56 protein-coding genes (2 of these 56 only partly in view) are annotated in these 55665 nt (G+C 65.1%); 38 read left to right on the forward strand and 18 right to left on the reverse strand.

Translation table 11 applies throughout. The features are described from left to right. The 14 genes from urtB to ACQR1H_RS10130 form a co-directional block, all read left to right on the forward strand. On the forward strand, nucleotides 1-1100 hold the 3' portion of the coding sequence (gene urtB / locus ACQR1H_RS10065; RefSeq protein ID WP_409997975.1) for an urea ABC transporter permease subunit UrtB. Its footprint begins 514 nt before the window's first position; 1100 of the gene's 1614 nt are visible here — the last part of the coding sequence; its start codon lies beyond the left edge, outside the window; its stop codon occupies nucleotides 1098-1100. Further along, nucleotides 1097-2260, forward strand: a complete 1164-nt coding sequence (urtC, locus tag ACQR1H_RS10070) for an urea ABC transporter permease subunit UrtC (protein WP_434892683.1) — start codon at nucleotides 1097-1099, stop codon at nucleotides 2258-2260. The genes urtB and urtC overlap by 4 nt, the downstream gene beginning before the upstream one ends. A gap of 4 nt (nucleotides 2261-2264) precedes the next feature. Further along, nucleotides 2265-3026 carry an urea ABC transporter ATP-binding protein UrtD gene (urtD, locus tag ACQR1H_RS10075; RefSeq protein ID WP_434892682.1) on the forward strand — a complete coding sequence of 254 codons (762 nt, stop codon included), beginning with the start codon at nucleotides 2265-2267 and terminating at the stop codon, nucleotides 3024-3026. A 3-nt stretch (nucleotides 3027-3029) separates the two neighbouring features. Continuing rightward, on the forward strand, nucleotides 3030-3725 hold the full coding sequence (gene urtE / locus ACQR1H_RS10080) for an urea ABC transporter ATP-binding subunit UrtE (protein WP_315804705.1): 696 nt from the start codon (nucleotides 3030-3032) through the stop codon (nucleotides 3723-3725). 58 nt (nucleotides 3726-3783) lie between these two features. Further along, the gene (locus tag ACQR1H_RS10085) at nucleotides 3784-4620 is read left to right on the forward strand and encodes an urease accessory protein UreD (protein WP_434886773.1); all 837 of its coding nucleotides are present in this window, start codon (nucleotides 3784-3786) and stop codon (nucleotides 4618-4620) included. Nucleotides 4621-4668: 48 nt separating this feature from the next. Beyond that, on the forward strand, nucleotides 4669-4971 hold the full coding sequence (locus ACQR1H_RS10090; RefSeq protein ID WP_015669637.1) for an urease subunit gamma: 303 nt from the start codon (nucleotides 4669-4671) through the stop codon (nucleotides 4969-4971). Between the two features lie 124 nt (nucleotides 4972-5095). After that, entirely contained in the window at nucleotides 5096-5401 is a 306-nt protein-coding gene (locus ACQR1H_RS10095; protein WP_315804707.1) for an urease subunit beta, read from the forward strand. A gap of 3 nt (nucleotides 5402-5404) precedes the next feature. Beyond that, entirely contained in the window at nucleotides 5405-5944 is a 540-nt protein-coding gene (locus tag ACQR1H_RS10100; RefSeq protein WP_315804708.1) for an HD domain-containing protein, read from the forward strand. 54 nt (nucleotides 5945-5998) lie between these two features. After that, nucleotides 5999-7714 (forward strand): urease subunit alpha, encoded by a 1716-nt coding sequence (ureC, locus tag ACQR1H_RS10105; protein WP_316216463.1) that lies wholly within the window; start codon nucleotides 5999-6001, stop codon nucleotides 7712-7714. Nucleotides 7715-7761: 47 nt separating this feature from the next. Continuing rightward, entirely contained in the window at nucleotides 7762-8061 is a 300-nt protein-coding gene (locus ACQR1H_RS10110; protein ID WP_172243535.1) for a putative quinol monooxygenase, read from the forward strand. 42 nt (nucleotides 8062-8103) lie between these two features. After that, entirely contained in the window at nucleotides 8104-8715 is a 612-nt protein-coding gene (locus ACQR1H_RS10115) for an urease accessory protein UreE (protein WP_316216465.1), read from the forward strand. Then, on the forward strand, nucleotides 8702-9424 hold the full coding sequence (locus ACQR1H_RS10120) for an urease accessory protein UreF (protein WP_434907551.1): 723 nt from the start codon (nucleotides 8702-8704) through the stop codon (nucleotides 9422-9424). Before ACQR1H_RS10115 ends, ACQR1H_RS10120 begins: the two co-directional genes overlap by 14 nt. A gap of 69 nt (nucleotides 9425-9493) precedes the next feature. Further along, complete coding sequence (ureG, locus tag ACQR1H_RS10125; protein WP_315804711.1) at nucleotides 9494-10117, forward strand: urease accessory protein UreG; 624 nt, start codon at nucleotides 9494-9496, stop codon at nucleotides 10115-10117. Between the two features lie 293 nt (nucleotides 10118-10410). Continuing rightward, nucleotides 10411-12066: a CHASE domain-containing protein gene (locus ACQR1H_RS10130; protein WP_434907497.1), complete on the forward strand. Its 1656-nt coding sequence runs from the start codon at nucleotides 10411-10413 to the stop codon at nucleotides 12064-12066. A 126-nt stretch (nucleotides 12067-12192) separates the two neighbouring features. Here ACQR1H_RS10130 and ACQR1H_RS10135 read toward each other — a convergent pair whose 3' ends face one another. Further along, a complete protein-coding gene (locus ACQR1H_RS10135) occupies nucleotides 12193-12741 on the reverse strand; it encodes a sigma-70 family RNA polymerase sigma factor (protein WP_006612137.1) in 549 nt (182 codons plus the stop codon). After that, complete coding sequence (locus ACQR1H_RS10140) at nucleotides 12742-12978, reverse strand: NepR family anti-sigma factor (RefSeq protein ID WP_315713837.1); 237 nt, start codon at nucleotides 12976-12978, stop codon at nucleotides 12742-12744. Between the two features lie 195 nt (nucleotides 12979-13173). Between ACQR1H_RS10140 and ACQR1H_RS10145 the strand changes: the two genes are divergently transcribed. Further along, the gene (locus ACQR1H_RS10145) at nucleotides 13174-13977 is read left to right on the forward strand and encodes a response regulator (RefSeq protein WP_315713838.1); all 804 of its coding nucleotides are present in this window, start codon (nucleotides 13174-13176) and stop codon (nucleotides 13975-13977) included. A gap of 81 nt (nucleotides 13978-14058) precedes the next feature. Here ACQR1H_RS10145 and ACQR1H_RS10150 read toward each other — a convergent pair whose 3' ends face one another. Then, the gene (locus ACQR1H_RS10150) at nucleotides 14059-14514 is read right to left on the reverse strand and encodes an energy transducer TonB family protein (protein WP_434907498.1); all 456 of its coding nucleotides are present in this window, start codon (nucleotides 14512-14514) and stop codon (nucleotides 14059-14061) included. 375 nt (nucleotides 14515-14889) lie between these two features. Here ACQR1H_RS10150 and ACQR1H_RS10155 point away from each other — a divergent pair, with 375 nt between their 5' ends. Then, on the forward strand, nucleotides 14890-15330 hold the full coding sequence (locus ACQR1H_RS10155) for a hypothetical protein (protein WP_316238172.1): 441 nt from the start codon (nucleotides 14890-14892) through the stop codon (nucleotides 15328-15330). 57 nt (nucleotides 15331-15387) lie between these two features. Here ACQR1H_RS10155 and ACQR1H_RS10160 read toward each other — a convergent pair whose 3' ends face one another. The 3 genes from ACQR1H_RS10160 to ACQR1H_RS10170 all read right to left on the reverse strand — a co-directional run bounded on the left by ACQR1H_RS10160 (nucleotide 15388) and on the right by ACQR1H_RS10170 (nucleotide 17505). Beyond that, on the reverse strand, nucleotides 15388-15831 hold the full coding sequence (locus ACQR1H_RS10160) for a hypothetical protein (RefSeq protein ID WP_315804715.1): 444 nt from the start codon (nucleotides 15829-15831) through the stop codon (nucleotides 15388-15390). Nucleotides 15832-15934: 103 nt separating this feature from the next. Beyond that, nucleotides 15935-16306 (reverse strand): DUF883 family protein, encoded by a 372-nt coding sequence (locus ACQR1H_RS10165; protein WP_316177254.1) that lies wholly within the window; start codon nucleotides 16304-16306, stop codon nucleotides 15935-15937. 80 nt (nucleotides 16307-16386) lie between these two features. Next, nucleotides 16387-17505 (reverse strand): AI-2E family transporter, encoded by a 1119-nt coding sequence (locus tag ACQR1H_RS10170; protein WP_315804717.1) that lies wholly within the window; start codon nucleotides 17503-17505, stop codon nucleotides 16387-16389. A 223-nt stretch (nucleotides 17506-17728) separates the two neighbouring features. Here ACQR1H_RS10170 and ACQR1H_RS10175 point away from each other — a divergent pair, with 223 nt between their 5' ends. Both ACQR1H_RS10175 and ACQR1H_RS10180 read left to right on the forward strand, forming a co-directional pair. Beyond that, nucleotides 17729-18481 (forward strand): L,D-transpeptidase, encoded by a 753-nt coding sequence (locus ACQR1H_RS10175; RefSeq protein ID WP_316216469.1) that lies wholly within the window; start codon nucleotides 17729-17731, stop codon nucleotides 18479-18481. Between the two features lie 15 nt (nucleotides 18482-18496). Beyond that, on the forward strand, nucleotides 18497-19156 hold the full coding sequence (locus ACQR1H_RS10180; protein ID WP_315804719.1) for a DUF2865 domain-containing protein: 660 nt from the start codon (nucleotides 18497-18499) through the stop codon (nucleotides 19154-19156). Between the two features lie 13 nt (nucleotides 19157-19169). On the opposite strand, the gene ACQR1H_RS10185 is transcribed toward ACQR1H_RS10180, so the two are convergent. Next, nucleotides 19170-21263, reverse strand: coding sequence for a methyl-accepting chemotaxis protein (locus ACQR1H_RS10185; RefSeq protein ID WP_434907499.1), 2094 nt, complete (start codon nucleotides 21261-21263; stop codon nucleotides 19170-19172). Between the two features lie 175 nt (nucleotides 21264-21438). Between ACQR1H_RS10185 and ACQR1H_RS10190 the strand changes: the two genes are divergently transcribed. Continuing rightward, the gene (locus ACQR1H_RS10190) at nucleotides 21439-21594 is read left to right on the forward strand and encodes a Thivi_2564 family membrane protein (RefSeq protein ID WP_315804721.1); all 156 of its coding nucleotides are present in this window, start codon (nucleotides 21439-21441) and stop codon (nucleotides 21592-21594) included. A gap of 64 nt (nucleotides 21595-21658) precedes the next feature. Here ACQR1H_RS10190 and ACQR1H_RS10195 read toward each other — a convergent pair whose 3' ends face one another. After that, entirely contained in the window at nucleotides 21659-23821 is a 2163-nt protein-coding gene (locus tag ACQR1H_RS10195; protein ID WP_434907500.1) for a malate synthase G, read from the reverse strand. Nucleotides 23822-24964: 1143 nt separating this feature from the next. Here ACQR1H_RS10195 and ACQR1H_RS10200 point away from each other — a divergent pair. Then, nucleotides 24965-26788, forward strand: a complete 1824-nt coding sequence (locus ACQR1H_RS10200) for an AIPR family protein (RefSeq protein ID WP_316238165.1) — start codon at nucleotides 24965-24967, stop codon at nucleotides 26786-26788. Between the two features lie 233 nt (nucleotides 26789-27021). Here the strand turns inward: ACQR1H_RS10200 and ACQR1H_RS10205 are convergent, their stop codons facing one another. Beyond that, nucleotides 27022-27750, reverse strand: coding sequence for an MgtC/SapB family protein (locus ACQR1H_RS10205; protein ID WP_315804727.1), 729 nt, complete (start codon nucleotides 27748-27750; stop codon nucleotides 27022-27024). Between the two features lie 371 nt (nucleotides 27751-28121). Here ACQR1H_RS10205 and ACQR1H_RS10210 point away from each other — a divergent pair, with 371 nt between their 5' ends. Beyond that, nucleotides 28122-29105, forward strand: coding sequence for a cytochrome-c peroxidase (locus ACQR1H_RS10210; RefSeq protein ID WP_316177269.1), 984 nt, complete (start codon nucleotides 28122-28124; stop codon nucleotides 29103-29105). A gap of 449 nt (nucleotides 29106-29554) precedes the next feature. Here ACQR1H_RS10210 and cysC read toward each other — a convergent pair whose 3' ends face one another. Together cysC and cysD are read right to left on the reverse strand one after the other, a co-directional pair. Next, nucleotides 29555-31471 carry an adenylyl-sulfate kinase gene (cysC, locus tag ACQR1H_RS10215; RefSeq protein WP_316238163.1) on the reverse strand — a complete coding sequence of 639 codons (1917 nt, stop codon included), beginning with the start codon at nucleotides 31469-31471 and terminating at the stop codon, nucleotides 29555-29557. 15 nt (nucleotides 31472-31486) lie between these two features. Continuing rightward, a complete protein-coding gene (cysD, locus tag ACQR1H_RS10220; protein ID WP_316216480.1) occupies nucleotides 31487-32311 on the reverse strand; it encodes a sulfate adenylyltransferase subunit CysD in 825 nt (274 codons plus the stop codon). A gap of 204 nt (nucleotides 32312-32515) precedes the next feature. Between cysD and cysG the strand changes: the two genes are divergently transcribed. The 5 genes from cysG to ACQR1H_RS10245 are packed head-to-tail and all read left to right on the forward strand — an operon-like array spanning nucleotide 32516 to nucleotide 37154. Next, nucleotides 32516-33946 (forward strand): siroheme synthase CysG, encoded by a 1431-nt coding sequence (gene cysG / locus ACQR1H_RS10225; RefSeq protein WP_434873361.1) that lies wholly within the window; start codon nucleotides 32516-32518, stop codon nucleotides 33944-33946. Continuing rightward, nucleotides 33947-34261, forward strand: coding sequence for a DUF2849 domain-containing protein (locus tag ACQR1H_RS10230; protein WP_316177273.1), 315 nt, complete (start codon nucleotides 33947-33949; stop codon nucleotides 34259-34261). A gap of 10 nt (nucleotides 34262-34271) precedes the next feature. Then, entirely contained in the window at nucleotides 34272-35927 is a 1656-nt protein-coding gene (locus ACQR1H_RS10235) for a nitrite/sulfite reductase (protein ID WP_434907501.1), read from the forward strand. Beyond that, nucleotides 35914-36432, forward strand: coding sequence for a DUF934 domain-containing protein (locus ACQR1H_RS10240; RefSeq protein ID WP_315804733.1), 519 nt, complete (start codon nucleotides 35914-35916; stop codon nucleotides 36430-36432). The genes ACQR1H_RS10235 and ACQR1H_RS10240 overlap by 14 nt, the downstream gene beginning before the upstream one ends. Continuing rightward, the gene (locus tag ACQR1H_RS10245; protein WP_434907502.1) at nucleotides 36429-37154 is read left to right on the forward strand and encodes a phosphoadenylyl-sulfate reductase; all 726 of its coding nucleotides are present in this window, start codon (nucleotides 36429-36431) and stop codon (nucleotides 37152-37154) included. The genes ACQR1H_RS10240 and ACQR1H_RS10245 overlap by 4 nt, the downstream gene beginning before the upstream one ends. Here the strand turns inward: ACQR1H_RS10245 and ACQR1H_RS10250 are convergent. Continuing rightward, a complete protein-coding gene (locus ACQR1H_RS10250) occupies nucleotides 37151-37732 on the reverse strand; it encodes a hypothetical protein (protein WP_434848575.1) in 582 nt (193 codons plus the stop codon). The two genes, ACQR1H_RS10245 and ACQR1H_RS10250, sit on opposite strands and share 4 nt — an antisense overlap. Before the next feature lie 308 nt (nucleotides 37733-38040). Between ACQR1H_RS10250 and ACQR1H_RS10255 the strand changes: the two genes are divergently transcribed. The 8 genes from ACQR1H_RS10255 to ACQR1H_RS10290 all read left to right on the forward strand — a co-directional run bounded on the left by ACQR1H_RS10255 (nucleotide 38041) and on the right by ACQR1H_RS10290 (nucleotide 45471). Then, nucleotides 38041-39030 (forward strand): sulfate ABC transporter substrate-binding protein, encoded by a 990-nt coding sequence (locus ACQR1H_RS10255; RefSeq protein ID WP_434907503.1) that lies wholly within the window; start codon nucleotides 38041-38043, stop codon nucleotides 39028-39030. 219 nt (nucleotides 39031-39249) lie between these two features. Then, nucleotides 39250-40086, forward strand: a complete 837-nt coding sequence (cysT, locus tag ACQR1H_RS10260; RefSeq protein WP_315804737.1) for a sulfate ABC transporter permease subunit CysT — start codon at nucleotides 39250-39252, stop codon at nucleotides 40084-40086. An 8-nt stretch (nucleotides 40087-40094) separates the two neighbouring features. After that, entirely contained in the window at nucleotides 40095-41003 is a 909-nt protein-coding gene (gene cysW / locus ACQR1H_RS10265; protein ID WP_315804738.1) for a sulfate ABC transporter permease subunit CysW, read from the forward strand. Beyond that, nucleotides 40993-42030, forward strand: a complete 1038-nt coding sequence (locus ACQR1H_RS10270) for a sulfate/molybdate ABC transporter ATP-binding protein (RefSeq protein ID WP_434907504.1) — start codon at nucleotides 40993-40995, stop codon at nucleotides 42028-42030. Before cysW ends, ACQR1H_RS10270 begins: the two co-directional genes overlap by 11 nt. A gap of 444 nt (nucleotides 42031-42474) precedes the next feature. Then, complete coding sequence (locus tag ACQR1H_RS10275; protein ID WP_315804740.1) at nucleotides 42475-42990, forward strand: CAP domain-containing protein; 516 nt, start codon at nucleotides 42475-42477, stop codon at nucleotides 42988-42990. A 145-nt stretch (nucleotides 42991-43135) separates the two neighbouring features. Further along, nucleotides 43136-44311 (forward strand): patatin-like phospholipase family protein, encoded by a 1176-nt coding sequence (locus tag ACQR1H_RS10280; protein ID WP_315804741.1) that lies wholly within the window; start codon nucleotides 43136-43138, stop codon nucleotides 44309-44311. A gap of 4 nt (nucleotides 44312-44315) precedes the next feature. Further along, nucleotides 44316-45107: a 3-hydroxybutyrate dehydrogenase gene (locus ACQR1H_RS10285; protein ID WP_315772584.1), complete on the forward strand. Its 792-nt coding sequence runs from the start codon at nucleotides 44316-44318 to the stop codon at nucleotides 45105-45107. A gap of 112 nt (nucleotides 45108-45219) precedes the next feature. Continuing rightward, nucleotides 45220-45471 (forward strand): SemiSWEET transporter, encoded by a 252-nt coding sequence (locus ACQR1H_RS10290; protein WP_006614646.1) that lies wholly within the window; start codon nucleotides 45220-45222, stop codon nucleotides 45469-45471. 15 nt (nucleotides 45472-45486) lie between these two features. Here ACQR1H_RS10290 and ACQR1H_RS10295 read toward each other — a convergent pair whose 3' ends face one another. From ACQR1H_RS10295 to ACQR1H_RS10305, 3 genes are all read right to left on the reverse strand, one after another. Next, complete coding sequence (locus ACQR1H_RS10295) at nucleotides 45487-46146, reverse strand: L,D-transpeptidase (protein WP_315804743.1); 660 nt, start codon at nucleotides 46144-46146, stop codon at nucleotides 45487-45489. 164 nt (nucleotides 46147-46310) lie between these two features. Continuing rightward, complete coding sequence (locus ACQR1H_RS10300; RefSeq protein ID WP_434907505.1) at nucleotides 46311-47687, reverse strand: lipopolysaccharide biosynthesis protein; 1377 nt, start codon at nucleotides 47685-47687, stop codon at nucleotides 46311-46313. A gap of 112 nt (nucleotides 47688-47799) precedes the next feature. After that, the gene (locus ACQR1H_RS10305) at nucleotides 47800-48639 is read right to left on the reverse strand and encodes a protein-disulfide reductase DsbD domain-containing protein (protein WP_434892671.1); all 840 of its coding nucleotides are present in this window, start codon (nucleotides 48637-48639) and stop codon (nucleotides 47800-47802) included. A 136-nt stretch (nucleotides 48640-48775) separates the two neighbouring features. On the opposite strand from ACQR1H_RS10305, the gene ACQR1H_RS10310 reads away from it, so the two are divergent. Continuing rightward, the gene (locus ACQR1H_RS10310) at nucleotides 48776-49426 is read left to right on the forward strand and encodes a YqgE/AlgH family protein (protein WP_315713870.1); all 651 of its coding nucleotides are present in this window, start codon (nucleotides 48776-48778) and stop codon (nucleotides 49424-49426) included. Between the two features lie 191 nt (nucleotides 49427-49617). On the opposite strand, the gene ACQR1H_RS10315 is transcribed toward ACQR1H_RS10310, so the two are convergent. After that, nucleotides 49618-50505 carry a TauD/TfdA dioxygenase family protein gene (locus ACQR1H_RS10315; protein WP_434907506.1) on the reverse strand — a complete coding sequence of 296 codons (888 nt, stop codon included), beginning with the start codon at nucleotides 50503-50505 and terminating at the stop codon, nucleotides 49618-49620. Nucleotides 50506-50638: 133 nt separating this feature from the next. Next, entirely contained in the window at nucleotides 50639-51418 is a 780-nt protein-coding gene (locus ACQR1H_RS10320; protein ID WP_434907507.1) for an SDR family NAD(P)-dependent oxidoreductase, read from the reverse strand. A gap of 136 nt (nucleotides 51419-51554) precedes the next feature. Between ACQR1H_RS10320 and ACQR1H_RS10325 the strand changes: the two genes are divergently transcribed. From ACQR1H_RS10325 to ACQR1H_RS10335, 3 genes are all read left to right on the forward strand, one after another. Beyond that, nucleotides 51555-52697, forward strand: a complete 1143-nt coding sequence (locus ACQR1H_RS10325) for a PQQ-dependent sugar dehydrogenase (protein ID WP_316238152.1) — start codon at nucleotides 51555-51557, stop codon at nucleotides 52695-52697. Between the two features lie 121 nt (nucleotides 52698-52818). Next, nucleotides 52819-53553 carry an SDR family NAD(P)-dependent oxidoreductase gene (locus ACQR1H_RS10330; protein WP_315713874.1) on the forward strand — a complete coding sequence of 245 codons (735 nt, stop codon included), beginning with the start codon at nucleotides 52819-52821 and terminating at the stop codon, nucleotides 53551-53553. Nucleotides 53554-53627: 74 nt separating this feature from the next. Then, nucleotides 53628-53999 carry a CsbD family protein gene (locus ACQR1H_RS10335; protein WP_315804750.1) on the forward strand — a complete coding sequence of 124 codons (372 nt, stop codon included), beginning with the start codon at nucleotides 53628-53630 and terminating at the stop codon, nucleotides 53997-53999. A 130-nt stretch (nucleotides 54000-54129) separates the two neighbouring features. On the opposite strand, the gene ACQR1H_RS10340 is transcribed toward ACQR1H_RS10335, so the two are convergent. After that, nucleotides 54130-55665, reverse strand: partial view of a DUF459 domain-containing protein gene (locus ACQR1H_RS10340; protein WP_316177302.1) — the 3' portion only. Its footprint extends 207 nt past the window's final position; 1536 of the gene's 1743 nt are visible here — the last part of the coding sequence; its start codon lies off the right edge, out of view — the gene reads right to left on this strand; the stop codon is at nucleotides 54130-54132.

Here is a 55665-nt window from a genome sequence, read left to right on the forward strand (position 1 = left end):
CCGAGGCGCGGGCTGCCATCCTCCTGTTCAAGTCCGACGCGAGCGAGGTGGACAAGCTTGAAGCGGTCGCCACCATCAGGTCGCGCGGCGACCAGGAGGCGCTTGCGCTGCTGACCGAGATCAGCGGCGGCGACCAGCCGGCCACCGTCACCAAGGCTGCTGCCAGCGCGATCTCATCGATCCAGAGCTCGCTCGCAATCTGGTCCGGCGTGCAGAACGCCTGGTACGGCCTGTCGCTCGGCTCGGTGCTGCTGCTCGCCGCCATCGGCCTCGCCATCACCTTCGGGGTGATGGGCGTCATCAACATGGCCCATGGCGAGATGGTGATGCTCGGCGCCTACACCACCTTTGTCGTGCAGGAGGTCATCCGCACGCGGTACCCGGCGCTGTTCGACTATTCGCTGCTGATTGCCGTCCCGCTCGCCTTCCTGGTCGCCGGCGCGATCGGCGTGCTGATCGAGCGCACCATCATTCGCTTCCTCTACGGGCGTCCGTTGGAAACCTTGCTCGCGACTTGGGGCCTGTCGCTGATCCTGCAGCAGGCGGTGCGCACGGCGTTCGGTCCGACCAACCGCGAGGTCGGCAATCCCTCCTGGATGAGCGGTGCGTTCGAGCTCGGCCAGATCACCATCACCTACAACCGGCTCTGGATCCTCTGCTTCACGATGGCCGTGTTCGCCATCCTGCTGGCGATGCTGCGCTACACTGCGCTTGGTCTGGAGATGCGCGCGGTGACACAGAACCGGCGCATGGCGGCCTCGATGGGCATCGCGACCTCGCGGGTCGATGCGCTCACCTTCGGGCTCGGCTCAGGCATTGCCGGCATCGCCGGCGTGGCGCTGTCGCAGATCGACAACGTCAGCCCGAACCTCGGCCAGAGCTACATCATCGATTCCTTCATGGTCGTGGTGTTCGGCGGCGTCGGCAATCTCTGGGGCACGCTGGTCGGCGCCTTCACGCTGGGCATCGCCAACAAGTTCCTGGAGCCGGTCGCCGGCGCCGTGCTCGGCAAGATCGCGATCCTGGTGCTGATCATCCTGTTCATTCAGAAGCGCCCGCGCGGCTTGTTCGCGCTCAAGGGCCGGGCGGTGGAAGCATGATGCCGCACGTCCTCACCCGGTCGCTCGATCGCGCCGCAACCATCTTCGTGCTCGTGGTCGCCGCCTGCGGCGTGCTGATCCCGCTGTCCAACCTGCTGCTGCCGGCCGGCTCGGCCTTGCAGGTGCCGACCTATCTGGTCGCGCTGTGGGGCAAATATGTCTGCTACGCGATCCTGGCGCTCTCGATCGACCTGATCTGGGGCTATTGCGGCATTCTCTCGCTTGGCCATGGCGCGTTCTTCGCGCTCGGCGGCTACGCGATGGGCATGTATCTGATGCGCCAGATCGGCACCCGGGGCGTCTATGGCAACCCGATCCTGCCGGACTTCATGGTGTTCCTGAACTATTCCAAGCTGCCCTGGTACTGGCACGGCTTCGACATGTTCTGGTTTGCAGCTTTGATGGTGCTCGTGGTGCCCGGCCTGCTCGCCTTCTGCTTCGGCTGGCTCGCCTTCCGCTCGCGCGTCACCGGCGTGTATCTGTCGATCATCACCCAGGCGATGACCTACGCGCTGCTGCTCGCCTTCTTCCGCAATGATTTCGGCTTCGGCGGCAACAACGGCCTGACCGACTTCAAGGACATTCTCGGCTTCAACGTCCAGGCGGAAGGCACCCGCGCCGCGCTGTTCGCGCTGAGCTGCCTTGCGCTCATTCTGGCGTTCCTGATCTGCCGGGCGGTCGTGTCATCGAAGCTCGGCAAGGTGCTGATAGCGATCCGCGACGCCGAGTCGCGGACGCGCTTCCTCGGCTACCGCGTCGAGTCCTACAAGCTGTTCGTGTTCACGCTGTCGGCCTGCATGGCCGGCGTCGCCGGCGCGCTCTACGTCCCGCAGGTCGGCATCATCAACCCCTCCGAGTTCGCGCCCGGCAATTCGATCGAGGCCGTGATCTGGGTCGCGGTCGGCGGCCGCGGCACGCTGGTCGGGGCTGCGCTTGGCGCCGTCGTCGTGAACTACGCCAAGACCTTCTTCACTTCGGGCGTGCTGGCGCCCTACTGGCTGTTCATGCTCGGCGCATTGTTCGTGCTCGTCACTCTGCTGTTGCCCAAAGGCATTATCGGCACCTTCAATTCCTGGTGGGATCAGCTCGGCAGCAGGAGGCTGAACGCCAAGAGCGCCGCCCGCGAGGACGGCGTCACCGAACCCAAGATGGCGGAGTGAGCGCATGAACGTGATGGACACCCGCGCGACGTCGTCGCTGCTCTATCTCGACGGCGTGCACGTCTCGTTCGACGGCTTCCACGCCATCAACAATCTTTCGCTGACGCTCGAGTCCGGCGAGATGCGCGCCATCATCGGCCCGAACGGTGCCGGCAAGACCACGATGATGGACATCATCACCGGAAAGACCAAGCCCGACGAGGGCACGGTGCTGTTCGACGGCAAGACCGACCTGACCCGTCTCGACGAAACGCGGATCGCCGAGCTCGGCATCGGCCGCAAGTTCCAGAAGCCGACGGTGTTCGAGAGCCAGTCGGTCGAGGACAATCTGCTGCTTGCGCTCAATGTCGACCACAGCGTCAAGGGCACGCTGTTCTGGCGCGGCTCGAGGGGCGAGGCCGAGCAGATCGACCGGGTGCTCGAGACGGTGCGGCTCAAGGATGCCCGACGCAAGCTCGCCGGCAGCCTCTCGCACGGCCAGAAGCAGTGGCTGGAGATCGGCATGCTCCTGGCACAGGACCCGAAGCTGCTGCTGGTCGACGAGCCGGTCGCCGGCATGACCGACGTCGAGACGCATCAGACGGCTGAGCTGCTCAAAGAGATCAACAAGGATCATACCGTCATGGTCGTCGAGCATGACATGACTTTCGTTCGCGAGCTCGGCGTCAAGGTCACTTGCCTGCACGAAGGCACGGTGCTGGCCGAGGGCACCATCGATCAGGTGTCGTCGAACGATCGGGTGATCGAAGTGTATCTGGGACGCTAGGCGATGTTGGACGTCAAGGACATCAACCTCTATTACGGCGCCGCCCAGGCGCTGCGCGGCGTCTCGATCGCGGCGGAGCCGGGCAAGGTCACCTGCGTGCTCGGCCGCAACGGCGTGGGCAAGACCTCGCTGCTGAGGGCGCTGGTCGGGCAATATCCGCTGGCGTCGGGCAGCATCACCTTCGATGGCGCCGACATCACCCGCCTGAAGCCGTATGAGCGGGCGCGCAAGGGCATCGGCTTCGTGCCGCAGGGCCGCGAGATCTTCCCGCTGCTCACGGTCGAGGAGAATCTCAAGACCGGCTTCGGGCCGCTGAAGCGGGCCGATCGCAGCATCCCGGACGACGTATTCTCGCTGTTTCCGGTGCTGGAATCGATGCTCGGCCGCCGCGGCGGCGATCTTTCCGGCGGCCAGCAGCAGCAGCTTGCGATCGGCCGCGCCATGGTGATGCGGCCGAAGCTCTTGCTGCTGGACGAGCCGACCGAGGGCATCCAGCCGTCGATCATCAAGGACATCGGCCGGGCGATTTCGTACCTCCGCAATCTCGGCAACATCGCCATCGTCCTGGTCGAGCAATATCTCGACTTTGCCTGCGAACTCGGCGACAACTTCGCCGTCATGGATCGCGGCGCGGTGAAGTTCACCTGCACCCGCGCCAATCTCGACCAGGCCGAGATCAGCCGCCAGATGGCGCTGTGATCATCACGTAGCTTCTCGACGCGGTCTCGCCCGCGTCTGGTCCCAGGGGAGGGGATCGATGTGGGCCGATCCCGCCAACGCCGCTGCCGACATCTTCGAAGCCAACCGCGCCCGCGGCGCGGTGCGCTTCGACGTGCGGCTGCAGGACGACGTGACGCGGCGCCATCACCTGCATGAATCCGGCTCGCTGCGCGTCCGCTTTCCCTCGCCCGAGGACGACGGTCTGTCGGCGATGTTCGTCAACACCGCAGGCGGAATCGCCGGCGGCGACCATTTCGCGATCGAGGTCGCGGCGGGCGAAGGCAGCCGAGTCACGCTGTCGAGCGCCGCGGCCGAGAAGGTCTATCGCGCGCCGGGCAAGCCAGCCGAGCTCGATATCGCGCTGACGGCTCATGCCGGCGCGCACATCTCGTGGCTGCCGCAGGAGACCATCCTGTTCGACCGCGCCCGCATTCATCGCCGCATCGACATCGACCTCGCCGACACCGCCTCGCTATTGTTGTGCGAGATCGTCGTGTTCGGCCGCACGGCCATGGGCGAGCGCATGCGCGAGGGCGAGTTCGTCGATCGCTGGAGCCTCAAGCGCGGCGGCAAGCTGGTGTTCGCCGAGACAGTCCGCCTCGACGGCGACATCGGCGACAAGCTGGCGCAGCCCGCGATCGCCAAGGGCGCCGCGGCCATCGGGACTGCGCTGATCGTGCCCGGCGACGCCGCGCTGGTGGAGCGCATCAGGGAGAGCCTGCCGGCGTTTCGGGGCGAGGCCGGACTGTCCGCCTGGAATGGATTTGCAATGGCGCGCTTCTGTGCCCAAGATGCCGCGAGCCTGCGCGCCGACATGATGGCGGTGCTCGGCTGCGCATCGGCCGGACCGCTGCCGCGGCTGTGGCTCAACTAGACGTTTACCAACTGACGATCATTAGAAGACGATCACCAGAGAGTCCGCATGAACCTGTCTCCCCGCGAAAAGGACAAGCTCCTGATCTCGATGGCCGCCATCGTGGCCCGTCGCAGGCTCGAGCGCGGCGTCAAGCTGAACCATCCCGAAGCGGTCGCGATCATCTCCGACTTCATTCTGGAAGGCGCGCGTGACGGCCGCACCGTGGCCGAGCTGATGCAGGCCGGCGCCCAGGTCCTGACCCGCGATCAGGTGATGCCGGGCATCCCCGAGATGATCCACGACATCCAGGTCGAGGCGACGTTTCCGGACGGCACCAAGCTGGTCACGGTGCACGAGCCGATCCGCTAAGTTCTTGCACGTCATTCCGGGGCAGCCCGCAGGGCTGAATCCGGAATCCAGAGATTGTCTGCAATCGATTTTGAGATTCCGGGTTCGGTCCTGCGGACCGCCCCGGAATGACGGAGAAAGACACATGATCCCCGGCGAATTTTTCATCCAGGACGGCGAGATCGAGCTCAATGCCGGCCGCAAGACCGTGACGCTGTCGGTCGCCAACACCGGCGACCGGCCGATCCAGGTCGGCTCGCACTACCATTTCTTCGAGACCAATCCGGCGCTGAAGTTCGACCGCAAGAAGGCCAGGGGCATGCGCCTCGACATCGCAGCCGGCACGGCGGTGCGCTTCGAGCCCGGCCAGACCCGCGAGGTGCAACTGGTCGCGCTCGGCGGCAAGCGCACGGTCTACGGCTTCCGCGGCGACGTGATGGGCAAGCTGTAGACGATGCTGACCGGATTGCGCCTCGTCTCCGAAGCGGCCGAGCTGGCGGCGCGCCGTCATGCCGGCCAGCAGCGCAAGGGCCGCGACGAGGAGCCGTACATCAATCATCTCGCTGAGGTCGCCAACATCCTCGCGGTCGCCTGCAACGGCGAGGACGCCGAGCTCGTCGCGGCCGGCTGGCTCCACGACAGCATCGAGGACACCGACACCAGCCACGACGAGCTGATGCAGCGTTTCGGCTCGCGCGTCGCCGGGCTGGTCGAGGAGGTCACCGACGACATGACCCTGCCGAAGAGCGAGCGGCGCGCGGTCCAGGTCATCGCGGCTCCCGGCAAGTCTGATGGCGCCAAGCAGATCAAGATCGCCGACAAGATCAGCAACATCCGCGCCCGCATTGTGTTCGAGCCGGATCTCGAGCAGCAGCTCGAGCTGATGGAGTATCTTGGCTGGGCCGAGCAGGTCGTCGCAGGCTGCCGCGGTGTGAATGTGGCGCTGGACGCGCTGTTCGACGAGACCGTTGCGAACGCGCGGGGGACGCTGTGAGCGGACCGTCGGCGTTGCGAGAACAAGACAAGCAGAGCTAATTGGGGGCCAACGATGTCCGTCAAGATCAAGCGTTCCGTCTACGCCGACATGTTCGGTCCCACGACCGGCGACAAGGTCCGGCTCGCCGACACGGACCTGATCATCGAGGTCGAGAAGGACTTCACCGTCTATGGCGAGGAGGTGAAGTTCGGCGGCGGCAAGGTCATCCGCGACGGCATGGGCCAGTCGCAGGCGACCAACAAGCAGGGTGCCGCCGACACCGTCATCACCAATGCGCTCATCGTGGACCACTGGGGCGTCGTCAAGGCCGACGTCGCGATCAAGGACGGCATGATCTCGGCGATCGGCAAGGCCGGCAATCCCGACATCCAGCCCGGCGTGACCATCGTGATCGGCCCGGGCACCGACGTGATCGCGGGCGAGGGCAAGATCCTCACCGCCGGCGGCTTCGACAGCCACATCCACTTCATCTGCCCGCAGCAGATCGAGCATGCGCTGATGAGTGGCGTCACCTCGCTGCTCGGCGGCGGCACCGGTCCGTCGCACGGCACCTTCGCGACGACCTGCACGCCCGGCCCATGGCACATCGGGCGGATGATGCAGTCGTTCGACGCCTTTCCGGTGAACCTCGGTATTTCCGGCAAGGGCAACGCCTCGCGGCCCGCGGCGCTGGTCGAGATGATCAAGGCCGGCGCCTGCGCGCTGAAGCTACATGAGGACTGGGGCACGACGCCGGCGGCGATCGACAATTGCTTGTCAGTGGCTGACGACTACGACGTCCAGGTGATGCTGCACTCGGACACGCTCAACGAATCCGGCTTCGTCGAGGACACGATCAAGGCCTTCAAGGGCCGCACGATCCACGCCTTCCACACCGAAGGCGCCGGCGGTGGCCACGCGCCTGATATCATCAAGGTTGCGGGCCTGAAGAACGTGCTGCCGTCGTCGACCAATCCGACGCGGCCGTTCACGCGCAACACGATCGATGAGCATCTGGACATGCTGATGGTGTGTCACCATCTCGATCCGTCGATCGCCGAGGATCTCGCCTTTGCCGAAAGCCGCATCCGCAAGGAGACGATCGCGGCCGAGGACATCCTGCACGATCTCGGCGCGCTCTCGATGATGTCATCGGATTCTCAGGCGATGGGCCGGCTCGGCGAGGTCATCATCCGCACATGGCAGACCGCCGACAAGATGAAGAAGCAGCGCGGCGCGCTGCCGCAGGACAAGGGCCAGGACAACGACAATTTTCGCGTCAAGCGCTACATCGCCAAATACACGATCAACCCGGCGATTGCGCATGGCGTGTCGAAGCTGATCGGCTCGGTCGAGAAGGGCAAGCTCGCCGATCTCGTGCTGTGGTCGCCCGCCTTCTTCGGCGTCAAGCCCGACTGCGTCATCAAGGGCGGCACCATCGTCGCAGCTCCGATGGGCGATCCCAACGCCTCGATCCCGACGCCGCAGCCGGTGCATTACCAGCCGATGTTCGGCGCGTTCGGCAAGTCGCTGACGGCCTCCTCGGTGATCTTCACCTCGAAGGCTGCCGTCACCGGCGGGCTCGCGCGCAAGCTCGGCCTGTCCAAGAAGCTCTACGCCGTGCAGAACACCCGCGGCAGGATCTCGAAGAAGAGCATGATCCACAACGACGCGACGCCGAACATCGAGGTCGATCCGGAGACCTATGAGGTCCGCGCCGATGGCGAGCTCCTGACCTGCGAGCCGGCCGAGGTGCTGCCCATGGCGCAGCGCTACTTCATGTTCTAAGCTCCGCCCGGTACCCAGAACCAGAAACGTACCGGGAGGATTGCTGCGTGATCTATGTCGTTGCCACCTTGACCATCAAGCCCGAAACCCGTGCGGAATTCATTGCCGCAGCGACTGCCTGCATTGCGGGGACCCGCAAAGAACCCGGCAATATCGCTTATGATTTGCATGAGAGCGTCACCGACCCGAGCAGGATGGTCTTCGTCGAGCAGTGGGAGAACGCCGAGGCCTTGGTGCCGCACCGCGCGACCGAGCACATGAAGACGTTCGGGCGCGTCGCGGTCAAATGCATGGCGGCCCCGCCGAAGATCGAGATCATTACGCCTGAGAAGGTCGATGTCCGCTGAGCGGAATAAGAGTGAGCGGAATAAGAGAATGAGAGTTTCAGCATGATCCGCGCGACACGCGTGCTCGGGCAGCATCGTTGGAAAGAGGCCGCCGCCGATTCCGTCCTGCTCGATTTCGATGACCGGCACCGGCGGCGGCTGGTGATGACCGGAACGCGTGGGCTGGAGTTTCTGCTGGACCTCGAGCACGCCACCGCCTTGCGCGGTGGCGATGCCCTGGTGCTGGAGGACGGCCGGCTGATCGAGGTCGTGGCGGCGGCCGAGCCGCTGCTCGAGATCCGGGCTTCCGATCCGCATCATCTGGTGCGGCTCGCCTGGCATCTCGGCAACCGGCACCTGCCGACGCAGCTCATGCCCAAGAGCCTGCGCATTCGCCGCGACCACGTGATCGAGGCCATGGTCAAGGGCCTCGGCGCGCGCGTCATCGAGATCGAGGCGCCGTTCGATCCGGAGGGCGGTGCTTACGCCGAGCCCAGCCATGCGCATGGCCATGATGATCATGATCACCACGGCCACGATCATCATCACGATCATGACGGGCACGATCACGCGCATCACGACCACGGCCATGCACATGATCATCACGTGCATGACGAGCACTGCGGCCATGACCATCACGATCACGGTCATTCCCATGCTCATGAGCACAAGTGAGGAGGGGGCTCGGCCGGATGCGATCAGCGCCACGGATCCGGCTGCGCTGTATCGGCTGCTGACGTGGCTGTCGCCGGCGTTTCCGATCGGCGGCTTCTCCTATTCGAGCGGCATCGAATGGGCGGTCGAGGCGGGCGACATCGGCGATGCGGCGGCGCTGCGCGGCTGGCTCGCGACGATGCTGACGAACGGTTCCGGCTTCTGCGACGCGGCTTTCCTCGCGCACGCCTATCGCGCGGTTGAGCTCGACGATATGGCCAGCCTCCGCGAGGTGGCCGAGCTTGCGGCTGCTTTCGTACCGTCGCGCGAGCGTCAGCTCGAAACCACGGCGCAGGGCCGTGCCTTCATCGAGATCGCGCGGTCCGCCTGGAACTGCGCAGGCCTCGACGAGGCGGTGGCACGATGTGCGAGCATCGTCTATCCGGTCGCCGTGGGGCTGGTCGGCGCTGTTCACGGCGTTCCTCTGGGACCCCTGCTGCACGGCTTCCTGCACGCCCTGACGTCGAACTGGATTTCCGCCGGCAGTCGTCTCGTACCGTTGGGGCAGACCGACAGCCAGCGCGTGCTCGCCGCGTTGGAGCCTGTCGTCGCTGCGGCGGCGGACCGCGCCCTGCTCGCCTCGCTCGACGACATCGGCGGCGCAACATTCCGCGCCGATCTCGCAAGCCTTCATCACGAGACGCAATATACAAGGCTGTTTCGGTCGTGATGAAGCGGGGCAACGGCTGCTCCGATCACGGCCCCGCGCGGTCGCGCGCACGACAGAAGGGTAAATGACATGGCATCGTCTCACGGTCCGCTCCGCGTTGGCGTCGGTGGCCCGGTCGGGTCCGGCAAGACTGCGCTGATGGATCTCCTGTGCAAATCGATGCGGGAGCGCTACGACATCGCCGCGATCACCAACGACATCTACACCAAGTGGGACGCGGAGTTTCTCGTTCGCTCGGGATCGCTCACCCCGGATCGTATCGCCGGCGTGGAGACCGGCGGCTGCCCGCACACTGCGATCCGCGAGGACGCTTCCATGAACCTCGCCGCAGTGGCCGACATGCGGGCCAAGTTTCCCGGACTCGACCTGGTGTTGATCGAGTCGGGCGGCGACAACCTCGCGGCAACGTTCTCGCCGGAACTCGCCGATATCACGATCTACGTCATCGACGTCGCGGCGGGCGACAAGATCCCGTCGAAGGGCGGACCGGGTATCACCCGCTCCGACCTTCTGGTGATCAACAAGATTGACTTGGCACCCCATGTGGGCGCTTCTCTGGAGAAGATGGAGACGGATGCCAAGCGCATGCGCGGCGCACGGCCCTTCGTCATGACCAATCTGAAGAAGAGCCAAGGGCTTGACCGGATTATCGGCTTCATCGAAGCCAAGGGCGGTCTGAAGCCGTCGGCCTGAGCGCCGGGACTGATCTGCGTCGCAACGTTCTTCGTTGCTCGATGCGTCTGCTGCAATGACAGACGCAAAAAAGCCTCATCCGGCCGGAACAACTTGAGCCCTCGGGTGTTTCCTCGACCCGGGGTGCGCCTTGCCCAAGGCGTCTCGGCGCCGATGCACCGGTATCCTGGGATCGCTATCCACTGATCGCTCCGATCACTTCCGATCGCCCCGAGGTGCGTCCTTGAGTTGCAGGCCCGGTTATTGGATGACTCGTCTCCTCCTTCGCCAACCCTTTACTTCAGAGTAAACGAGTGCTCCGGCTGGGTGTCATCATCGGTTTGATCGCGCTGGTCGGGACGGCGCTGTCCGGCTTGGCGGCCTATCGCGTCCACGACCAGGAGCTGGCGCTCGATCGCATTGCGCTCGCCCGTGCCATCGACGTCCATGCCAGCCTCGTCCAGGACCGGCTGACCGAACGTGAGCTGCTGGCCCGGGTGGCCTCCGGGCTGTTCCGCGCTCCCTCGGTGATCAAGGCCAATATGCTGGAGCCGCTGCGATCGTCGATCTACGCGTTCAAGACCGACTTCGTGGTGGCATCGTGGATCGCGCGGCTGCGGCCGGATGAGCTCTCCATCGCGCAAGCCGAGCTGCGCCAGGCTGGCTTCCCGAATCCAACCATTCGCAATTTCGACGACACGCCGCTGGGGCCGAACGTCGATCGTCCGTTGGACGTTCTGATGGATCTCGAGCCACGCAATGCCGAGACCTCGAAGCTTCCCGGCATCGCACTCGACCGGCAGCCGATCGTCGGACCGATGCTTGCGCGCGCCATGGCCGAGGGCAAGCCGGTCGCTTCCGACCCCACCCCGCTGGTGCGGAGCGACGGTCCGATCGGGATCGTGCTGGCAGCCCCGGTCGTCCCGCAAGGTGCCACTGCTCCGGCGGGCTTCGTGACGTTTTCCTACGAGATCGGGCCGCTGCTGCTCACCAATGACGATCTGTCGTTGTTCTCGGTGGCGTTGAAGGATCCGCGCAACGCCTCGGACGAGCTGGTTGCCAATGATCAGGGCGCGGTGACGAGCCGGACCCGGGGGCCGGACGATCCTGCTCCGTCGTCGACCCGCACCGTCGCCTTCGGCAATCACGACTGGTCGCTGGTCTATTACGCCAAGAGCAATGCGGTCCGGCGTGCGCAACAGACCGCGGCGATCGTCGGCGTCATCGGGATGGCGCTGACCGGTATCATCTGCGGCCTGTTCGGCTACGTCGCCTACAATAATCTGCGCCTGAGTCGCGAAATCCAGGTGCGGATCGGCTTCGAGCGCCGACTGACGGCGGTCATCGACGAGCTGAACCACCGGGTCAAGAACATCCTGGCGGTGATCCAGTCCATCGTGACGCGCACGCTGCGTCATGGCAGCGACATCGATGTCGCGCGCGAGCTGCTGATCGGGCGGATTCATGCGATGTCGAACGTCGTCACGCTGCTCAGCGAGAGTCAATGGCAGGGCGTGCAATTGCGCGGACTGTTCGAAGCTCGCGCCATCCCGCATGCCGACAGGATTGCGGTCAACGGACCCGACATCACCGTGAGCGCGCGTGCCGCGCAGAGCCTGTCGCTGCTGTTCTTTGAACTCGCCTCGCACTCGGACGAAGGCCTCTCGCTGGTGGGAAAGCACCCGCACATCACCGCCAAATGGGAGGTGACTGGCGAGGAGCCGAATGCCGTCTTCCACTTCCGTTGGGAGGAATTGAACACCAGTGAAGCAACGCGGCGGCCGGACAGCGATTTCGGACTGATCCTGCTCGATCGCGTTGCGCCGGAGGCGCTCGGCGGCACGTCAAAGCGCTTCTTCACCGAGGCGAGCTATGTCTATGAGCTGAGCGCGCCGATGGAGACGGTCATCGACATGACCGAGCGCGATCGGACCGAGCAGTTCTCCGCACCACTGCATCCGGCGCGATAGCCGCAGCGCTGGTCGGCGAACAGGCTGCCGGGGCGTACGATCCCGGGCACAAGAGATCAACAACAAGAAGAGGCGGCTCGCTGAGGAGCCGCCTCTTTGCTGGTTCGTTTGCGACGGCTTGGCTGATCAGCCGCCGCTGCCGCCGATCACCGCCCGCACGGTCTCGTCCGGGCCGAAATCCTCGGCGCCTTCGACGTAGAGCAGCGCTGCCAGCTTCGAGCGCGCGCGGTTCACGCGGCTCTTGATGGTGCCCACCGCGCAGCCGCAGATCGCTGCCGCATCCTCGTAGGAAAAGCCCGATGCACCGACCAGGATCAGTGCCTCGCGCTGGTCCTGAGGCAGCTTCTCGAGCGCCGCGCGGAACTCCTCGAACTCGAGATGCGCGCCCTGCGAGGGATGTGTCTTGAGCGTCTTGGCGTAGTTGCCTTCGGCATCTTCCACTTCGCGCCGACGTTTGCGGTAGTCGGATCGGAACAGGTTGCGCAGGATCGTGAACAGCCAGGCAGGCAGATTCGATCCCGGTTGAAACGAGTCGATGTTGGCCAGCGCCCGGAGCAGGGTTTCCTGCACGAGGTCGTCGGCACGATCGCTGTTACCACTCAAGGAAATCGCAAATGCGCGAAGGCTGGGGACGGCCGCGAGGATATCGTCCCGCAAGGAATCAGTGAGAGGCATTCACTCCCTCCCGTCGGTTTGGTCGTTGGATCCCCCGCCGTTCTCCACGTGGGACTGTGCTGCCGGCGCATCAAGCTTCCGCACCAGATCCGCGAAACGGTCCGGCACTCCCTGACGGACGACGTCGTCGTACATCGCGCGGAGTTGATGACCGATTCTGGATTGAATTTCCGCGTTCAGTCCGCCGGGCTTGCGCGGTGCCGCATTCTTGCTGGCTTGAGACTTTACATCTTTCATGACCTTTTCCACGTTTCCCCGAGAGTTAAGTCCCTGAAGCTTCAAGAATTATTCTCGCCACCGAGAGGGTCTGTCGGGAACTAATGCGACGGGGCGATAAAAGTTCCACGCGTTTGGGGAACTTTTCGTCGGTTCAGGCGTAATCAGCGCATTATGGAACCCGGGCGGAAGCCCAGATGACCGAATGGAGTGGGGATGAGCCGATCACAGCTTGTTGCTGAACATTTGCCGCTGTTGCGCCGGTATGCGAGGGCTCTCACCGGCAGCCAGGGTTCCGGAGACGCTTATGTCGGAGCGATGCTCGAGGCCCTGATTCAGGATCCGGCGCTGCTGGACGAGCGCTATGGACCGCGGGCGGCCCTGTTCCGCCTGTTCACGCAGATCTGGAATTCGGTAGCGCTCAACGACGACGCAGAAGTGGCGACCCTGCCGATGCCGCCGGAACGGCGGCTCTCGAATATCACCCCCTTACCACGCCAGGCCTTCCTGCTGCTCTCGCTCGAGGGTTTTCCCGAGGAGGAAGTGGCCTTCATCCTCGACATCGACGTCGCTGAAACCCGCCGGCTGGCGGATGCTGCCGGACGGGAACTCGCCGCCGAAATCGCTACCGATGTGCTGATCATCGAGGACGAGACCTTCATCGCGATGGACCTCGAGAGCCTCGTCAAAAATCTCGGCCACAACGTCATCGGCGTGGCCCGCACTCATGCCGATGCGGTGGCTCTCGCAAAGAACAAGAAGCCCGGTCTGATCCTGGCTGATATTCAGCTCGCCGATGGTTCGTCCGGCCTGGACGCTGTCAACGAGCTTCTGCGCACCTTCGAGGTACCGGTGGTCTTCATCACCGCCTATCCGGAGCGCTTCCTCACCGGTGAGCGGCCCGAGCCGGCGTTCCTCATCTCCAAGCCGTTCCAGCCGGCCATGGTGTCGGCGGTGGCGAGTCAGGCGCTGTTCTTCCAGCGCAATTCGCGCAACCGGATGCCGAAGCCGGCAGCCTGATCAGGCCACGCGTGCACGATCCTGTTCCGGCGCGTTCCTCGTGGAGCGCGCCGGCTTCTTTTGCAGCATCGAATTGCGAGATCAGTAGCCGCGGCACACCCCGCCGAGTCGTGCCTTCAGGACCGCGTCACTCGGATCGATGTCCGTCTGCAAGATTTGCGACGTCCGCCGGGGCGCGAAAACGATCGGCACGAGAAACGTCAGATCCCCATCCGCCAGCTCCGGCGGAGGTGGGGCAAATGGCTGGGCGCGCCGGACCATGGCGAGCGCCTCCTGGTCAAGCGCGGGATCGCCGGTCGTTTCCGCCAGCACCGCCGAGATGAGATGACCCTCGCGGTCGATGTGGAACAGGACCTTGGCCGTCCCGCCCTCATCCGAAGCCCGCAGTGGATAACGGCGCTGAATCTTCAATTGTGCGACGAGATTCTTGATCCAGGTATCCTTGGCGCTCTCAGCCGCTCCCATCGCGGGAAACAGGCACAGGAGAGCCAGCGCTAGCCCAAGCCCCTTCCGCACGCCATCCAACGAGCTCAGCATCTCCGCCCCCATGCGCGGACGATGAACGTGGCCGCGCCACTGCCACATATACCTCAGGGGAAAAGCGGATAAAGCGCCGGGAATGTCGGGCTGGGATCCGATCGAGCAGATGGATCAGAAAAGAATGCGGGGCACCGCCGGCATCACCACGGCGGTGCCCCGCGTCGCCGGTCAATGGGGCAGGGGGAATAACCGGCTGCCGAGATGACGCGCGACCCGAAAAGTCGTTCCGCGTGAGATCGAATTTTTTGACGCCACCAATTTGAAGAATGTCGCCGCAGTTTACACACGGTTAAGTGATTTGCCCGACCGAGAACCCAGTTCCTGCGACTTACGTTGGTATGCCGATCGCCTTGCGGCGAGGGGAGCAGAGACATGTCGCAGACCAGGAAGGTTATCGTTTTGGGTTCGCTTGCGGCTTCCGCAATGCTCGTGGGTGCAATGCAACTGGCCTCCGGCCATGATCTTGGCGCCAACCTGCCGCTTCAGAACTCCGCCCGCGAGACGATCGTCGCGACCGCGAACGACGTGAACCGGGCCGCCAAGTCTGACCGCGCGCAACAAAGCGGTACTGTGGCGCCGTCACAGACTGTGTCGATCAAGCTGGCAGCCTTCGCGGAGACGTCCTTCCTGGTGCGGCTTCCCGTCAACCCCGCCGCTGTGAGCGCGGGCTCGTTGCCGTCGCCGCAGGGATCGCAGCTCATCACCACCGGCAACGAGCGGCAGGGCGTCAAGCATCCGGTGGCGTGCGAGCCGTCGGTGTCGGTGCTGACGGAGATCGCCAAGCGCCTGCAACCGGGACGGTGTGTGACTTAGTTGATAGCAGCTTGCACCCGATCCGCCGCCTAAGCACTCGATCAACGCCTTGGATCCTCACTCTGCGGGCGTTTGCTCCTCCGCCGCTGGGCGGCTGACCATGAATCCGAGCGCCAGACCGCCGACGGCCAGAATGGGAATCAGCCGCTTGATGCCGATCATGCGGACGATCTGCAAGCCGCTGGCCAGCAGCATCGGGTCTGCAAAAGCCGATTGGACTGCCGACCGCGCCGTTTCCGCGCTTCGCGCGGCACGGCTCTCGATCGCGCGCTTGCGCGCCATGTAGCTGATCGCGGCGATCAACGTCACCACGAAGAAGATGGCGGCACCGGTGAGGCACGCGGCCACGAGCCCGTATCGATCCAGGACGGCGACGAAAGCGGCGGCGCACAGAAAGCTCGTGGTTACGAACAGTCCGACCGCTGCAGCGATTGCGAGCGACGTGAGCCTAACGGCATGCCCGGTCGATTCCTGGAAGTCCGCAATCAGGCGCTGCAGCATGTCATTCCCTCCCGATCTCATTCATCTGCGCAACAGACTCAAATCGGCGCCGAAGACGCGGCGCCGAAACGAGACAAGCCTCTGGATTTCAGGGGCCAAATCCTCAGCGTCTCCAGGCGGCGCCGATGAGAAATCCAAGTCCGAGCGCGAGACCCACGGTGGCGAGCGGACGCTGGGAGATCACGTCCTCGAGGCGCTCCTCCAGCGAGTTCGCGGCCTCCTGGGCCGCACCAAACATGGCCGTGCCGCGCTCGGACATGTCGTCGAACGTCTGGTCCGCGTTCTCGCGCGCCTGTCGATAGCCGCTGCGGGCCTGCTTGCTCGCCTGCCCGGCGAAAGCATTCAGCGCGTCGGTGATCTGTTCGGTGAGAGCTGCGATATCGTTTTTCACGGCGTGGACATCCTTCTGCAGGCGTTCGTAGTTCGCTTTGTCGACGAGATCTTTCAGGGCGGTCTCACCGTCAGTCGGTGGCATGGCAAGCTCCCGGAGCAAGGTGATTGCGTCTGCTCGACAAACGCGGGGTCTCAGCCGAAGTTCCGACGCTGGAAACCGAATTAGTCCGCCGGCAGTTGCGGCGTATCGTCCGGCAGCAGATGCTCCTTGACGATGAGGGCGACGATCAGCAGCGGCGAGGCGAGGAAGGCTCCCATCGGGCCCCACAGCCAGGTCCAGAATGCCAGCGCAATGAACACCGCGAGTGCGTTGAGCGCGAGCCGCCTGCCGATGATGGTCGGCGTGACGAAATGGCCTTCCATGAAGGTGATCACGGCGAAGATGGCGGGCGCGACCATGCCGGCGCTCAGGGTCGGGAATGCGACCGCGCCGACCAGGACGAGCACCGCAAACATTGCGATCGGGCCGATGATGGGGATGAAGTTCAGCGTCGCTGCGAGCGCGCCGAGCCCGGCGGGGTTTGGCATGCCGGCGATGGCGCAGGCGAGGCCTGCGGCGATGCCGACCCCGGTGTTGATGAGCGTGACCGTCAGCAGATAGTTGCCGAGGTGCAGTTCGAGCTCGTTCAGGATGCGCAGCGTCCGAAGCCGGGCCTCATGATCACCGAAGGTCATGATCAAGGTGCGCCGCAGGTCCCGCCAGCTCGCGATGAACAGCACCAGCGTGGCGAAGAACAGCAGGAATTCCGTGAAGGTCGGCGACAGGAATTCGATCGTCGGCTGAACCCAATCGAACTTGGGCAGCTCCAGGCTGGTCGAGGCCTGCCCGCTTCCACCGCCGATCGCCGCCTGCATTTCGTGCCACAGCGCCAGCGGCCGATCGAAGACGTGCAGCTTGGCCTTGAGCGTCGTGGCGAGCTCGGGAAGGCGATTGGTCCAGTCGAGGACCGGCGCCGAGATCAGGCCGATGATGAAGGCCAGTCCCGCGGCAACGGCGATCACGATTAGCACGGCGCCGACGCCGCGCGGCACGTGGTGGCGTTCGAGAAAGTTGGCGGCCGGCGACAGCATGGTGCCGACCACGAACGCCATCACGATCGGCAGAAAGAACCCGCGGGCGACGTAGAGAACGCCGGTGACACAGATCGCGGTAAGAATCACGAGCGCGATGGCGACGACTTCGGCCCGCCTGATCACAGGAGGAAGCTCGTGGCGGCTTTCATCCAGCGCCGCGCCTTCGCTCCCGCTCGCGAGCAGCCGCTCGGTGGGAAGTACTCGCACCATAGGTCCCCCCCGATCGGGTCGTTCGCGCACAGTTCGCGTGATGACGTTATTCTTTCCCCTAACTGGCGAGACGGCGCCGGGTTCCGTCGCGAGAACGTGACAGCCTCTACGCTTGACTGACGCAGGGCGACCACAGCGGAGCCGGAACTGCGGCGAGCCGTTCGGCGTTTGGAAGGCAATCACGCATCGCACCGCGATGCTCGTCTGACAGGGGCACTCCATGACACAGCTCGTTTCCGGCCATCGCAACCTTTCGCGGCGGACCGCTTCGCTGATCGTCGGCGTCGCGGTTCTTCTCGTCGCGGGTCCCGCCGCGTCTCACGCGCAGAGCCTCGGCTATGCGCCGGTCGAGCAGCAGCAGGCGTTCCCGCCCGACCAGGCGACTGCACCCGCCGTGGAGCAGGACGAGGACAGCCAGCTTCCGGACCGGCTGCGTCGCACGATCGTCAATCTGGATACGCGGGAAGCGCCGGGGACGATCATCATCGATACCGCCAATACCTACCTGTACTACGTGCTCGGCGGCGGTCGCGCGCTGCGCTATGGCGTTGGCGTCGGGCGCGAGGGCTTCACCTGGTCGGGTGTGCAGACGGTGACCCGCAAGGCGGAATGGCCGGACTGGCATCCGCCGGCGCAGATGATCGCGCGCCAGCCCTATCTGCCGCGTTTCATGGCTGGCGGCCCGGGCAATCCGCTCGGCGCGCGGGCCATGTATCTCGGCTCCAGCGAGTATCGCATCCACGGCACCAACGATCCGACCACGATCGGCAAGTTCGTGTCCTCGGGCTGCATCCGCCTGACCAATGAGGACGTGAGCGACCTGTTCAGCCGCGTGCAGGTGGGGACGAAGGTCGTCGTGCTGCCCAAGGCCGCATCGCTGCAGGCGCGCGCGAATTTCGACCGGGCGCCGCGCGTGACCTCGCTGCCGTCGGGGCGTCAGGCGATGTCGCTGCCGGTCTCGGCCATCAACTGATCTGGGAGTGGGACGATGAAAGGTCGACGTGCACTCGCCGCGATCGCAGTGGCAACCATGGCAACCGCGGGTGCGTTGGCAGCGCCGACCTCGGCGGGGGCGCAGGATTTCTTCTCCGCGCTGTTCGGCGGCTTCAACGCGCCGCAGCGCCAGGCGCCCTACATCCGGATGCCGTTCGCCGACGAGGCGCCACCGGCGCCACGGCCGGCCCCGCGCGGCGATGTCAGCTATCGCGGCGGCAGCAGCAGCGTCGCCTGGTGCGTGCGCACCTGCGACGGGCGCTACTTCCCGCTCGGAGCCACCGGCGACCAGAGCAAGGAAGCCGCCTGCAACAGCTTCTGCCCGGCGGCCAAGACCGAGATCGTCTACGGCAGCTCGATCGACGCCGCCGAGACGGATGGCGGCAAGCCATATTCGGCGCTGCCCAACGCCTTCAAGTATCGCACCGAGATCGTCGACGGCTGCACCTGCAACGGCAAGGACCAATTCGGCCTTGCCAAGGTGTCGATCGACAACGACCCCACCTTGCGCAAGGGCGACGTCGTCGCCAGCGACGACGGCCTCAAGGTCGCCAACCGGACCGGCAGCGGCAAGCGTGCCGAGCTGAACTTCTCGCCGGCGCCCGCGGCACTGCGCGCGAAGTACGAGCGCGCGCCGGTGATGGCATCCGACTGATCCTGCGAGGTCGTCAGGCCGCGCGGATCTTGCCGAGGAAGTCCGTGACCTGATGACCGAGATTCCTGCTCTGGCTCTCCAGCGTCTCTGAGGCATTGCGCACGTTGTCGGCGGCCGCCGCAGCGGCATCGGCGTCCGACTTCACGCCGGTGATGTTGTCGGAGACGTGCTTGGTGCCGTCGGCCGCGAACTGGGTGCTGCGCGAGATTTCCTGCGTCGCCGCCCCTTGCTCCTGCACCGCCGCGGCGATCGCGGTCGCCACCTCGTTGACCTCGCCGATGATGCCGCCGATGCGCTTGATCGCGTCGATCGCGTCATTGGCGACACGCTGGATGTCGGCGATCTGCTCCGAGATATCGTCGGTCGCCTTTGCGGTCTGGCTCGCCAGCGTCTTCACCTCGGAGGCGACGACGGCGAAACCCTTGCCGGCCTCGCCGGCGCGCGCCGCCTCGATGGTGGCGTTCAGCGCCAGCAGATTGGTCTGCGAGGCGATGCTGTTGATCAGCCCGACCACCTCGCCGATCCGGTTCGCCGACTGCGCCAGCCCCTGCACGGTGCCGTCGGTCATGCGGGCCTGCTCCACCGCGCGGCTGGCGATCCCGGCCGCATGCGACGCCTGCTTGCTGATGTCGGCGATCGAGGCGTTCAATTCCTCCGCGGCGGAGGCCACCGTCTGCACGCTCATCGAGGCATCGCTGGAGGCCTTCGAGGCCTCCTCGGCGCGGGCGTTGGTCTGCCGCGATACGTTGGTCAGGCCGGCGGACGTCGCCTGCATGTCGGTGGAGGCGCGGCCAAGCTGCTCGAGCGAATCGCGCACCAGCCCCTCGAATTCGCTCACATAGCTTTCGATCGCCCGCTGGCGCGCAACCGTCGTTTCGTTGCGTTGGCGCTCCTGGGCCTCGATCGCGAGCTTGTCCTTGGCCTGCTGCTTGAACGTTTCGAGCGCGCCCGCCAGCGCCCCGATCTCGTCCTGGCGCTGCATGTAGCCCGTCTCGACGCTGAGGTCGCCGCCCGCAACCGCCAGCATGGCATCGCGCATTCTGTTGAGGGGCTGGATCACCCGGCGGCTCACCAGCATCAGCGCGGCGCCGCCGATCCCGGTCGCCGCGATCAGGAGGCAGAGTTCGATGCCGAGGGTCCGCATGGCGGCCGCATGCTGCTCCTCGATATAGGTCCTCGCGGTTTCAAGCGCGGTCTCGGCGACCGCAACCGCGGCATTGAGGCGCCCGACGGTGAACGGGCTCCATTTGTTGGCCACCATCTCCGGCGTCTCGCCGTTCGCGATCGCATTGACGAGGCGATCCCTCAGCGCGGTGTATTCCGCGTCGAAATAGGCCTTGCGTGTGGTCTCCAGCGCGGCGGTCATCGCGGCCGGCCATTTCGCGCCGGTGGTCGCCAGTTCGAGCGCCTTCCATGCGGCCTCGGCGCCGCCGACCGCCTTGGTATAGTTCAGCCGTGCCTCGGGCGTGATCTTGCCTGCGGCGAGCCCGTTCGAAACCAGGAAGGAGGCGTCGCCGGCGGTGTTGCGCAGCAGCCATGCGATCTGCTTGATCTGCAGCAGCTGATCGATGGTCGGGTCCGCATGGTTGACCTCGGCGGCGAGGATGGCCTGGATCTTCTCCAGCGTCTCCAGCAGCCTGTCCTCGGTCTGCATGTATTCCTTGCCGAGCGCCAATCGGCGCGACGCCTTCGGCTTGGCGACCTCCAGCCAGAATTCCTTCTGCTGATCGCTCAGCGTCGTCAGCAATTGCTGGAATTGCGAGAGCAGCGCCGCCTTGTCGGCAAACGCGATGCCCGGAAGGATGCCGAGCGCGCGTCCCATGGACGGCATGGCAACGTCACGCAGGCCGCGGACGTATCGCTCAGTCTCCGGTTCGACCTTCTCGTCCACGGTCACCATGCGGTTCGAGGTGGAGCGGTCGGCCCGCAGCTTGTCCATCGCCTTGAACATGCTTTCGGAGGCATCGACGATGGAGGTGATGCGCGCAGTGAGCTTGAGCTGCTGCCACGAATAATAGGCCCGCGAGGCGAACAGGCCGACAAACAGGCATGCCGTCACAAGGATGATAGCCTTCAACGTCGTGGAAATGGTCAGGCGGTTCAGCATGTTGATCTCCGATTCACCGTATCTGACCGCAAACCGGTAAAAATCTGGATGAGGGGTGGCTCCGTGGAACTACGGAGGCGGCCCAGAGGGCTCACGGTTCCGGGTGCGGAACTACCAGCCCGCAAGCGGGTTAGCTGACCAACGCCAGCGCATCTTTCTCGCCAAGGGGCTCGTCATGCTGATCAGTGCACTCGTCACCTTTCTCGTCGTCATCCTCATTCTCTATTTGATCAACCTGCTGCCGATCGACGGCCGCGCCAAGCAGATCTGCCGGGTCATCGTCATCGTGCTCGGTGTGATCTCGCTGCTCCGCTTCATCGCGGTGATATGATCCGGCATCATGTTACCTTCGACTGATCAAAAAAAGCCCCGGCGGATGGCCGGGGCTTTTCGCATCAGGCGTTTGCCTTCGCCTCGCGCCGCCGCGCCGTGAGGATGTATTCGGTGTAGCCGTTCGGCTGGGTGCGGCCTTCGAACACGAGGTCGCAGGCCGCCTTGAACGCCACGCCGTCGAACGACGGTGCCATCGGCTGATAGAGCGCATCGCCGGCATTCTGCTTGTCGACCACGACGGCCATGCGCTTCAGCGAGTCCATCACCTGCTCCTTGCTGACCACGCCGTGGTGCAGCCAGTTCGCGAGATGCTGGCTGGAGATGCGCAACGTCGCGCGGTCCTCCATCAGGCCGACATCGTGGATGTCCGGCACCTTGGAGCAGCCGACGCCCTGGTCGATCCAGCGTACGACGTAGCCGAGAATGCCCTGGCAGTTGTTATCGATCTCCTGGCGGACGTCGTCCGGCGCCCAGTTCGAGTTCGACACGGGGATGGTGAGGATGTCGCCGAGCTTGGCGCGCGGGCCACCCTTGGTGAGCTCGGCCTGGCGGGCGTGCACGTTGACCTGGTGATAGTGCAGGGCATGCAGCGTGGCCGCGGTCGGCGACGGCACCCACGCCGTGGTGGCGCCGGCGGAGGGATGGCCGATCTTCTGCGCCAGCATGTCCGCCATCTTGTCCGGCGCCGCCCACATGCCCTTGCCGATCTGGGCATGGCCGGGGAGACCGTCGATCAGGCCCATGTCGACGTTCCAGTCCTCATAGGCCTTGATCCAGGGTTGCGCCTTCATCTCGTTCTTGCGGATCATCGGACCCGCTTCCATCGAGGTGTGGATCTCGTCGCCGGTGCGGTCGAGGAAGCCGGTGTTGATGAAGACGATGCGCTTCGACGCCTGCTGGATGCAGGCCTTGAGGTTGACCGTGGTGCGGCGCTCCTCGTCCATGATGCCGACCTTCATGCTGTTCTCCGGCAGGCCGAGCATCTTCTCGACGCGCGCGAACAGCTCGACCGTCAACGCGACCTCGTCCGGGCCGTGCATCTTCGGCTTGACGATGTAGATCGAGCCGGTGCGGCTGTTCTTGACCTTGGAGAGACCCTTGAGGTCATGCATCGCGAGCAGGCCGGTGACGGCGGCGTCGAGAATGCCCTCCGGCACCTCCTTGCCCTCGGAGTCGAGCACGGCGTCGGTGAACATGTGGTGCCCGCAATTGCGGATCAGCAGCAGGCTGCGGCCGTGCAGCGTGAGGCTGCCGCCGGACGGCGTGGTGTAGCTGCGGTCGCTGTTCAGCGCGCGGGTGAGTGTCTTGCCGCCCTTCTCGAAATCGGCCGACAGGGTGCCGTTCATCAGGCCGAGCGTGTTGCGGTAGACCAGCACCTTGTCCTCGGCGTCGACGGCGGCGACCGAATCCTCCATGTCGAGGATGGTCGAGACCGCGGCTTCCAGGATCATGTCGGAGACGCCGGCCGGATCGTCCTTGCCGATGACATGGCTGCGGTCGATCACGACCTCGACGTGCAGGCCGTTGTTGGCGAGCAGGATCACGGATGGCGCCTCGGGCGTGCCGTGATAGCCGGCGAACTGCGCGGCGTCCTTCAGTGCGGTGGCGTTGCCGCTCTTCAGTTTGGCCGATAGCTGGCCCGCGATGACGCTATAGGACGTGACGTCGGTGTGGCTGCCGGTGGCGAGCGGCACGGCGGCGTCGAGGAACGCCTTGGCCTTGGCGATCACCTTGTCGCCGCGGGCTTTGTTGTAGCCCTTGCCGGCTTCGCTCGGGTCATGCGGGATGGCGTCGGTGCCGTAGAAGGCGTCATACAGCGAGCCCCAGCGCGCATTCGCCGCGTTCAGCGCGTAGCGGGCGTTGGTGAGCGGCACCACCAGCTGCGGTCCGCAGATCTTGCCGATCTCCTCGTCGATATTGGCGGTCTCGACCTTGTGGGTCGCCGGCTCCGGCAGCAGGTAGCCGATCTCCTGCAAAAACGCCGTGTAGGCGCCGAGGTCGAAGGCCTTGCCCTTGTTGGCGAGGTGCCAGGCGTCGATCTTGTCCTGCAGGGCGTCGCGGAAGGCGAGCAGCTCGCGATTCCGGGGGCCGAGATCGCGCAGGATCGCGGCCACGTCGGCCCAGAACGCGTCCGGATCGATCCCGGTCTTCGGCGCGGCCTCCTTGGCGATGAAGTCGAACAGAACGGGGGCGATCTTCAGTCCATGGGCGTCGATACGGGTCATGATGAGACGTTTCTCTCGAAAAAGGGCGACGTTGCGCGCGAATTGGGCATGCTGAATGGCCGCCTCGAAGGCGGCGTGTGCAGTGCATTTAGCGCCAAAGCGGAGGTCACGAAAGGGGGGAGGGGTATCGCAGTTGGTCGGGGGAGGGCGTCGGTTCCGAGATCGGGGGCGAGGGGCCGATCCTGTCGATCCGGTGTTGCGGAAGTCCGCGGCATTTGCTCCGGCCTCCGCCGTCGTTGCGAGGAGCGAAGCGACGACGCAATCCAGACTGTCGCTGCGGAGATGGTCTGGATTGCTTCGCTTCGCTCGCAACGACGCCTGAGGTTGCATCTCGCTGCTCATTTGGATCGTGCGCTTGCGAACAGTCGCCAACGTTCTCGCGGCGCCTGTTGGCGTCCGAGCTTTGCCAGTTGAACGCCTCTGCTAACGAGAGGCGCAGGGAAGGCCGGGTGCAGGCTGCACCCATGGCCCGCCTGCAGAAAAAAATGCAGGCGGCAGTCACCACAGGTACGAGCCGGACATCCGGCCTTCCCCGCGCGATGGATTTACGGTTGCTCCGTGGTCTCCCCGGTGCGCCGGGCTTTCTGGTCACCGTTGCCCGCGCGACGCGTGAGCGTCATCGCAGGCGTGGCATCAGCGTCGGGATGCCAGGACCCCACGGCTTGGCCGTGCGCCTGGGACTGTCCGCCAGCATGATCGCTCACGCCGCAGCCCAAGACGCCCACCGCATCCCGCACCCGACGTCCGTGACGGTCGCGAACTGTCCCTCGTGTGGGACGGGATACGGAAGAGTAAAGCACGAATTCTGAAAAAAAGAAAGAAAAAAGTTCGTGGTGAGGGCCCGTTCGGGTACTGCGCTTGAAGGCTTCACAAAAGGACTTGTCGGGGCGATTCTCCGGAGCTTACGCGTCGGCTCTGACGGCTCGGCCGAGAGATGTTCGAAGGATGAGTATACTCAGGGGAGTTGCCTTCGGATGCCTTGTTTTAGATAATCAAATCGATCATGGGCGCTGCATGGTTTCTATAGGCCGGCGATCCTCGGCCAAACGTTGTTGCCCGATTGCTTGGACCAGCATTTAAGGGGCGCCTGAGCGGGCCAAAAATGATGAGAACGCAAAATCAGAGATAGAAGATAAGGGGACCTTGCTCGACTTCAGCCGTTTGATCAAACAGACAATAGAGACTTGGAGCCTTACGGTGGCGATAACGGACCAGAACATTGATCAAGCTTTTTCTGACCTTAGACGTATTTGTGGAGGTAACCGCAATGATTACTTCGCTCTTCTGTATTTAATGAACGAGTTTGGACTCGATCGGGAAATCGCCATCGAGCAAGTGGCGTTCGGCGGGAACGACTATGGGGTAGACGGCTTCCACTTTGACCAGGCGAAGCGGAATTTTTATCTGTTCCAGTTCAAGTGGTCGCAATCATACGAACAGTTTAAGTCTTCGTTCAAGCGATTGACTGATTTCGGTATGGAGCAAATTTTCGGGGCACAGAACCAGGATCAACATCAAAATCAGTTGCTGATGCAGATCAAGAGTGCCCTTCTAGAAAACGAAGCAATTATTGATCGCGTTTACATTCATTTTGTTTTCACCGGAGATCCAACGGAGGCCGAGCGAAGCCAGGTCTTGGACAAGTTGCGCGAGGACCTTGAAAACAAGAAGTATCTTGTCGACCAGCGCTTTGGCCGCCCCGTAACAATGGTTATTGAATTTCGCTCTGCGCGCACGCGAAGAGTTGGATCGGCTGCCCACCTTCGTAAAACGCACAGTTATCCTATCGAGCTGGATGCAACGGTTTGCCGGGAAGGGCCAAGAGGCGAAAAGATGACGGTCGGATTCATCCGACTCGCAGACCTTCACGCAATGCATAAGGAAATGGGTCCGAGATTCTTCGAGCGAAATATCCGCGCCGCGTTGCCGGAAGACAAGGCCGTAAACCGATCTATTCAGCAGTCGTTGAAGAAAATAGTCATCGACGATAGGGATAGCGCAAAGATCTTTGCGTTCAACCACAACGGAGTTACTTTGTTCGCGGAGAATCTTCAATCTCAAGACGGTAGTTTCAAAATAACCGAGCCGCGGCTGCTTAACGGAGCGCAGACCGTTACCACGTACGGTCGCTTTCTGAAAGCAAATGAAGGCAATAAGAAGCTCTCTGATCGCGAGGGTACCTTGAGTGAGCTTCGGGTGATGTGTCGTATCATTACCGATGCAAGCGCTGACTTTGTCACAAGCGTCACAATTAACAACAACCGGCAAAATCCGGTTGATCCTTGGAGCCTACATGCGAACGATCTCATTCAGTTGGAGTTGCAGGATAGGTTCCGAGGTGAGCTCGGTATTTATTACGAACGACAGGAGCAGGCGTTCACTAGCCTTAGCGATGAAGAGCTGGACGAGCAGGGGATAACCGAGCATCGGGCTGTGGAGCTAACGAAGCTGGCTCGTACATTTTTGATTGTTGATGGTGAAATTGATAAGCTTGCTCGGTTTAGAGAAGTTTTTGAGGATGAGCGAATTTACAGCCAAGTTTTTAGTGAAGGTCGGTTGAAGTCTGATCTAAGGAAAATCGTCCTCTGCTACAAGGCTCAGTTTCGGCTTGGTCGAATCAGCTTGGATATCGTTGATAAGGGGGCGAACAAATACGCATACGTCCTTCGATCTCGAAATTTGTTATGGGCATTACTCTGCCAAGCGATACTTAATGATCCCAAGTTGGAAGAGCGCGCGGAGAGATTTGGTCGAGGTTTAAGCCTGGAGGCTCAGTATACCGAATGGCTTTCAGCGTTGGCAACGACGCGATGCCGCTTCATCCTGGCTGATCTTGTGGCTGATAAGGCATATGCGAGCAAGGTAGCTGAAGGAAACTTCAGCTTTATGCGTAACAATGCTGCCTACAAACGAGCCATGGAGATCGCTTACAAGCGGTGGGGCTGGGTCGAGAAACGTGCGAGATGACCAACGGGGGTGGATCTACTGACGGCGGTCATTGCGGTGGGCGTTTTCGTATTTGATGCGAGCGCGGTGCCTGCGGGTGACGCACGGTGGTATGGCCGTCAAACGTCCCGCGCCAGACATCGCACTCGCTCGGCTCGATGTGGTGGGCACACCTCGCCTAAGGCGCCGCGTTGCTCGCCCTACGCGCGCGATCATTGATTCGGACTGTTCGCTAGTCTCATGCTACTCCTCCCTCACGCCCGCGACGGCGCGAGGCGGAATTCGACGACGTCTTCCGCGCCCGACAGGTCGCGCGCCATCTGCGCGGTTTCGAACCGGCCGGCGGCCTGCAGCACCAGCTCGAAATGGAATTGACGCTTCGTCTCGCTGTATTCGTAGCACCAGTCCAGCACGTCGAAGCCATAAGCCCGCATGCATTCGCGCAATTCGGCCTCGCTCGGCTGCAGGCCATGGCGATAGACGACCGACAGCGACAGCGTGGTCTGGTGCGGCAGCCATTGCTCGACCGCGCCGAGCAGGGTCATCGCGGCCAGAGACAAGGCCGTAGCGCACAGCGCGGTGCCGTAGAGGCCGATGCCGATAATGATGCCGATCGCCGACGTCATCCAGATCGAGGCGGCGGTCGACACGCCGCGGATGGTGAAGCCGTCCTTGATGATGACGCCAGCGCCGAGGAAGCCGATGCCGGTCATCAGGCCCTGGATCACGCGTGTCGGATCGGACACGGTCGGCGACACCGCGATGCCGCCATACCAGCTGCCGGGAAAACCGTTGATCGCCGTCAGCAAGGTCGATGCGACGCAGACCAGCGCATAGGTCCGCATGCCGGCCGCGCGTCCGTGATAGGTGCGCTCGTAGCCCAGCAACAGGCCGACGGCCGCAGCACCCATCAGGTGCAGCAGCAGAATCCCGTTCGTCTCCAGCTCCGCCCTCGACCAATAGGCCGCCAGATGCTCCATCATGCGCCTCGACAGCGTTGCTGCGCGTGCCGTGAACTGTGCGGATGAAGTGCTAATTTCTGCTTGCAGATCGTCCGGCGGCCCGATGGCCAGGCTGGCGTCCAAGAGCGAACCAGCGCACTCCTCCGTAGTTCTTCGGGCAGGATGTGACCACGCTTGGCTGCGGCGATCGCTGTGCGCCGATGTCGCGCGTCATGTCACGAGGCCGACTCGTGGCCGCGCTGCGGACGGCACCTCGGCGAGGCGCTCGCAGGCGGGCGCGATGTTGTCGCTCGATCCCGCCTGCGCCGATTCATTGCCCCCGCACAGTCCCACTTCGGACGTAAAGGCTATCGATAACTAATTGCATCTAGCGGGGTGTGGGGAGACGCATCATGTCGTTCACTGGGCTGCGGTCGATCGTCCTGTGCCTCGGTCTGCTCGCCGTGCCCGCCCTCGCCGCCGACATGTCGACGGCGCCATACCTTGCGGCGGCTCCGGAAAAGCCGACCTTGCTGCAAATGCTCGCGTCGGCGCTGAAGCCGAAATCCGCGCACCCGGCCGTGCCCGAGTACAGGCCGAGACTCCGCCAGGCCGCGGCGAAGAGGAGGCCGAAGGCCTCAGCACCTGTCGTGACCGAGGAGCCGGTGGCCTCGCCCACTACCGTCGGTGCGGCCGTGGCGGCACCCGCGCAGCTCTCCGAAGTGGAGCTCGCCGCCAAGGGGCTGGAGCTGTTCAACGACGCAAGCCTCTCCGGCGGCGGCAAGGCATCCTGCGCCACCTGTCACTTCTCGACCGGGCACACCAACAACAAGACCTATGTCGGCCTCGACGTGGTCGCCGACGGCGATCCCAACGGCCGCAATACGCCGACGCTGTGGGGCGTCGGCGAGCGTGCGGTGTTCGGCTGGGCCGGCCAGGCGCCGACGCTGGAGGACAGCATCCGCGGCATCATCGTCAACCGCATGAAGGGGCCGGAGCCGTCGCCGGAGACCCTGGCGGCGCTGGTCGCCTATGTGCGCACGCTGAACTATCCGGCCAACTGGCAGGTCAAGGAGGACGGCACGCCGCGGGAGGATGCCAGCGCGGCCGTCAGGCGCGGCTATGAGCTCTATATCGGCGACGGCGGCTGCGGCACCTGTCACCAGCTGCCGAGCTTCGACAAGAAGAGCAAGGACGACATCGGCACCGGCGGCAAGTTCAAGGTGCCGACCCTGCATGCGGCCGCGTCGACCGCGCCGTATTTCCACGACGGCCGCACGGCTTCGCTGCGCGACGCCGTCAAGCTGATGTGGGAGTTCTATGCCAAGAAGATGGAGACGCGGCTGCCGACCGAGGCCGAGCTCGACGATCTCACCGCCTATGTCGGAGCGCTGTAGGCGGCGGGCCGGAACTAACAATCGTCGTCGCGGCGATACCTCGCCGAAGATCTGCGATGACTGGGCCTCATGGTTCTCAAGGCGATGCGAGAGCATCGCCTGAACGCGCCGAAGGCGGCGCTCCTCACCATGAGTGGCAAGCGCCGGACTGACGCTGCACGCGGGGCCATGGATACGCTGATCGCGTGTTCATGGAGAGGGTTGAGACTTCCGCCCGCGTCCGCAATTCGCTCTTCTCGGAATGCCGGTCCCCCTCACCCTGAGGAGCTCGCCGAAGGCGAGCGTCTCGAAGGGCGAGGCCACAGTGGGGCCTCGTGGTTCGAGACGCCCGCCTTTGGGCGGGCTCCTCACCATGAGGGGTCAGCTCCGAAGCCAGAGCTGCACATTGGGTATGAAGGACGGTTTGGGGCAGGCCGCCTGCTACAAGCTTTGGGAGCTTGTACGGCGCCTCAGATATTCGCGCCGAGATCGGCGATGTCGTCGAACAGCACTGATGTCCGCGACAGCAGCGCCTCGAGCTCGTCGGTGGCGTCCGCAATCCCGCGCGTCGCGGTGTCGATGACGAGCTCCGCATCGAGCGGCGGCTCGTAGTCGGTGCCGATGCCGGTGAAGTTCTGCAAGGCGCCGGCGCGGGCCTTGGCGTAGTGGCCCTTGGGGTCGCGGCTCTCGCAGATCTCGGCGGCGGTGGCGACGTAGACCTCACGGAACAGGTCGCCGGCCACGCGGCGCGCAGCCGCGCGGTCCTCGCGCGCCGGCGACACCGCGGCGACGATCGCGATGTGGCCGTTGCGGGCGAGATGGGTCGCGACCTCGGCGAGGCGGCGGATGTTCTCGGCGCGGTCCTCCGGCGTGAAGCCGAGATCCTTGTTGAGGCCGGCGCGCACGGTGTCGCCATCGAGCAGCACGGGCGCGCCGCCGCGGCTGAACAGCCGCCGCTCCAGCGCACGCGCCAAGGTCGACTTGCCGGCGCCGGGCAGGCCGGTCATCCAGACCACCGCGCCCTTGTGGCGATAGCGGTCGGCGCGCTCCTGCGGCTGCAGGGCCGATTCCACCGGCATGATGTCGACCGGCGCGGCGCGCTTGCCGGCTGCGATCGACAGCACCAGTCCGCCGCCGGCGATGCGGCCCTGCACCTCGATGACGAGGCGGCCGGTGCGCGCATTCTCGGTGTAGGGATCGACGGCGACCGGCTGGGTCAGCGCGATCTCGATCTCGCCGACATGGTTGCGCGCGATCGACGCGTTCTGCTCGTTGGACAGCGAGCCCGGATCGACGGCTTTCTCGATCGCGACCACGCTGCCGCGCGCCTCGCGGGTGCCGAGCCGGACCAGGATGTTGTCGCCCTTGGCGAGCGGCTGGTCGTGCAGCCAGAAGATGCGGGCGTGCAGCCGGCGCGCCGCCTGCGGCTCGCGGCCGACATGGGCGATGACGTCGCCGCGCTCGATGAACAGCTCGCGGTCGAGGGTGATGCCGACCGAGCGGCCTGCGCCTTGCGGCGTGGTCACGGGGGTCTGCGGCCAGCCCTCGACGGTCTTGATCTTGGCGATCTTGCCGGCCGGCATGATCACGATCTCGTCGCCGGCGCGCAATTCCCCGGCCTCGACGCGGCCGGCGACGATGCGGCGATCGTCGAACTTGTAGATCGCCTGCACCGGCAGGCGCAGCGGCAGGCTCGACAGCGGCTTGGCCGGCTCCAGCCCATCGAGCGCCTCGACCACGGTCGGGCCGTCGTACCAGCCGATCCGCGACGTTAGCGCGGCGACGCCATCACCGTCGCGCGCGGAAATCGGGATCACGGCGACCGGCTTGACGCCGAGGCCTTCGAGATGCGCCGAGATCTCGGCTTTGATCGCATCGAAGCGGTCCTCGCCGAAATCGACACGGTCCATCTTGTTGACGACGACCGCCACCTGCTTCACGCCGAGCAGATGCAGCAGATAGCCGTGGCGGCGGGTCTGGTCGCGCACGCCCTCGAGCGCGTCGATGATCAGCACCGCGCCGTCGGCCTGCGCGGCGCCGGTGATCATGTTGCGCAGGAATTCGGCGTGGCCGGGCGCGTCGATCAGCACGACCTCGCGCGCATTGGTGCGGAAGCGGATCTGCGTGGTGTCGATGGTGATGCCCTGGTCGCGCTCGGTCTGCAGCGCGTCGAGCAGGAACGACCATTCGAACGGCATGCCGCGGCGGGCCGAGACGGCCTGCAGCATTTCGAGCTTGCCCTCGGGCAGGCTGCCGGTCTCGTGCAGCAGGCGTCCGACCAGGGTCGACTTGCCGTGATCGACATGGCCGACGATCACGATGCGGACCTGGGGACGGGTGGTGCCGTTCGGTGTGGCGGGAGCGGCGGCCGGGACTCTCATGTTCATTGCCTCAGGCTCCGCTCACAGATAGCCGGCGACGCGCAGCCGCTCGAAGGCGTCCTCGGTCTCGTGGTCGAGCGCGCGTCCGGCGCGCTCGGGCACCTTGGTGCTTTCGAGTTCGGCGAGAATCTCGGGGATGTTCGAGGCGTTGGACGCGACGGGGAAGGTGATGTCCTGGTCGCCGAGCGAGCGATAGCGCTTGCCGTTCTTCGACAGGTACAGCGGGATGATCGGGATGTTCTCCCGCGCCGTGTAGGCCCAGATGTCGGCCTCGGTCCAATGCAGGATCGGATGGATGCGCAAGTGGGCGCCCTGCGGCGGCGAGGCGTTGAAGTGATCCCAGAATTCCGGCGGCTGGTCGCGCACGTCCCAATGGCCTTCGGCGCCGCGCGGCGAGAACACGCGCTCCTTGGCGCGCGTCGCCTCTTCGTCACGGCGGATGCCGGCGATCAGGCCATCGAAGCCGTGCTTGGCGAGCGCCATCTTCAGGCCTTCGGTCTTGCGCGCAGCCGAGCGCGCCGCGGGCGGCAAGGTCGGATCGACCGCATCGATCGGCGGGCACGGCTCGATCTTCAGGTCCAGGCCCCATTCCTTCGCGTAGGTGTCGCGGAAGGCGTACATCTCCGGAAACTTCTTGGCCGTATCGACATGCATGGCCGGAAACGGCACGCGGCCGAAGAACGCCTTGCGCGCCAGCCAGATCATCACGTTGGAATCTTTTCCCAGCGACCACAGCAGCGCCAGCTTCTTCAGCCGTGCAAAGGCCTCGCGAAGGATGTAGATGCTCTGCGCCTCCAGCTCATCGAGATGGTCCATCGTCGGCGCGGCGTTGAGGACGCGCGGCATGGAAGATGCTTGCTCGATCTCGGAGGAGGGCAACCGATCTCTGGAAACGTCGTTGGTGAGAATGTGCATGCTATCAGCCATCGCCTGCCTGGGAGAAAATTCTATGGCGAAGCCAAGGAATAATTTTCTCTTTACGTCGTAGGCGAGACACTTATATAGAAAATAATTCCAGTCAACCCCGAAGTGCCGAAGCTGAAGAACGCAATGCAATATCTGCCGGTGTTTCTCGACCTGAAGACCGGCCCCGTGCTGCTGATCGGTGCGGGCGAGCTCGTGCGCGCCAAGCTTCGCGTGTTGCTGTCCGCGGGCGCGCGGATTCGTTGGTTCGCCACCGACGGCGACTTCGATCTCGCGGGTCTGCGCGATGAGCACGGCCAGATCGAGCGCGCCGAAGGCCACCCGCTGAGCGCCGATCTCACTGGCGTCATCGCCGTGCTGTGCGCAGGCGCCGGCGACATCGGCGTGGCGATGTCCGCGCGGGCACGCAGCGTCGGTCTGCCCGTCAACGTGATGGACGACCTCGCGCATTCCAGCTTCATCTTTCCGGCGATCGTCGATCGCGGCGATGTCGTCGTGGCGATCGGCACCGGCGGCTCGTCGCCCGTCGTGGCACGCCGCGTGCGCGAGCGCATCGAGGCGCTGCTGCCGGCGCGGATCGGCGAGCTCGCGGGCTTCATCGGCGACTTCCGCAAGACCATCAATCCGCTGATTGCGGAGATGCCGCTGCGCCGCCGCTTCTGGGAGCGCATCGTCGACGGCCCGATCGGCGCGCTGGTGCTGGCGGGGCGCAAGCAGGAGGCCGAGGCGGCGCTGCACGGCATTGCCGATCCCAGTGCTTTTGCGGGCGCCGATCATGCCGGCCGCAGCAACGGGCATGTGACCCTGGTCGGCGCCGGTCCGGGCGATCCCGATCTTCTGACCATCAAGGCGCTGCGGGCGCTGCAGGACGCCGACGTCGTGTACTACGACGAGCTCGTCACACCCGAGATTCTCGACCGCATTCGCCGCGATGCTTCGCGCGTGCCGGTCGGCCGCAGGGTCGGCAAGCCCGGCATCGGCCAGGATGCCGTCAACAAGCTCTTGATCGAGGCGGCGCGCGAGGGCAAGCGCGCGGTCCGGCTGAAGGGCGGCGATTGCTTCGTGTTCGGCCGTGGCGGCGAGGAGGTCGACGCGCTGCGCAAGGCGGGCGTGTCCTACACCATCGTGCCCGGCATCACCGCCGGCCTCGGCGCCGCCGCGCAGTTCGAGGTGCCCTTGACCTTCCGCAGCAAAGCGCTGCGCATCACCTTCCTCACCGCGCACAAGGAGCGCGATGCCGAGGCGGTCGACTGGTCTGCGCTGACCGACACCAAGATGACCGTCGTCGTCTATATGGGCATGACCGCGGCGCCGGCGGTGCGCGCGGGGCTCCTCGCCGCCGGCCGCTCGCCGCAGACGCCGGTCGGCGTGTTCGCCAAGGTGACGCGCCCCGATGCGCAGGCCGCGGTCGGCATGCTCGATCAGTTGCCGGATCTCGTCGGCCAAATCGATGGCGGCCCGGCCATCCTCATCATCGGCGACGTCGTGGCGCACTCCGCGCCGTGGCGTCAGCAGACTCTCAGTGGCGTGATCGCACAACTCCTGGAACCCGTCTGAATGACCTCCCCGCTGCAACAGAAGATCAAGATCGCCGGTCCCTCGATCATCACCGCGAACCGGACCTGGGACGGCGCGGTGATCTACCGCACCGGCGCCAAGAGCTGGTCGGATGAGCTCTCCGATGCGGCCATCGTGCGCACCGCCGACGAGGCGCGCGCCCTGCTGACCGAAGCGGTGGCCGACGATCTCGGTGCGATCGGTCCCTACATCGCCCCGGTCGAGGTGAGCGCCGACGGTGCGGTCAAGCCCGGCAACATGCGCGAACACATCCGGCTGACGGGCGCCTCCATCGCGCTCCCGGCTCAAGCCTGAAGGCCCTGTCATGTATGCTTATGACGAAATCGACCGCACTTTGGTCAACGAGCGCGTCGCCGAATTCCGCGACCAGGTGAAGCGGCGCCTCTCGGGCGAATTGTCCGAGGACGAGTTCAAGATGCTGCGGCTGCAGAACGGCGTCTATCTGCAGCTGCACGCCTACATGTACCGTGTCGCCATCCCCTATGGCACGCTGGCGTCGAACCAGCTGCGCAGGCTGGCGCATGTCGCGCGGCGCTACGATCGCGGCTATGGCCACTTCACGACGCGGCAGAACATCCAGTTCAACTGGATCAAGCTCGCCGAGCTGCCGGATGCGATGGCCGATCTGGCGGAAGTGGGCATCCAGTCGATGCAGACCTCCGGCAACAACATGCGCAACGTGACCTCCGACCAATGGGCCGGCGTCGCGCCGGGCGAGATCGAGGATCCCAGGATCTGGGCCGAGCTGCTGCGCCAGTTCACGACGCTTCATCCGGAATTCTCATTCCTGCCGCGCAAGTTCAAGATCGCGATCACGGCGTCCGAGCACGACCGCGCCGCGATCAAGATCCACGACATCGGTCTTCGTCTCAAGAAGAACGAGCAGGGCGAGACCGGCTTCGAGGTGCTGGTCGGCGGCGGCCTGGGACGCTCGCCCTTCATCGCCAAGACGGTCAAGCCGTTCGTGCACGGCCATGACATCCTGAGCTATGTCGAGGCGATCCTGCGCGTCTACAACCAGTACGGCCGCCGCGACAACATCTACAAGGCGCGCATCAAGATCCTGGTCCATGAGCTCGGCATCGAGAAGTTCGCGGCCGAGGTCGAGGAGGAGTGGCAGCAGATCCGCGACGGCGTGCTCAAGCTCGACCAGGGGATCATCGAGGACATCCGCTCGCGCTTTTTCTATCCGGCCTATGAGACGCTCCCGCACATGCCGGACGAGCTCAGGCAGGCCGCGCATGATCAGAAGTTCGAGGCCTGGCGCAAGAACTCGGTGGCCCCGCACAAGGTGCAGGGTTATGCGATCGTCACCGTGTCGCTGAAGCCGATCGGCAAGCCGCCGGGCGATGCGACCGCCGACCAGATGGATGCGCTGGCCGACATCGCCGACAAATACTCGTTCGGCGAGATCCGCGTCGGGCATGAGCAGAACCTGGCGCTGCCGCATGTCCGCAAGCGTGATCTGCCGGCGGTGTGGAAGGCGCTCGAGGCGATCGGGCTCGCCATCCCCAACGTCAATCTCGTCTCCGACATCATCGCTTGCCCTGGACTCGACTACTGCTCGCTGGCGAACGCCCGCTCGATTCCGATCGCGCAGGAGATCACGCGGCGCTTCGCCAACCACGACACGGCGAACCTGATCGGCCGGCTGCACATCAACATCTCCGGCTGCATCAATGCCTGCGGCCACCACCATGTCGGCCATATCGGCATCCTCGGCGTCGAGAAGAACAACGAGGAATTCTATCAGATCACGATCGGCGGCCGTGCCGACGAGGGCGCCGCGCTCGGCACCCTGATCGGACCCGCGGTGCCCTATGCCGAAGTGGCCGATGTCGTCGAGGACATCGTCGAAGCCTATCTTGCGCTGCGCGCGCACCCTGAGGAGCTGTTCGTCGACACGGTGAAGCGGCTCGGGGTCGAACCATTCAGGGAGCGGGTTTATGCCACTCGTTAAGGGCGGACACATCATCGCGGACGCGTTCGTCCGCATCACCGACGATGCCGAGCTGCCGGCAGAGGGTGCGATCCTCGTCCCGGAGACGCGCTTCCTCGCCGGCCCCGACGCGCTGGTCAGCCGCGCCCTCGGCAAGCTCGGCGTGATCTGGCCGAACAATCGCGATGTAGACGATCTCGTGCCATACCTCGATCGCCTTGCGCTGGTCGCGCTGGTGTTTCCGAGCTTCCGCGACGGCCGCGCCTATACCCAGGCGCGCCTGCTGCGCGAGCGCTATGGCTATCGCGGCGAGCTGCGCGCGACGGGCCAGGTGCTGCGCGACCAGTTCGTGTTCATGCTGCGCGCCGGCTTCGACGCCTTCGAGGTCAAGAAGCAGGCCGACGCCGAGGCCTTCACCGAGACCGTGAAGCGCTATTCGGTGTTCTACCAGCCGGCCGGCGACGGCCGGATCTCCGCGCTGCATCAGCGCCTGCAACTGCGCCATTCGGAGAGTGCCGGGCTGTGAGCACGCTGGCTGCATCGCCTTCCGTTGCGGAGATCCCAGTCGCGGCGCTCGACGCCGCGTTGCGCACCGCTGCGCCGCAGGAGATCATTGCTGCCGCTCTCGGGGCGATCGGGCGCGAGCGGCTCGCCGTGGTGTCGTCGTTCGGCACGGAGTCGGCGGCGCTGCTGAAGGTCACGGCCGATGTCGATCCGGCGATTCCGGTGATCTTCCTCGACACCGGGCACATGTTCGCAGAGACGCTCGCCTATCGCGACCAGCTGATCGAGCTCCTCGGCCTGCGCGACGTGCGCTCGATCAAGCCGGATGCCGCAGCACTGAAGCGCGAGGACGCCGACAAGGAGCTGTGGTTCTCCGACCCCGACGCCTGCTGCCGGATCCGCAAAGTCGAGCCGCTGGCGCGCGCGCTGGCGCCGTTTACGGCCTGGATCAATGGCCGCAAGCGTTTCCAGGGCGGCCTGCGTGCCGCGATTCAAGTCGTCGAGCAGGACGGCGCCCGGGCGAAGTTCAACCCGTTCGCCAATGTCACCCGCGAAGACATCGCGGACATCTATCGCTCCGCGAACCTGCCGCAGCATCCGCTCATGGCCGCCGGCTTCCGTTCGATCGGCTGCATGCCCTGCACCAGCCGCTCCGACACCGGCGAGGACGACCGCGCCGGACGCTGGCGGGGCCGCGGCAAGACGGAATGCGGCATCCACACGGTGGTGACGTCGTCGAGCTAAGAGACACCACAGGATTTCAGGACCGTCGGTAACACTTGTTCGCCGTTGTCGGCCCGGATCACAAAGGTGAAATTGGTCACAGTGTCCGCCCATATGATCTTGTCGGCGGTCGCGCTGAGATCTGCAGAGTCAGGCGGCGCGAGATCCCAGAGCATCAATCCGGTGCCTGCGAAAGACGAGGCCTTAAGCCCCTCAACCTTGAACAGCATGACGCCGTCCTTCTCCGTCTTGCCGGGCAGATAGGTCGCAGACGCTTTCAGCGTGCGCTGCTTGGCATCCTGCAATTCCGCGGGCCTGTCCTTGAGATTGCGGAGAGGCGGAGGGACAGCACCATCGCGGTCGACGATATAGAGCGCTATGGATTGATCGAGGCAGCGCAGCATTCCCGGATATTTCTTCGTCTTTAGCCGAACGTCGATCCGGGCAACCGGGCCGCCGTCGATCTCGCCGACCCGGAAGCCGGTCCGATCGTCGGCCCGGGCGACCGTGGACATCACCAGCAGAGCGGGGAAAGCGGGCAACACGATTGTCATGATGGCCAGCTTCAGCCAGCGTGCGAGTGCGCTCCCGTCGATCACGTCCCTCGTTGCCACCGCTCTGTTCTCCCGCTGAGGTTGCCGGCTATTTTGCGAACATAAAGTGAACAATGTCAAGCCTCGCCCTGTTGCAATCTTTTCGAGATCGCGCCCTATCGTGGTCACCAGCGCGCCGATGACGGCAATGTGTCGCGGCAAAGAATGCCAATCCCGTTGCGCGGCGCTTCATAGCAAAATGCCCATGTCCTGCCGGAAACAAGAAAATCCGCTTTCGTTGACTCTGACGTGCACATCCGGCGATCTGGCGTGCGCGCCTGCAACATCGCGGGGCCTGGAAATGGAGTGCTCGAATGATGCGGCGTGTTCTGGCTGTGGTCGCGGGACTGGCATGGGCAGGCCCGGCCTATGCGGCCGACATCACCCTGCTCAACGTCTCCTACGACCCGACCCGTGAGCTCTACGTCGAGTTCAACAAGGCATTTTCGGCCGCCTACCAGAAGGAGACCGGCAAGAGCGTCGAGGTCAAGCAGTCGCATGGCGGCTCCGGCGCGCAGGCCCGCAGCGTCATCGACGGGCTGCAGGCCGATGTCGTGACTCTGGCGCTTGCCTATGACATCGACGCGATCGCCGGCAGGGGGCTGCTCGACAAGGAGTGGCAGAAGCGGCTGCCGCAGAATGCATCGCCCTACACCTCGACCATCGTTTTCCTGGTGCGCAAAGGCAATCCCAAGGGCATCAAGGACTGGGACGATCTGCTCAAGAAGGGCGTCGACGTCATCACGCCCAATCCGAAGACATCCGGCGGCGCGCGCTGGAACTACCTGGCCGCCTGGGGCTATGCGCTGAAGAAGTTCGGCTCGGCCGACAAGGCCAAGCAGTTCGTCGGCGACCTCTATCAGCACGTCCCTGTGCTCGATACCGGCGCCCGCGGCGCCACCGTGACCTTCGTGGAGCGCGGGGTCGGCGACGTTCTGCTTGCCTGGGAGAACGAGGCGCATCTGGCCCTGCGTGAGTTCGGCAAGGACAAGTTCGAGATCGTCGCGCCGCAGCTCTCCATCCTGGCCGAACCGCCAGTTGCGGTGGTCGACTCGGTGGCCGACAAGAAGGGCACGCGAAGTGTGGCTGAATCCTACCTGAAATACTGGTATACAAAGGAAGGTCAGGAAATTGCCGCACGCAACTCCTACCGTCCGCGCGATCCTGAGGTCGCGAAGAAGCATGAGGCTGACTTTGCCAAGGTCGAGCTGTTCACCATCGACGAGGTGTTCGGCGGCTGGACCAAGGCTCAGAAGGAACACTTTGCGGAAGGCGGGATCTTCGATCAAATCTACAAGAATTGATCGAATCATAGGGAACGAGTTGGTGACCGCCGGTCTGCTACGGCTTCGACGGCAAGGCAGAAAAAACGAAGGCAGTAAGCTGGTGTTGCGGCGATCTGCGACATTGCGCGTGAGACGCTGTCCCCGGTCTCGATCGACAAGACGAGACGGGGGGCCGCGGGCGGACACCACCATCGACTCGAGCCATCGACACTGATCATCAACGGACCAGGCCTTTTTTTGAACGTACTTGCACCACGCCGCAGCACCTTGCCGGGCTTTGGTCTCACCATGGGACTGACGCTGACCTGGCTGTCGCTGATCGTTCTGATTCCTCTGGCGGGACTGTTCGTCCGCTCGACTGATCTCAGCCTCGACCAGTTCTGGGGCATCGTCACCAGCCGGCGCACCTTGAGCGCGCTCAAGATCTCGTTCGGGCTCGCCTTCGCCGCGGCCTGCGTGAACCTGGTGATGGGCACCATCGTCGTGTGGGCGCTGGTGCGCTACCGCTTTCCGGGGCGCCGCCTGTTCGACGCGATCGTCGACGTTCCCTTTGCGCTGCCGACCGCTGTGGCGGGCGTGGCGCTGACGGCGCTGTTCACCCAGAAGGGCTGGCTCGGCGCGCCGCTCGCCGCAATGGGCATCAAGGTGGCGTTCACGCCGCTCGGCATCTTCGTTGCGATGATCTTCATCGGCATCCCCTTTGTCGTCCGCACCGTGCAGCCGGTGCTGATCGATCTCGATCCGGAGATCGAGGAGGCGGCGGCGAGCCTCGGCGCCGGGCGCTGGCAGATCGTGGCCCGCGTGATCCTGCCGAGCTTGACGCCGGCGCTGCTCACTGGCTTCGCACTCGCCTTTGCGCGCGCGGTCGGCGAGTACGGATCGGTGATCTTCATCGCCGGCAATCTGCCGAACGTCTCCGAGATCGCGCCGCTGCTGATCGTGATCCGGCTGTCCGAATTCCGCTACGCCGATGCCACCGCGATCGCGGTGGTGATGCTCGTCGTGGCGTTCCTGATCATCTTTGCCGTGAACCGGTTGCAGCGCTGGGCGCAGAGCCGGGCGCCCTTGAACTAGGACCCGACATGAGCGTGGAGATGACCCTGCAGGCGCCGTCCGTGGCATCGTCCGCGACCAGCCGGCGCGTCGCGCAGGCAGGCCGACCCGATCCGCGTACCGAGCCGCGCCTGGTCCGCATCGTCATCACGACGCTGGCATTGGCGTTCCTGTCGGTGTTCGTGGTGCTGCCGCTGATCGTCGTGTTCGTGGAAGCGTTCGGCAAGGGCATCGCGGCCTATTTCAGCGCGCTCGCCGATGCCGAGGCGTGGGACGCGATCCGCCTCACCCTGCTGGTGGCGCTGGTCTCGGTCGGGACCAATCTCGTGTTCGGCCTGTGCGCCGCCTGGGCGATCGCCAAGTTCGACTTCCCGGGCAAGACGTTCCTGATCACTCTGATCGATCTGCCGTTCTCGGTGAGCCCGGTGATCTCGGGCCTCGTGTTCGTGCTGTTGTTCGGCGCGCAGGGTTTCTTCGGTCCATGGATGCAGCGCCATGGCCTGCAGATACTGTTCGCCTTTCCCGGCATCGCGCTCGCGACCGTGTTCGTGACGTTCCCGTTCGTCGCTCGCGCGCTGATTCCGCTGATGCAGGAGCAGGGCACGCAGGAAGAGGAGGCGGCGGTCTCGCTCGGCGCGTCCGGCCTGCAGACCTTCTTCCGCGTCACCTTACCGAACATCAAATGGGGCGTGCTGTACGGCGTGCTTCTCTGCAACGCACGTGCGATGGGCGAGTTCGGCGCCGTCTCGGTCGTGTCCGGCCACATCCGCGGCGAGACCAACACGATGCCGCTGCTGGTCGAGATCCTCTACAACGAATACCAGATGGTCGCCTCGTTCGCGATCGCCTCGCTGCTGGCGATGCTCGCGCTGATCACGCTGGTCGTCAAAACCGTCCTCGAACGGCAACTCGATGAGGGAGGTCCGCGTGACCATTGAAGTCAGGGGTGTCGTCAAGACGTTCGGCACCTTCAAGGCGCTCGACGGCGTCGATCTCAAGGTCGCTGACGGCGAATTGCTGGCGCTGCTCGGACCGTCCGGATCGGGCAAGACGACCCTGCTGCGCATCATCGCGGGGCTGGAATGGCCCGACTCCGGCGAGATCCTGTTCGACGGAGAGAGCGCGCTCGATCGCGGCGCGCGCGAGCGCCACGTCGGCTTCGTGTTTCAGCACTACGCGCTGTTCCGGCACATGAACGTGTTCGAGAACGTCGCCTTCGGCCTGCGCGTGCAGCCGCGCCGCGTCCGCAAGAGCGAGGCCGAGATCCGCGCGCGCGTGAAGGAGCTGCTCGATCTCGTCCAGCTCGACTGGCTCGCCGACCGCTATCCGAGCCAGCTCTCCGGCGGCCAGCGCCAGCGCATCGCATTGGCGCGCGCGCTCGCGATCGAGCCGCGCATCCTCCTGCTCGACGAGCCGTTCGGCGCGCTCGATGCCAAGGTACGCAAGGAGCTGCGGCAATGGCTGCGCACCCTGCATCACTCCATCAACGTCACCTCGATCTTCGTCACCCACGACCAGGAGGAGGCGCTCGAGGTCGCGCACCGCGTGGTGGTGATGGACAAGGGCCGCATCGAGCAGGTCGGCTCGCCGAGCGACGTCTATGACGCGCCGGCGACCGCCTTCGTCCACGGCTTCATCGGCGAGTCGATCATGCTGCCGGTGGAGATCACCGGCGGCGCCGTGCATCTGAACGGACGGCCGCTGGACATTGCTGCGCCTGGCGATGCCGCGGGCGCGTCCACTCTGTTCGTGCGTCGTCACGACATGCTGATCGGTCCGGCTGACAGCGGCACGCTGCATGGTGCCGTGACCCACGTCCGCAGCTTCGGCCCGGTGCAGCGCGCCGAGATCGCGCTGACGGAGGGATCCACCATCGAGATCGACGCGCCACGCGACCGCGACCTCCGCATCGGCGAACGGGTCGGATTGAAGCCACGGCACTATCGGATTTTTGCGGGCGGGTGACGACACGCTGAGCTCAGCCCCGACTATAGGTAGTTGGTCCAAGACAGTCGGCCAAACAGGAAGCCCGGCAACGTCCTAATTGGCGCAGCTGCGCGCCGTAGCCTCCGCTGTCGTCCCGGCGAACGCCGGGACCCATACCGGGTGATGTCGCGGCTAGAAACGGCTGGTCGTCCCGCCTGCCTCGAACCACTCCCTGGGGTTATGGGTCCCGGCGCGGAGGCCGGGACGACACCGGCTTTGGGGCGCCTTGCTCGTCACACGATTGGCAGGGCTAAAGAGGCTTTGTCCCACCCGGCAGGCTTGACCGCGCCGCTCTTATGGTCAACGAACCGTAACCGGCCGGAATGGCCGCAATTGTACCGACGGAACTTACCGCCGATTCACCTTTCAGCCACGGTTGATGTGCAACAACCCGCCTCTCGTATCGGCATAGGGACTGGTTCATTGAAGCATCGGGCACTCGCTTTCTCCTTGGCATTCCTGCTCGCCGGCTGCGCGGCCGAGACGCCGGTCGTGCAGGCGCCGACGATGTATGCCGACATGGCGGTCGCGGGCGCCAAGCTCGATGCTGTCGCTGCCGCGACGATGATCTCGCAATACCGCCAGAACAACGGGCTCGGCACGGTCGAGGTCGATCCCGAGCTGATGCGGCTGGCGGAGTCGCAGTCGCAGGCGATGGCCGACAAGAACAAGCTCGATCATGACGTGCGCGCCCCGCTGGCCAAGCGGCTGAACGGCGCGGGCTACGACGCCACCGTCGCGGTCGAGAACGTGTCGGCCGGCTATCACACGCTGGCGGAAGCGTTTTCCGGCTGGCGCGACTCGCCGCCCCACCGCGCCAACATGCTCAAGAGCGGTGTCACAAAAATAGGCATCGCCGCGAGCTATGCTCCGAACACCAAGTACAAGGTGTTCTGGACCATGATCCTCGCCGCGCCGGACGGCAAGAAGCCGTCATAACGGGCAGGCCCGCTCCGGGCCTGTGCAGCGGAGGCGCGCTCGACGCCGACACGCGTCCCGGTGCAGGGTGCTATCCCTGGGGGTGGATTGACGTCACCGCGAAGTGACGCCACGGTGGCGCCTTGCTTTGCTAATGACCGCAGTAATGACGCAACATCCATTTCCCCCGCTGCCTGCAACTCCAGCCGAATCGCAACGCGTGCTCGTCCTGCAGGGCGGTGGCGCGCTCGGCTCCTATCAGGCCGGCGCCTATCAGGCGCTGTGCCATTTTGATTTCGAACCGGAATGGGTCGCCGGTATCTCGATCGGCGCCATCAATGCCGCGATCATCGCCGGCAACGACCGCGAGAAACGCATCGGCCGTCTCAAGGAATTCTGGGAGATGGTGTCGTCGCCGGTGCCGTGGAAGCCGCTGCTCAATGGTGATCATCACCGCTCGGCCTTCAACGAAGTCAGCGCCGGGCTGATCGCAGCGTTCGGCGTGCCCGGCTTCTTCACGCCGCGCTTTCCGCCGGCGCCGCTGTGGCCGTCGGGCACGCCGCAGTCGGTCAGCTATTACGACACCGCGCCGCTGAAGCGGACCTTGGAGCGGCTGGTGGATTTCGACCGCATCAACGATCTGAAGACGCGGCTCTCCGTCGGCGCCGTCGGCGTCACCACCGGCAATTTCACCTATTTCGACAATGTCGAATTCAGCAAGCGGGGCAAGCGGATCGGGCCCGAGCACATCATGGCGTCGGGCGCGCTGCCGCCCGGCTTCCCGCCGGTCGAGATCGATGGCGAGCACTATTGGGATGGCGGCATCGCCTCCAACACGCCGCTCGACTACGTGCTCGACATGGAGACCGATCGCGATCTCCTGATCTTCCAGGTCGATCTGTTCTCCGCGCGCGGCGATCTGCCGCGAACGCTGCTGGAGGCCGCGGAGCGCGAGAAGGACATTCGCTATTCCAGCCGGACGCGGATGAACACCGACAAGAACCGCATGATCCACAACACGCGCAAGGCGCTGCGCGAGCTCTACGCCCGGCTGCCGGACGAGCTGCGCAACGATCCGTCGCTCGAGATCCTGTGCAAGGCGGCGCAGGAGAACACGGTGACGGTGGTGCACCTGATCTATCGCAGCAAGAGCTACGAGAGCTCATCGAAGGACTACGACTTCTCCCATGTCGCGATGGTCGAGCATTGGGAGGCGGGCGTGCGCGACGTCCACCAGTCGATGCGCCACAAGGACTGGCTGCAGCGGCCGCAGTCCGGCGAGACCATGGTCACCTACGATCTCACGCAGGACGGCAGTCCCGCTGCCGCCAAGAAGGAGTGAAGCAATGACGACGAATCTGAAGGGCAAGACCGCGGTTGTGACCGGCTCGACCAGCGGCATCGGGCTGGCCTATGCACGCGCCTTCGCCTCCGCCGGCGCCAACATCGTGCTCAACGGCTTCGGCGCGCCTGCCGATATCGAGAAGGAGCGGGCGGCGATCGAGAGCGACTACAAGGTCAAGGCGGTGCACTCGCCGGCGGACATGAGCAAGCCGGCCGAGATCGCCGGCATGATCGCGCTCGGCGAGACGACGTTCGGCTCGGTCGACATCCTCGTCAACAATGCCGGCATCCAGTTCGTCTCGCCGGTCGAGGACTTCCCGCCGGAGAAGTGGGAGCAGATCATCGCGATCAACCTCTCCTCGGCGTTCTACGGCATCCGCGCGGCGGTGCCCGGCATGAAGAAGCGCGGCTGGGGCCGCATCATCAACACGGCGTCCGCGCACTCGCTGGTCGCCTCGCCGTTCAAGTCGGCCTATGTCTCGGCCAAGCACGGCATTGCCGGCCTGACCAAGACCGTGGCGCTCGAGCTCGCGACCTTCAAGATCACCTGCAACTGCATCTCGCCGGGCTATGTGTGGACGCCGCTGGTCGAGAAGCAGATTCCGGACACGATGAAAGCGCGCAACCTCACCAAGGAGCAGGTCATCAACGACGTGCTGCTGGCGGCGCAGCCGACCAAGGAGTTCGTGACATCCGAGCAGGTCGCGGCGCTGGCGCTGTTCCTGTGCGGTGACGATGCGGCTCAGATCACCGGCACCAATCTGTCGATCGACGGCGGCTGGACCGCGGCTTGATCGCCGCGCAAGCGCCGGACAAAGCGCCAGTTTCGCGCCGAGGCGGGTTTCGCTTCGGCGCGGTCCGTTCTACAAGCGTGCTTCTCTTGGACGCACGCCCACGGACCTCACCTTGCTGACCACCATCATCGGCCTCGGCGCCGCCACCTGCACCACATGCTCGTTCCTGCCGCAGGTCATCAAGGCCTGGCGCTCGCGCTCGACCCATGACATCTCGATGGGCATGTTCGTGCTGCAGACCACCGGCAACTCGATGTGGCTGCTGTACGGCGCGCTGATCAGCGATCTGCCGCTGGTCGTCGCCAACGCCATCACGCTCGGCCTGGTGGCGGCGATCCTCGGCTTGAAGCTGCGCTACGGCTAGCGGGACGCCAGCCGATCAGCTACGGCGCGCGAAGACGTTCGGGGTGGTGGAGGCGACGCTCTGGCCCGGAGGCAGCACGACCACGGTCGAGCCGAGCTGGACGTGGGTGTAGAGGTCGGCGACGTCGGTGTTGGTCATGCGGATGCAGCCCGACGAGATCGCCTGGCCGATATATTCGGGCTGGTTGGTGCCGTGGATGCGGTACAGGGTGTCCTTGTTGCCCTCGTACAGATAGATCGCGCGGGCGCCGAGCGGATTCGCCGGGCCGCCGGCGACGCGCTTGGGATACGGCCCGAGGCGCGCCTGGATGTCGGCGGTCGGAACCCAGTCCGGCCATTCGGCGAGCTTGCCGACCGTGGCGACGCCGGAGAACGCCATCGCCTCCTCGCCGACGGCGACGCCGTAGCGGATCGCCTTGCGGTCCGGCAGAACGTAGTACAGGAAGCGCGCATCGGTATCGACGACGATCGTGCCCGGCTGCTCCTGCCTTGTGTAGTCGACGATGTGCCGCTGGAACTGTTGCGGGATCTGCGCCTCGGCATAAGGCGCGCGCGACAGCAACTGGCGGTCGCGCGGCGTCAACGCCGCGTCCGACGTCGGCGACAGCGTCGCTTCCATGCAGCCGGCCAGCATCACGGTTCCGGCCAGCGAGAGTGCGACCCCCAGTCTCGACATCTCATTCTCCCCCAGCGCGCGATCAAATCATGTGCCTGGAGGATCGCGCCAATATCAAGGCGTTGCACCCAACACTTGCGTGATCGTCGCGCGCGGCGCGCTGCGCTCGCAGTTCCGACAAGACGAGGACAAGATGACGCAACAGATGCGTCAACATGGTTTCCTCAAGATGCCTTGCCGAAGGCGAGGACATGCAGCCCCAACCGCTGCTTGACGATCCGGAACAGCAGCACGGTCTCGAAGGCCAGCGACAGCGAGGTCGCCGCCGCGGCGCCGTGGCCGCCGAACTGCGGCACCAGCAGAATGCAGAGCACGAGGTTCATGACGAAGGCCGCCGCATAGGCCATGGCGCAGGCGCGCTGCTGGCCCAGCATGTTCAAGAGCCGCTCGACCGGCCCGATCGCGGCGCGCACGACGAGGCCGATCGCGGCGATGAACATGATGTCGTAGCCGGCGGTGAACTGCGCGCCGAACAGAAACAGCAGCGGCTTGCCGAGCGCGAGCAGCACCAGCGTCGCCGCGAGCGACGGCCAGAACGTCCACTTGATGGCATGCGCGACATAGGCCGACAGCCGCACCTTGTCGCCGAGCGCGTGATATTCGGCGAAGCGATGCGCCGTCGTCGCCGACATCGCGTAGTGGATGAACGACACCAGCGCGAGCGTCTTCACCACCGCGAAATAGATGCCGACCTCCTCGGAAGAGCGGAACTGCTGCAGCACCAGCACGTCGGTGTAGGACAGCAGCAGATAGAAGCTCTCGACCAGGAGGATCGGCAGCGAGATCGCGAGCCAGCCGCGCAGATCATATTGCTTCGGTCCCGGTTCGATGTGGAGGCGGAGCCTGTCGTTCAGCACCAGCATCTGGCCGAGCATCGCGAGCCACACCGCGGCCGCGCTCGCGGCCATCGCCGCGGTGGCGCCGAGATCGAGACCGAGCACGACGGCGCCGGCGGTGAAGCCGATGATCAGCGTCTGGCGGATGATGAATTGCGGCATCAGCCCGAGCGTCATCCAGTCGTGCGAGCGGGCGATGCCGTCCTGGGTGTTGGCGACGACGAAGGCCGGCAGGGTGAGGCAGCCGATATAGAGCGGCATGCGCTCGCCGGCGTCGATCCAGGGCGACAGCAGCGCGATCAGGCCGGCGAGCAGCAGCGCCGCGGCGGTGGACGTCGCCAAGGTCAGCCAGCGTCCGCCGGAGAGGAAGCCGCGCAGCAGCGCCTGCTGGCCCGAGGTGCGGTAGTCCGGAATGATCTTCTGCGCCGAGGAGGCGATGCCGACATCGAGCATGCTGCCGAGCAGCAGCACCCAGGTCCAGACATAGACGTAGGTGCCGTAGTCCGAGCCGCCCATCCAGCGCGCGAGCAGGATCTGGCTGAGATAGGCCAGGCCGGCGCTGAGCACGCGGATCAGGAAGATGGTGCCGGCGAGGCGGCGCGTCAGCGAAGCCTCGCCGCTGCCGCCGAGCGCCGCCAGGCGCGCCTTCAGGCGGGCCGCGAGGCCGGTCGGTGCGGGGTCATTGCGGGCATCCATCACGGCCACGGCGGGGGTCCGGCTCCACGGCCGCGCGGATGGCGGCGATGGTCCTCCCTATCAACGCAACGTTAAGATTGAGTTGGACCGGCGCCGCGTCGGTCGCGCGGCGCACCAGCCGTCACCGCAGAGTGAAATTGAACTCGTAAGACTTGTCGGGGCCGACCAGCGTGAATTTCAGCGCCGCGCCGTCCGGCTTCACGCCCGGCGGAACGCCGTCGAGCTCGAAGGCGAAGCGCTTGATGCCCGGCACGCCGCTGTCGCGCACGGTCGGGATCGGCAGCGCCCAGTCGGGCGTCGGACCCTCGACATAGAGCTGGACGCTGCGCGGATCGGCGACGGCGACGTCGACGACGACGTCCTTCTGGCCGTCGCGCTTGACGTCGCGGATCGTCAAGGGATTGGCATCGCCGACAGTGGCCGGCTTCGGCACCGTGTCGAGGGCCGCCGAGAGCGTCGTATCTTCGGTGCTGGCGACGCTGGTGAAGGCGAGCTCGGCCTTTGCCTCGACGGGAATGCAGATCTTCTCGCAAACCGCGTAGCTGATGTCGGCGCGCAGGGTCATCGGCTTGTCGGGGTTCTTGGCGACGATGCGCAGCGGCAGCACGACCTGATCATGATAGCCGAGCGAGTGTCCACCGGCGCCGTCATCGAACTTTGTCGGCGCGGGCCACAGAACCGTCACCGCTTCGACGTTCTCCGACTTGGAAAAGTCGAACCGTGGCGGCACGCCGGAATCGCCGGGCGTCCGCCAATAGGTCTTCCATCCCGGCTGCAGCGCAAGGGCGATGCCGCCCAGCATGACCGGACCGCTGCGCGAGCCCGCGAGCAGGCGCACCGCGGAGTGGCTGTCGCGCTGCCAGGGCGAGGAATCCTGCGCCTGCGCGCCGAACGCAAGGCAGGATGATACGACGGTCGCGACCAGCAGTGTGGCAGAGTGGTGAGGAACCAAGGCGGACATGAGACGTCTTTAGAGTGCGGTTCGGGCGCAAACCATTGAAATGCTTGTGAGCAGATTTCCTCGCGAGGACCTGAACCTTGATTGACAGATGCGCATCCCAATATCAGGATATCGATGATCATGAGAGTCCTTGCGGATGAATCCTGAGGCAAAAAGGCTGGGCGACATTCGCCGCAAAGTGACGGGGATCGGGGATCACACCTCTCACGGTGGTTACCTCGACGGCCAGCTGCTGGTTGCAATGCCCGTGATGGGCGATTCCCGTTTCGAGCGTTCGGTGATCTATCTCTGCGCGCACTCGGCCGAGGGCGCCATGGGTATCATGGTGAACCGGCCGGCGGGCAGCATCGACTTCCCTCAGCTCCTGATGCAACTGAATATCATCGAGAAGAGCGATCAGATCAGCCTGCCCGACAGCGCCGAGACGATGAAGGTGCTGAGCGGCGGCCCGGTCGATACCGGCCGCGGCTTCGTGCTGCATTCGAGCGACTACTTCATCGCCAACGCGACCTTGAAGATCAACGACGGCGTCTGCCTGACGACGACCATCGACATCCTCAAGGCGATCGCCAAGGGCGACGGTCCAAAGCACGCGATCCTCGCGCTCGGCTATGCCGGCTGGCGCGCCGGCCAGTTGGAGGAAGAGATCCAGGACAATGGCTGGCTGCATTGCGACGCCGATCCGGAGCTGATCTTCGGCGACAATGTCGACGCCAAATACGATCTCGCGCTGCGCAAGATCGGCATCGATCCCGGCATGCTGTCCAACGCCGCCGGGCACGCGTAGAGGCGATCATCCTGCTGATGGTCCGGCGCGCGCCGGGATCGAAGAAGCGCGTTATCGAGGTATCGCCTGTTTCTCCAACCGTCATTGCGAGCGAAGCGAAGCAATCCAGAGTCCCGCCCGCGACTCTGGATTGCTTCGTCGCTTCGCTCCTCGCAATGACGGCATCTCTCACGACAGTGTGTGAAAGGGCGCTACTCCGCCGCCTGCTGCGCCACCGTCGGTTCGGTGCCGGCGACCGTGGCGCGGCGCATGTCGCGCGGCTGCGACTGGTCATAGCGGCGGACGCGGTGCATGGTCTGCCTGTTGTCCCACATGATCAGGTCGTGCAGCCGCCATTTGTGGACGTAGACGAACTCGGGCTGTGTCGCATGTTCGGTGAGGTCGCGCAGCAAGAGCCGGCCCTCCGGCATGCTCATGCCGATGATGGCGCCGGCATGCGATGACAGATACAGCGACTTGCGGCCGTGCGCGGGATGCGTTCGCACCAGTCGCTGCCTGACCGGCTTGAACATCTCCTTCTCCTCATCGGTGTAGTCGAGGAAGCCGAGCGCACCGCGCGAATACATCAGCGAATGTTCGCAGACGAGATCCTCGATCTCGTCCCTGGTCTCCTGGTCGAGCGCGTCATAGGCGGCGCGCATGTCGGCGAATTCGGTGTTGCCGCCCTTCGGGTTCACGATGCGCGCGGAGAGAATCGAGTATTTCGCCGGGATCGGCCGGAACGAGCTGTCGGAGTGCCACAGGCAGTTGCCGAGATTGAACAGATGCGTGCGATGGTCCGGTGGCAGCGGCTTGCCATCCTTGCCAAGATTGGAGACGTCGTTGAGGCCAGTGGTTAGGCGGTAGTCTTCCTTCTTGGTGACGGTGCCGCCGCGCGCCTGCTCGCGCTCGCCGAAGCTGAGCGCAAAGGCGAGCTGCTGCGCGTCGGTGAGGTCCTGATCATGAAATACGAGAACGGCGTAGTGATCGATCGCGGCCTGCAGCTGCGCGACGTCGTCCCCGGCGAGAGGCTTGCGCAGATCGATACCGGACACTTCGCCGACGAAATGCGGGTGCAGCTGTCGGATGGCGATTGCCATGGTGTCCTCCTCGCGTCCTCATGAGGGCGGACTCCTGTCCGCTTCTTCTGATGGAGGCTACGCCGGCGATGTGCGAAGTCAACGCAAGGCGCGGAGCGCCGCGTGCACGGCTGTCATGCCGGGGCGGCAGACATCACGCATTGCGGGCCATCAGCCCGCCATCCACCGGGATCACCGCTCCGGTGAGGAACGAGGCGGCCGGCAGGCTCAGGCTCAAGGTCATGTGCGCCACTTCTTCGGGGTCACCATAGCGGCCAAGCGCGGTGCGGCGCCGCGCATAGACCGCCTTCTGCTCGTCCGGAATGCGCGCGGTCATGGCGGTCGTGATCGGTCCCGGACAGATGCAGTTGACGGTGATGCCATCGCGGCCGAGCTCGACCGCGAGCGCGCGCGTCAATCCGGTCACCCCGGCCTTTGCAGCCGAATAGGCGCTGTGCAGCGCAGTTGCGCCGAGCGCCTCGGTCGAGGCGATGTTGACGATGCGCGGGCTGTTCGAGCGGCGCAGATGTGGCAGCGCGGCACGGATGACGCGCTGCTGCGCCGTCAGCATGATGGCAAGCCCTCTGGCCCAGGCCTCGTCGTAGGCTTCGTCGTCGATCGCGACGCGCACCGAGATGCCGGCATTGTTGACGACGATGTCGAGTCCGCCGAAATGCGCGGCAGCGTCGCCGACGACGGCGCTGATGGCGTCGCGGTCGGCGAGGTCGAGCCTCCAGCCACGCGCCGTTCCGCCGCCGGCCAGGATATCCGCCGCCACGGCGTGGGACCCGTCCTCATCGACATCGGTGACTGCGACCCTGGCGCCTTCATCGGCGAACACGCGCGCGGTCGCGCGCCCCATCCCCGACGCTGCGCCGGTGATCAGGACGATCAATCCCTTGACCGAGCGGCTGAGTTGCCTGTGCTGGTGCATATTTGCGGCTCACGGAAAAATGCGCATCGCATGCGCGCCGTTGAGATTATCACTGATCGAACGCATTCGGTAGGCACCGATCCGGCATGGCCGAATTCTCGTTGCTGACGACACGGATCAACAAACCGGAGTGATCATGGTGCTCTCCACGACCTTCATGCGCTTGGCATTGGTGATGGGACTCGTTGCGACCACGGCTGCGCGAGCCGAGAGCATCAACGCCGGCGATCGCAAGGCAAGCGCGGTGCGGCCGTTCGAGGCGCGGAGCGTTGCCGAGTTCGATACGCCCTGGGCCATCGCCTTCCTGCCCGACGGGCGGATGCTGGTCACGGAGAAGCCCGGCCGGATATTTCTCGTCACGCAGGATGGGAAGAAGATCCAGATCGGCAACGTGCCTGCGGTCGCGGCGCGCGGACAGAACGGTCTCCTCGACATCGCGGTGTCGCCGAGCTTCGCGACGACGTCGCAGATCTATCTCACCTACACCGAGCCGAGCAGCGAGGGCAGCCGGCTCGTGCTGACCCGCGCAGTGCTGTCGCTCGCAAACGACAGCGCCGCGCTGACCGACCCCACCGTCATCTGGCGCCAGACGCCGGCCGGCGGCGGCGGCCAGCCCGGCGGCATCATCGCGTTCGATCCGTCGGGAACGCATCTGTTCCTGACCATCGGCGACCGCATGCAGCCGAACAGCGCGCAGGATCCACGGCAGGCGCGCGGAAAAGTGCTCAGGCTCAATCTCGACGGCGCGACTCCGTCGGACAATCCCATGGCCGAGGACAAGGGCGTGCCGGCCCAGACGTGGACCAGCGGCCACCGCAATCCGTACGGGCTCGCCTTCGCATCAGATGGCAAGCTCTGGCTGCACGAGATGGGACCGCGCGGCGGCGACGAGCTGAACCTGATCGAGCCGGGCAAGAACTACGGCTGGCCGCTGGTGTCCAACGGCGACAACTACGACGGCACGCCGATCCCGCGGCATGCGACGCGGCCCGACCTCGCGCCGCCGCCGCTGTATTGGGATCCCGTGATCGCGCCGGCCGGCCTCGTCTTCTATGATGGTCCGATGTTTCCGCAATGGAAGGGATCGGCATTGATTGGAGGCTTGCGGGCGCAGGCGCTGGTCCGCGTTGCCTTCCGGCCCGATGGTCAGCCTGACGAGGCCGAGCGCTGGGACATGGGCGAGCGTATCCGAGATGTCGCCGTGGCGCCGGATGGCGCTGTCTGGGTGATCGAGGACGATTCGCCCGGCCGCCTGCTGCGGCTGACGCCGATGAATTAGCTGCGCAGCAGCATTGATGCGAAAGGTGCCGATGCCGGTGTCGCCACAGCCGCGATGCCGTTGACAGGGCCTGCGCCGATCCCCACACCATCCGACAAACAACAATGGAAGGAGTGGGGAGATGAACGCACTCGATTTCACGGGACGTTCGGTGCTGGTGATCGGCGGATCGAGCGGCATCGGCAACGGCATCGCGCAGGCGTTTCGCGCGCAGGGCGCGCGCGTCGACGTCAGCGGCACGCGGGCGAGCGCCGCCGATTATGCCGAAGGCGAGGGCTCCGATCTCGCAGGGGTGAACTACCATCAGCTCGATGTGAGCGATCCCGGCGCGATCGAAAGCTTCGCGCCGCGGCTCGATCGGCTCGATGTGCTGGTGCTGGCGCAGGGCGCGGTGTTGTACCGCCGCGGCGAATTCGCCATGGAGGGCTTCCGCAAGGTGGTCGAGGTCAACCTCATCAGCCTGATGGCCTGTGCGACGAAATTTCACGGCCTGCTGCGCGATGCCAGGGGCGCGCTCATCATCGTCTCGTCGACTGCGGCCTATCATTCGACCATGGGCAATCCGGCCTACAACGCCTCGAAGACCGGCGCGATGGGATTGACGCGAACCCTGGCTGAGGCGTGGGCGGAAGACGGCATCCGCGTCAACGGGATCGCGCCCGGGCTCGTCGACACCAAGATGACCAAAGTGACGACCGCCAATCCGAAGCGCCTCGAGGGCGCGCTGCAGCGCATCCCGCTGCGGCGGCTGGGGACGCCGCAGGACATGGCCGGTGCGGCGCTGTTCCTGGCCTCGCCACTGTCGTCCTACATCATCGGCCAGACCCTCGTCGTCGACGGCGGCCTGATTTTGTAGTCGTTCGGAACCTGCGCCGCGCTGGCCGGTTAGCAGGCCAGCAATCCCGCACAGTGCAGAGAAGGAGAGCGGCAATGGATCAGGATCGGCTGACCGGTACGGCCAAGGATGTCGCAGGCAAGATCGAGGGCGGCGTCGGCGAGATGTTGGGCGACAAGAGCACGCAGGCCTCGGGCCGTGCACGCGAGGCCGCGGGCGTCGTGCAGAACATGTATGGCCAGGCCAAGGACGCGGCGCGCGAGGCCGGCGATGCGGCGATGGATTTCGCCAAGGATAAATTCGGTAACGGCTCCGAGACGCTGCGTGACGGCACGCAGGCCCTGACCAAGCGGGTTCAGGACAATCCGATGGGCGCGCTCCTGGTCGCCGGCGGCATCGGCTTCCTGCTGGCGATGCTGATGCGCTCGCCGAGTCGGCCGCAGCCGCCGCAGCGCTGGCGCTACTGAATCCGTAAGTCCCCCTGACGATCAGATGACAATCGGCCCGCATTCGCCGCGAATGCGGACCGATCTTGTTGTGGGCATTTCGTTTCGGACGATCGCGTCGATCACCCCTGGCGCTCAGGCGCGGCCACGATCAGCGTCCCTGGGACTCCAGCGCTGCCGCCGAGCGGCCGACCGATGCTGGCGGCCGCGGCGGCACGTTCGGATTGCGCGCGGCAGGGGGCCGTGCCGGCTGCTGAGGCGCGCCGAAGCCGAAGAATTCACGGACGCCCTGACCTGGCTGATTCGGCTGCTGTGCCTGGGCTGGCGGCTGCTGGCCGGGGGCCGTCGGCGCGGTCAGCCGCTTTTGTCTCGGTGGCGCCGGTGTCGGCGCGGCCGGGGTTGCTTCCGCCGGCGTGGTCGCTGCCATCGGCGCTTCGGGCCGGGTCAGCTCCTTCGGCGGCTCCTTGGCCTGTTCGCGGCCGACCTCGCGGCGGGGCCAGACGAAATCGTCGGCGCGGCCGGCCGGCGGGCTCAGGGCCTCGCCCTTGACCAGGGTTCGGGCCGCCAGCGCGTCGACCGCCGCAGGTCGGGAGCCGGGGCCGCCCAGCAACTGGTCGGTGCCGACGGATGACGCCACCAGCGGCAGGATCGGGCCGGCGACCGGCCGCGGCGCCGGCTGGCCGGGCACGGCATTGGCGTCCGGCGTCGCCGGCTCGTTTGGCAGCTCGAGCGGCGCAGAACGGGCCGCGAGCAGCCGGTTGATCTCTCGCTCGGCATAGTGGGCGAGCTTGCGCGCGCCCGGCTTGGTGAAATAGACGCCGTCATAGGAGCGCAACTGGCGGATCTGGCCCTCGAAGTCCGGGCCCTTCTGCAGGAAGCGGCCGGACTCGTCGACGAAGCCGTCCCAGACATCGACATAGGTGATGCCGGCCTTGCCGGCGGCATCGCGATACAGCGAGTCGAGGAACAGCGTGTCCGCCGTGCCCTTGGGACCGCGAACCGCGGGCAGGCCGACCCAGAGCACGGGCACGCCCTTGCTCTTGGCGATCGCGATCATCTCCTCGATCTTCTTCGCATACAGCTCGACCCAGCGCTCGTCCCGGAACTCATAGAGGCCGCCCGGCGAGCGGGCGGCCTTCTCCGGTGCCGCGACCGCGGGCGTGTCGTTGTCGACCTCGTCCTGCGGCAGATCGGTATCGGCAGCCTTGTCGTCGGGCTTGGCCGCCGTGTCGGCCTTGCCGTCCGGCTTGGCTTCGCCCGGCTTGGCCTCACCGGGCTTTGTCTCGCCGGGCTTGGCCTTGGCATCCTTTTTGGCCTTGTCGCCCTTCTTGTCGTCCGGCTTCTCGGTCTTCTCCACCGCAGGCTCGCGCAGCGAGATGCGGTCGTTGAGGCCGAGCATGATGACGATGGCGTCGGCGCGCTCGGTCGCCAGGATGCCCTTGGCGGCGGCGGCCCAGTCGGCCGGCTCGCCCCTGGGCTGGTACTTGATGAGGCCCGACGTGGTCCTGATCCTGCGGGTCACGCCCATGTCGGGCTGCTCGGCATAGGCCTCTTCCAGGCCATAGGCGAGCCAGTCGGCCATGGCGTCGCCCAGCACCAGCACGTAGCGGTCCGGCGCGCCGTCACGTTTCTCCGGCGGCGGCGCCTTGGAATAGTCCTGGATCACCCGCTTGGGCTGTTGCTGCGG

The sequence above is a fragment of the Bradyrhizobium sp. HKCCYLRH2015 genome, assembly GCF_051168215.1.
Lineage (GTDB): Bacteria > Pseudomonadota > Alphaproteobacteria > Rhizobiales > Xanthobacteraceae > Bradyrhizobium.

What these genes read in the sequence shown, in the direction of transcription:
- urtC (WP_434892683.1), top strand. Translation starts at nt 1,097, where the DNA reads ATGATGCCGCACGTCCTCACCCGGTCGCTCGATCGCGCCGCAACCATC.
- urtD (WP_434892682.1), top strand. Translation starts at nt 2,265, where the DNA reads ATGAACGTGATGGACACCCGCGCGACGTCGTCGCTGCTCTATCTCGAC.
- urtE (WP_315804705.1), top strand. Translation starts at nt 3,030, where the DNA reads ATGTTGGACGTCAAGGACATCAACCTCTATTACGGCGCCGCCCAGGCG.
- ACQR1H_RS10085 (WP_434886773.1), top strand. Translation starts at nt 3,784, where the DNA reads ATGTGGGCCGATCCCGCCAACGCCGCTGCCGACATCTTCGAAGCCAAC.
- ACQR1H_RS10090 (WP_015669637.1), top strand. Translation starts at nt 4,669, where the DNA reads ATGAACCTGTCTCCCCGCGAAAAGGACAAGCTCCTGATCTCGATGGCC.
- ACQR1H_RS10095 (WP_315804707.1), top strand. Translation starts at nt 5,096, where the DNA reads ATGATCCCCGGCGAATTTTTCATCCAGGACGGCGAGATCGAGCTCAAT.
- ACQR1H_RS10100 (WP_315804708.1), top strand. Translation starts at nt 5,405, where the DNA reads ATGCTGACCGGATTGCGCCTCGTCTCCGAAGCGGCCGAGCTGGCGGCG.
- ureC (WP_316216463.1), top strand. Translation starts at nt 5,999, where the DNA reads ATGTCCGTCAAGATCAAGCGTTCCGTCTACGCCGACATGTTCGGTCCC.
- ACQR1H_RS10115 (WP_316216465.1), top strand. Translation starts at nt 8,104, where the DNA reads ATGATCCGCGCGACACGCGTGCTCGGGCAGCATCGTTGGAAAGAGGCC.
- ACQR1H_RS10120 (WP_434907551.1), top strand. Translation starts at nt 8,702, where the DNA reads ATGAGCACAAGTGAGGAGGGGGCTCGGCCGGATGCGATCAGCGCCACG.
- ureG (WP_315804711.1), top strand. Translation starts at nt 9,494, where the DNA reads ATGGCATCGTCTCACGGTCCGCTCCGCGTTGGCGTCGGTGGCCCGGTC.
- ACQR1H_RS10135 (WP_006612137.1), bottom strand. Translation starts at nt 12,741, where the DNA reads ATGCCTCTCACTGATTCCTTGCGGGACGATATCCTCGCGGCCGTCCCC.
- ACQR1H_RS10140 (WP_315713837.1), bottom strand. Translation starts at nt 12,978, where the DNA reads ATGAAAGATGTAAAGTCTCAAGCCAGCAAGAATGCGGCACCGCGCAAG.
- ACQR1H_RS10145 (WP_315713838.1), top strand. Translation starts at nt 13,174, where the DNA reads ATGAGCCGATCACAGCTTGTTGCTGAACATTTGCCGCTGTTGCGCCGG.
- ACQR1H_RS10150 (WP_434907498.1), bottom strand. Translation starts at nt 14,514, where the DNA reads ATGCTGAGCTCGTTGGATGGCGTGCGGAAGGGGCTTGGGCTAGCGCTG.
- ACQR1H_RS10155 (WP_316238172.1), top strand. Translation starts at nt 14,890, where the DNA reads ATGTCGCAGACCAGGAAGGTTATCGTTTTGGGTTCGCTTGCGGCTTCC.
- ACQR1H_RS10160 (WP_315804715.1), bottom strand. Translation starts at nt 15,831, where the DNA reads ATGCTGCAGCGCCTGATTGCGGACTTCCAGGAATCGACCGGGCATGCC.
- ACQR1H_RS10165 (WP_316177254.1), bottom strand. Translation starts at nt 16,306, where the DNA reads ATGCCACCGACTGACGGTGAGACCGCCCTGAAAGATCTCGTCGACAAA.
- ACQR1H_RS10175 (WP_316216469.1), top strand. Translation starts at nt 17,729, where the DNA reads ATGACACAGCTCGTTTCCGGCCATCGCAACCTTTCGCGGCGGACCGCT.
- ACQR1H_RS10180 (WP_315804719.1), top strand. Translation starts at nt 18,497, where the DNA reads ATGAAAGGTCGACGTGCACTCGCCGCGATCGCAGTGGCAACCATGGCA.
- ACQR1H_RS10185 (WP_434907499.1), bottom strand. Translation starts at nt 21,263, where the DNA reads ATGCTGAACCGCCTGACCATTTCCACGACGTTGAAGGCTATCATCCTT.
- ACQR1H_RS10190 (WP_315804721.1), top strand. Translation starts at nt 21,439, where the DNA reads ATGCTGATCAGTGCACTCGTCACCTTTCTCGTCGTCATCCTCATTCTC.
- ACQR1H_RS10195 (WP_434907500.1), bottom strand. Translation starts at nt 23,821, where the DNA reads ATGACCCGTATCGACGCCCATGGACTGAAGATCGCCCCCGTTCTGTTC.
- ACQR1H_RS10205 (WP_315804727.1), bottom strand. Translation starts at nt 27,750, where the DNA reads ATGATGGAGCATCTGGCGGCCTATTGGTCGAGGGCGGAGCTGGAGACG.
- ACQR1H_RS10210 (WP_316177269.1), top strand. Translation starts at nt 28,122, where the DNA reads ATGTCGTTCACTGGGCTGCGGTCGATCGTCCTGTGCCTCGGTCTGCTC.
- cysC (WP_316238163.1), bottom strand. Translation starts at nt 31,471, where the DNA reads ATGAACATGAGAGTCCCGGCCGCCGCTCCCGCCACACCGAACGGCACC.
- cysD (WP_316216480.1), bottom strand. Translation starts at nt 32,311, where the DNA reads ATGCCGCGCGTCCTCAACGCCGCGCCGACGATGGACCATCTCGATGAG.
- cysG (WP_434873361.1), top strand. Translation starts at nt 32,516, where the DNA reads ATGCAATATCTGCCGGTGTTTCTCGACCTGAAGACCGGCCCCGTGCTG.
- ACQR1H_RS10230 (WP_316177273.1), top strand. Translation starts at nt 33,947, where the DNA reads ATGACCTCCCCGCTGCAACAGAAGATCAAGATCGCCGGTCCCTCGATC.
- ACQR1H_RS10235 (WP_434907501.1), top strand. Translation starts at nt 34,272, where the DNA reads ATGTATGCTTATGACGAAATCGACCGCACTTTGGTCAACGAGCGCGTC.
- ACQR1H_RS10240 (WP_315804733.1), top strand. Translation starts at nt 35,914, where the DNA reads ATGCCACTCGTTAAGGGCGGACACATCATCGCGGACGCGTTCGTCCGC.
- ACQR1H_RS10255 (WP_434907503.1), top strand. Translation starts at nt 38,041, where the DNA reads ATGATGCGGCGTGTTCTGGCTGTGGTCGCGGGACTGGCATGGGCAGGC.
- cysW (WP_315804738.1), top strand. Translation starts at nt 40,095, where the DNA reads ATGAGCGTGGAGATGACCCTGCAGGCGCCGTCCGTGGCATCGTCCGCG.
- ACQR1H_RS10280 (WP_315804741.1), top strand. Translation starts at nt 43,136, where the DNA reads ATGACGCAACATCCATTTCCCCCGCTGCCTGCAACTCCAGCCGAATCG.
- ACQR1H_RS10285 (WP_315772584.1), top strand. Translation starts at nt 44,316, where the DNA reads ATGACGACGAATCTGAAGGGCAAGACCGCGGTTGTGACCGGCTCGACC.
- ACQR1H_RS10295 (WP_315804743.1), bottom strand. Translation starts at nt 46,146, where the DNA reads ATGTCGAGACTGGGGGTCGCACTCTCGCTGGCCGGAACCGTGATGCTG.
- ACQR1H_RS10305 (WP_434892671.1), bottom strand. Translation starts at nt 48,639, where the DNA reads ATGTCCGCCTTGGTTCCTCACCACTCTGCCACACTGCTGGTCGCGACC.
- ACQR1H_RS10310 (WP_315713870.1), top strand. Translation starts at nt 48,776, where the DNA reads ATGAATCCTGAGGCAAAAAGGCTGGGCGACATTCGCCGCAAAGTGACG.
- ACQR1H_RS10315 (WP_434907506.1), bottom strand. Translation starts at nt 50,505, where the DNA reads ATGGCAATCGCCATCCGACAGCTGCACCCGCATTTCGTCGGCGAAGTG.
- ACQR1H_RS10320 (WP_434907507.1), bottom strand. Translation starts at nt 51,418, where the DNA reads ATGCACCAGCACAGGCAACTCAGCCGCTCGGTCAAGGGATTGATCGTC.
- ACQR1H_RS10325 (WP_316238152.1), top strand. Translation starts at nt 51,555, where the DNA reads ATGGTGCTCTCCACGACCTTCATGCGCTTGGCATTGGTGATGGGACTC.
- ACQR1H_RS10330 (WP_315713874.1), top strand. Translation starts at nt 52,819, where the DNA reads ATGAACGCACTCGATTTCACGGGACGTTCGGTGCTGGTGATCGGCGGA.
- ACQR1H_RS10335 (WP_315804750.1), top strand. Translation starts at nt 53,628, where the DNA reads ATGGATCAGGATCGGCTGACCGGTACGGCCAAGGATGTCGCAGGCAAG.